This is a genomic window from Streptomyces endocoffeicus, assembly GCF_016741935.1.
Lineage (GTDB): Bacteria > Actinomycetota > Actinomycetes > Streptomycetales > Streptomycetaceae > Streptomyces > Streptomyces endocoffeicus.
The window spans coordinates 519,045-576,715 of record NZ_JAERRG010000002.1 but is presented as its reverse complement, the minus strand read 5'-3'; the positions used below and the strand labels follow the sequence as shown (position 1 = coordinate 576,715).

Genomic DNA, 57,671 nt, shown 5'->3' with positions numbered 1-57,671 from the left:
AAGCTCCGCGCCAGCCAGATCAACGGCTGCGGCTTCTGCACCGACATGCACACCAAGGACGCCGCGAAGGCCGGGGAGACCTCGACGCGCCTGAACCTCGTCGCGGTCTGGCGGGAGGCCACGGTGTTCACCGCCGCCGAGCGCGCCGCCCTGGAGCTGGCGGAGCAGGGCACCCGCATCGCCGACGCGTCCGGTGGTGTCACGGACGAGGCGTGGGCGAACGCCGCCAAGTACTACGACGAGGAGCAGCTCGCCGCTCTGGTGTCGATCATCGCCATCATCAACACCTACAACCGGCTGAACGTCATCGTCCAGCAGCCCGCCGGCGACTACCAGCCCGGCCAGTTCGGGTGAGGTCCGGCGTCCTCCTGCGGGGCGCCGGCGAGAATCCGTGGAGGGTCGGCACAAACGCTCATGGTTGATGCCGCACGTCCGATGGAAGTCGGCATGGTGCTGTACGGGGGTCAGACCATGCTCAACTTCGTCGGCCCGCGAGCCCGGACCGCGTCAGCGCCTCCGCGTTGCCCTTGGCGACCGCCACAGTTCTCCCCCGCCCCTTCGAGCCCCCGCTCTTCGATCGATGTGCGGGGGCGCCCGCGCCCCGAGTTGCGGGCCCCCACGCGGGGGGTGACGGTGGGCATAAGGGGGACGTGGGGGCTCGGGGGACTGTGGGGGCGGGTGAAACATCCCGGGGAGCACACTGCCCGCGCACAGGAGCGGAGAAAGGCAATGACGAACGGACCTGGGCCCGTGGGGCCCATGGGTAAGGGACCGAACGGGGAACGGCCGCACCAGCGGGCAGGTATGCCGCTGGGGGCGCAGCAGACCGAGTACACCGGGCGGTATGTGGTCCTGCTCGATCAGCACGAGCCCGACCGCGGTATGGAGGCACTGCGCTCGTCCGTGGGGATCTCGTCCGTGGAGCGCGTCCGCGGGGCCGAGCCCGGGGCGGCGGAGCTGCTCGGGCGCGCCGATGTGTCGGTGGTCTTCGACGAACTCGGCGTCGCCGTCGTCGATGTGCAGCCGGACCAGCGCCATGCGCTGGTCACCACGGCGGAGGCGGAGTCGACGATCATCGCGACGGAGCCGGAGCGCGTGGTGTACGCGTCGGTGATCACGGAGCCGCAACGCACGCTGACCGGCTTCTTCCCGACGTACCGCAGCGACGATGACGAGGTGTCCCGGCACACCCGGGCCGAGCTCGCCACCTCGCTGGGACCGGCGTGGGACGAGCAGAACACCACCTGGGGACTCCAGGGGATCCGCGCCAGCTGGTCGCATCTGACGGGCAGCGGGGTGAAGGTCGCCGTGCTCGACACCGGGGTGGACACCGACCACCCGGATCTGACCGGATGCGTCGAGGCGAGCGCCTCCTTCGTGTCCGGGGCGAGCGTCGAGGACGGCCATGGCCACGGCACCCACTGCGTCGGCACCGTGGCCGGTCCGGCCAAACCCGGGCACGCGCCCCGGTACGGCGTGGCCGGTGAGGCCCGGGTGCTGGTCGGCAAGGTGCTCAGCGACCAGGGCGTGGGCTCCGACGGCGAGATCCTGGCGGGGATGGCCTGGGCGGTCGCCCAGGGCGCCCGGGTGATCTCCATGTCGCTCGGGGCTCCGGTGGAGCCGGGCGAGCTGTTCCCGCAGACCTACGAGAACGTGGCGCGGCGCGCACTGCGGCGCGGCACCGTGATCGTGGCCGCGGCGGGCAACGAGAGTCGGCGGCCCGGCTTCGTGGCGCCGGTGGGACGGCCCGCCAACTGCCCGTCCATCCTGGCGGTGGCGGCGCTCGGCAAGGACCTGGGGACCGCGTTCTTCTCCTGCGGCGCCATCAACGGCGCGGGCGGGGAGGTCAATATCGCGGCGCCCGGGGTCGACATCTTCTCGGCCGCGCCCGACGGCACGTACCAGACGATGAGCGGCACCAGCATGGCGACGCCGCATGCCGCCGGTGTGGTCACGCTGCTGGCCCAGGCGCATCCGGAGGCCTCAGCGGCCGACCTGAGCACCCGTCTGCTGTCCGGTGCCCATCCGCTGGCGCAACCGGGCGCGGACATCGGCGCGGGTCTGCTCCAGGCCCCGTGAGCGGGGGCGCCATGGGGCAGACGGCACGGTCCGGGCCGGTCGGGGTCATCCTCTCGGTCGACCCGGACCGGTTCGCCCAGGTGGTGGAGGCCGCGCGCCGGGTCGGGCTGACGGTCACCGGTGAGCAGCCGATCCTGGGCTCGCTGTCCGGGACGATCGCGGAGGACCGGATCCCGGTGCTGGGGGCGGTGGACGGCGTGGAGTCGGTGGACCGGGAGCGGATCGTCCGGCTTCCGCCGCCCGACGCGTCGCCGCAATGAGCTTCGGATCTTCGCCGCCGTGGTGAGCTCGGTTCTTCGCCGCCGCAGTGAGCCTCGGCTCTGTGGGCCTTGGCTCTGTGGGCCTTGGCTCTCGCCGCGTCAGACGTGGTCGAACGGCTCGGCGTACCTGAAGGGGCCCTTGACGGTCGGCTGATAGGCGGTCAGGGTCCGGACCTGGAAGTACTCGCCCCAGGCCGGATCCGGGGCCGTGATGCCGTACTCGGTCGCCGGGCGGAAGCCGAACCGGCCGTAGTAGGCGGGGCTGCCCAGCAGGGCGACCAGCGATTCGCCGAACGCGTCCGCGGCGCCGAGCACCGCGTGGACGAGCGCGAGGCCCACGCCACGGCCCTGATGGGCGGGGTGCACGCTGAGCGGGCCGAGGCCGAGGGCGAGGGCCAGGTCGGAGCCGACATGGCCGCGGGTGCACACGACATGGCCGATCACCTCGCCGCGGTCGCCGGTGGCGACGAACGAGAGCGCGGGCAGCCAGCCGTCGCTGACCCGGAGCTCGTCCAGCAGCGTGGCCTCGACCGGAGGCGGGGGGTTCGAGCCGCTCAAGGTGTCCGAGGTGTCCGACTTCGCGAACGCGGCCGAGGTGACGGCCCGTATGGCGTCGATGTCGGAGCGGGTCTCTCGTCGGATCAACATCGGGACAGGATGCGTCCGAACACCGCACTACGGCAAACGAATTGTGCGCCCATGAGCGGGGCGGGCCACACGGTCGGCCGTAATTGGTTCGACTCGGCGTCCGCGGCTCCGGCAGCCTCCCGTCATGGACCCCCATTACTGGCCCCCGTACGGGCTTCGCCTGCGTACGCCGCGCCTGGAGCTGCGGCTTCCCGACGTCCCTCTGCTCGACGAGCTCGCCGCGGTCGCGGCGGGCGGGGTGCACGACCCGGACGAGATGCCCTTCGCCGTCCCGTGGACCGACGTGCCCCCGGAGGAGCGCGGACGCGGCACCTTCCAGCATGTGCTGCGCACCATCGCCGAATGGCGGCCGGAGCAGTGGACGCTGAGCCTCGCGGTGCTGCACGAGGGGGCGGTGATCGGGCGGCAGGACCTGTTCGCGACCGAGTTCGCCGTCACGCGGGAGGCCGAGACCGGATCCTGGCTGGGCACCGCCCACCAGGGCAAGGGTCTGGGCACGGAGATGCGGGCGGCGGTGGCGCACCTGGCGTTCGAGGGGCTGGGCGCGCTGTCGCTGGTCTCGGGCGCGATGGTGGAGAACGGCCGCTCGCTGGGCGTGTCCCGGCGGCTCGGTTACCGGCCCGACGGGCTGTCCGTGCTCGCCGTACGGGGCGAGGCCCGCACCCTTCAGCGGCTGCGGCTGGACCGCGCGGCCTGGGAGGAGCACCGCGCCACCCCGGTCGAGATCGCCGGACTGGAGCCGTGCCGCCCGCTGTTCGGCGCTCCCTGACGCCCTTTGCCTGATCGGCTGTGGGAGTGCGAGCCCGCATTGCCCGCTCTACGGTGGTTTGAGGGGCCCGGGACGACGAGGTGTCCAGCGGACCACGCGGCGGAGCCGCAGATCGATGCTGCGGGAAGGGGCGGGAGGGGAGCAGCCCGCCGCAGGCGGCAAGATCCGCCGGACACGCCCTAGTGGAGGTGGCATCCATGGCAGGCAAGTTCGAGATCTACGAGGACAAGCGCGGCAAGCACCGCTTCCGGCTGAAGGCGGGCAACGGCGAGATCATCGCGGTCGGCGAGGCCTATGAGTCGAAGTCCGCCGCGCAGAAGGGCGTCGAATCCGTCAAGAAGAACGCCCCGACGGCCGAGATCAAGGAGATTCCGACCGACAAGTCGGGGTGACCAGGCCGGACTCATAGGCCGCGATGACGAGTTGGGCGCGGTCGCGGGCGCCCAGCTTGCCCATGATGCGGCTGACATGGGTCTTGGTGGTGAGCGGCGAGAGGCCGAGGGTCTGCGCGGCCTCGGCGTTGTTGAGGCCCCGGGCGACGAGGGTGAGCACCTGCCGTTCGCGTTCGGAGAGCGCGGCCAGCGCGGCGGGCGCGGGAACGCCGGGCGGCGGGGCCTCCGGCAGGCGCAGGACGCGGGCGATGAGCCGGGCGGTGGGACCGGGCGAGAGCAGGGACTCCCCCGCCGCCACGGTCCGTATGGCGTCGAGGAGTTCGGCCGGCCGGGTGTCCTTCACCAGGAAGCCGGACGCGCCCGCGCGCAGCGCCTCGACGATGTGCTCATCGGTGTCGTACGTCGTCAGCACGAGCACCTTGACCCCGGCGAGGTCCTCGTCGGCGGCGATCCGGCGGGTGGCCTCGATGCCGTCGAGATCGGGCATCCGGATGTCCATGACCACGAGGTCGGCGCGGGCGGTGCGGGCCAGTTCCACGGCCTCGCGGCCGGTGCCCGCCTGCCCGACCACGTCCATGTCGCGGGCCGAGGAGACCAGCATAGCGAAGGCGGAACGGACCAGCGTCTGGTCGTCCGCGAGCAGCACCCTGATCGGCGCGGCGGCCCCGGGGGCGGCGGCGCCAGGGGCGGCGGCCGGTGCGGGGTCCACTGGTCTGGTCCCGGACGGCGGGTCCGGTGGCGTGGTCATGCGGTGGCCTCCCTGGTCGGTGCGGCGGTCTGTCCGGTGCCGGTGGCGTTGCCTGTGCCGGTGGCGTTGCCTGGGGCGGCGCCGGGACCTGGGGCGGTGCCCTTACGGCCGCCGGGCGGGCCGCCCCTCCCCCACGGCAGCGCGGCCCTGATCGCGAAGCCGGGCCCGTCCTCGCGCGGTCCGGCGGACAGGGTGCCCGCGACGCTGCGGGCCCGCTCGCGCATGCCCACAATGCCGTAGCCCGTTTCGACGGGTGCGGTAAGGAGCGGTTCCTCGCCCCCGGGGCCGTCGTCCACGGCGGCGACGCTCAGCTCCCCCTCGTCCCGTACGAGCGTGATCCGCACCCTTGTGCCGGGCGCGTGACGGACGGCGTTGGTCAGGGCCTCCTGCACGATCCGGTACGCGGCGGCGCCCACGGCGGGCGACAGCTCGGACGCCTCCACGTCGACCGTAAGGTCCACGCGGACGCCCGCCGCCTCCGCCGCCGCGGCCAGGTCGGCGAGTCCGGCGAGCCCCGGCAGCGGCCCGGTGTCCTCCTCGTCCGCGCGGTCGGCGTCGCCGCCCGCGCCGCCGCGGAGCACCTGAAGGGTGGCCCGGAGTTCGGCGCGGGCGTCCCGGCAGGTGTCGGCGATCGAGTCGAGCGACTTGGCCATCGCCTCGCGGTCCAGCCGCTCGGGGTCGGCGATCAGGACATGCGCCGCGACGGAGGTCTGGACGCCGATGAGGGTGATGCTGTGCGCGAGCAGATCGTGCAGATCGCGCGCGATGCGCAGCCGTTCCTCGGCGACCCGCCGGGCCGCCTCGTCCTCGCGGGTCCGCTCGGCGCGTTCGGCCCGCTCCAGGATCGCGGCGATGTACTTGCGGTGGATGCGCACCGCCTCGCCGATCACCACGACCGACAGCACCCAGCCGGAGGTGCGCAGCATGTCGAGACCGGCGTGCGGCTTCCCGCTCAGGGCCATCACCGACACCATGATCGAGATCACGGCGGTGACGGTGAGGAAGGACCGCAGCGGCGGGCCCATGACGGCGAGCGTGTAGACGGCGAGGAGCCCGGCCGGGACGACCGCGATATGGACGTTGTCCATGGCGTGGTACGGCCCGACCATGAACACCACCGCCACGGTGACCACCATCGGGCTGTGCCGCCGCCCGATGAGCACCGTGGCGCTGGCGGCGAGCAGCACCCAGCCGAACGCGTCCGGGCGGTGGCCGTTCCGGTCGAGGTTGAGCAGTGCCAGGATCACCTGGAGGACCAGCACCGCACCGGCGATCCGGGCGTCCACCCGCCGCCGCCCGCGGGCCTCCTCCGGGGCCTCGGCGGGGCGGGGGCCGTTGTGCAGGGCGCGCGACGCGGAGGCGATCGCGCGGTGGACGGCGAAGCGCGCGGCGGGGTGCCGCGCGCCGACGGCACGCTCCGGCGGGTGGGGCGCGGAGTGGGTCGTGGAGTGGGTCGTAGGAGGTACGGGCACGGGCTCCATCCTCGGGGATCCGCCTCGGGCCGAGCCATAGGGCTGTACGCGTCCCATAGGGCGGTACGGATCACATAGGGCTGCACGGATCCGGAGAGCGGCCAGAGAGGGCCATGGAACGGCCAGGAGGCGGCCGTAGAGCGGCCTGGGGGCGGCCTGGGGCGGCCTGGGGCGGTACGAGGGTGTCCCGGACCGGCAGTCCCCTGTGCGGCCGGTCCGGGCTGAGGGACGGCGTCAGCCGCCGCGTACGGCCGGTTCCGGACGGGACCCGGCGGCGGGTCCGTCCTGGGCGGCCGGGGCCGGCGAGGCGGGCGTACGGCGGAAGAGGGCGCCCGGCCACCACACCCACCGCTTCAGCAGCAGGCTCGCCGACGTCACCAGGTACGTCCGCACGAGGAAGGTGTCGAGCAGCACTCCGACCGCCACCACGAACCCCATCTCGACCAGCATCACCATCGGCAGCGAGGCCAGCACCGCGAAGGTCGCCGCCAGCACCAGACCGGCCGACGCGATCACCCCGCCCGTCGTGCGCAGCGCGGTCACCGCCGCGTCCGGGACATCCGCCCCGCGCAGCGACTCCTCCCGCATCCGGTGCATCAGGAAGATGCCGTAGTCCACGCCGAGGGCGACCAGGAAGACGAAGGAGAGCAGCGGCAGCCCGGGGTCGACCCCGGCGAAGCCGAAGACCGGGTCGAAGAAGAGCCCGCCGAGCCCCATCGCCGCGCCCCACACCGCGACCACGGCGACGACCAGCACCAGCGGCGCGACGAGGCTGCGCAGCAGGGCGGCGAGGATCAGCAGCACGGCGATCAGCACCAGCGGGATGACCAGCATCCGGTCACGGGCGTTGGTGTCCTTCATATCGAGCTGCTGGGCGCTGGGGCCGCCGACCAGCGCGTCGGCGCCCTCGACCCGCACCAGACCCGAGCGCAGGGCGTGCAGCGCGGCCGTCTCCTCGGCCGACTGCGGGGCGCCCCGCGGGAAGACGTCGATCTCCGTCCAGCCGCCGCCGCTGCGCCCGGCGTCCGCCCGCGCGACCCCCTCCGTGCCGCGCGCCCGCCGCAGCACCTCGTCCGCGCCCGCGGTGCGCGCCATCACGCTGATGGGCTGGCTGCTGCTGTCCGGATAGGCGGCGGCGAGGGTCTGGGTGGCGGCCACCGACTCGGGCTTGTCGGTGAAGGTGTCCTCCTGCTTGAGGTCGCCGGGCAGATTGAGCACCCCGAGGGCGAGGACGCCCAGCAGCGCGGCACCGCCGAGGAGTACGGCTCCGGGCCGGCGGCGGGCCGAGTCGCCCATCGCCTCGAAGAACCCGCGCCGGGTCGCCCGCGGTTCACTGCCGTAGACGGGGATCAGCGGCCAGAACACCCGCCGCCCCAGCAGCACCAGCACCGCGGGCAGCAGCGTCATCATGGCGGCCAGCGCGCAGACGACCCCGACCGCGCCGACCGGACCAAGGCCGCTGCTGCTGTTGAGGTCGGCGGCGAGCAGACACAGCAGCCCGGCCGCCACGGTGCCGCTGGAGGCGAGCACGGCCGGACCGCAGCCGCGCAGGGCCTCGCGCATCGCGTCGTACGGGGCGCGGTGGCGGCGCAGCTCCTCGCGGTAGCGGGACACGATCAGCAGGGCGTAGTCGGTGCCCGCGCCGAAGACCAGCACCGTCATGATCGAGGAGCTCATGCTGGTGACGATGAGGTCGAAGCCCTGGACGAGGCCGTAGACGATCGCCATCGCGGCCATGGCGGCCACGCCGACCACCCCCAGCGGCACCAGCCACAGCAGCGGACTGCGGTAGGTGATGATCAGCAGCAGGGCGACCACCCCGGCGGTGGCGAACATCAGCGTGCCGTCGGTGGAGGCGAAGACCTCCTGCGAGTCGGCGCTGAGCGCCCCGGGACCACCGACCTGGACGGTCAGGCCCTCGGGGTGGGAGGCGAGCTCGGCGCGGACGTCCTTGACGGCGTCGGCCCGCTCCTTCTCGTCCGTCAGGCCGGTGAGCGCCATGGGGTACATCACGGTCATGCCGTCCTTGGACGGAATGGCGCGCGGCGCCGTGCCACCGACGAGGTCATGGCGCCCGGCCACCTCGGCGACCCGCCCGCCGGCCGCCTTACGGTCGTCGTCGGTCAGCCCGCCGTCGCGGTGGAAGACGAGGACGAGGTCGATGGTGTCGCCACCGGGCAGCCGCTCCTGGAGCCGGGCCACCTGGGTGGAGTCGGCGCCCGCCGGGAGGTAGTCGACGGCCGTGTCCCGTTTGGCGCCCTCGAGCTTGCCCGCGAAGGGGACGGCGACGAGGAGCAGCAGCACCCAGCCCGCGATGACCGCCCAGGGCAGTGAGCGCCGCCGTTTGCCGCCGGCCGCGGCGGGTGGCGCCCCGGCCGCGGCGGGCGGTGGCGCGTCCGGTTGGTGGGGATCTCTCGGGATCCCTGACGATGTCGTCTGCATGCCCCCAGACTTCCGGCGCCAAGACGCCGATACGTCGCGCCGGCGACGGACATGGCGGCTACTACGCCGGGGGCGAGGAGGGGGCGATTACTCCCTGGGGAGTACGCGGGGCGGACCGGAGCCCTCCGCTCAGAACGCCGCCCGGGTGGCGGCGAGCAGGCGGGCCGTGTCGTCGGGACAGATCATCAACGCCCGGCCGACCGTTTCCAGGACCGCGCGCTCGGCCGGGCGGTACGGGCCGTCGGCCACGGCGATCCGGGCGCCCTGGAGGAGGATGGCCTCCCGGCCGGTGGGGGCCAGATGCGGGGCCAGCGGCTCCAGGGCCTCGTGCAGCTCGATGGCCAGCGCCGTACCGCACGGGTCCAGACCGTCCCGCTCACCGCACGCGCCCGGCAGCCGCCCGGTGTCGGCGGCGAGGGCCTCGATGAGCGCGAGCAGCTGCTCCTCGCTGCAGTCGGCGAACCCGGCGGCGCGCACCGCGCCGACCGCGACCTGCCGGACCGCCGTCGCCTCGGTGCCGCCCGCGGCGAGGACCGCGAGGGCCACGGTGTGCACCGCGTCGCGGAGCATCGCGGAGAAGCGGGTGGTGGTGGGGTGGTCGAGCACCTCCGTGCCGTAGCGGCTGACACAGGCCGCGCATTCCACGATGGGCGCGACCGGTCCGCGCGGCAGTACCGGCAGGCCGAGCACCACGATGCGACGGCGGCCGGTACGGCGGCGGTAGTTGCGGTCACCTCCGCATTCGGGGCAGAAGAACTCACCATCGCCGACGGTCCGCCACAGAGTGCGTACGCCTACCACACACAGGTCCCGGTCACGGCGGGCTCGCCGGTGCACCACGTCACACCTCCATAACGCTTCGGCCACGTTGCCGCGTTGACGTGATGCTAGCCACATCCATGATGTGACGTCAGTACCCCGAACGGAGACAACAGGCCAAACCCGAGGCCCCGCCCACCTCGCGGGGTGAACGGGGCCCATGTGGGTGACCAGGTCAACGGGGTGATGAAGTCATCCGATCAGACCGGTGAAAGTTCACCTACCCACCTGAAGGAATCCGAAGAAATCCGAAAGGATCAACGGCGAGCCCGGTTCACCGCGGAGACGACGGCCTTCAGGGAGGCGCGCACGATGTTGGCGTCGATCCCGACACCCCACAGCACCTGCCCGCCGATCGCGCACTCGATGTACGCGGCGGCCTGGGACGCGGCGCCCTCACTCAGGGTGTGCTCGGAGTAGTCCAGCAGCCGTACGTCCACGTCAATCGCGGCCAGGGCGTCGAAGAAGGCCGCCAGCGGGCCGTTGCCGGTGCCCGTCAGCACCGTCTCGGCGCCGTCCACGACCGCCTCGACGGTGAGCGCGTCGGTGTCCTCGGTGGTGGTCGAGGTCTGCGCGCTGCGCAGCGAGATACGGCCCCACCGGTTGTCGTCGGTCGGCAGGTACTCGTCCTGGAAGGCCGCCCAGATCTGGCCCGGGGTGACCTCGCCGCCCTCGGCATCGGTCTTGGCCTGAATCGTCTTGGAGAACTCGATCTGCATCCTGCGCGGCAGGTCCAGGTTGTGGTCGTTCTTCAGGACATAGGCGATGCCGCCCTTGCCGGACTGGGAGTTCACCCGGATCACGGCCTCGTAGGAGCGGCCGACGTCCTTGGGGTCGATGGGCAGGTACGGGACGGCCCACTCGATCTCGTCCACCGTCCTGCCCTGCTCGGCCGCGCTCGCCTCCAGCGCCTCGAACCCCTTCTTGATGGCGTCCTGGTGGGAGCCGGAGAAGGCGGTGTAGACCAGATCGCCCGCGTAGGGGTGGCGCGGGTGGATCTCCATCTGGTTGCAGTACTCGGCGGTGCGGCGGATCTCGTCGATCTGCGAGAAGTCGATCTGCGGGTCGACGCCCTGGGAGAACAGGTTCATGCCCAGCGTCACCAGGTCCACATTGCCGGTGCGCTCGCCCTGGCCGAACAGGCAGCCCTCGATGCGGTCCGCCCCGGCCATGATCGCCAGCTCGGCGGCGGCGACGGCGGTGCCGCGGTCGTTGTGCGGATGCACCGACAGGCAGATGTGCTCGCGCCGGGACAGATGGCGCGACATCCACTCGAAGCGGTCCGCGTGGGTGGACGGGGTCGAGCGCTCGACGGTGGCCGGCAGATTCAGGATGATCTCGCGGCCCTCCTCGGGCTGCCAGACGTCCATGACGCCCTCGCAGACCTCCAGCGCGAAGTCCAGCTCGGTGTCGGTGAAGATCTCCGGGCTGTACTGGTAGCCGAAGACCGTGTCATCGCCGAGGATCTTGTCGGCGTACTCCACCACCAGCCGGGTGCCGTCCACCGCGATCTGCTTGACCTGCTCCCGGGTGCCGCGGAAGACGACGCGGCGGAAGGTGGGGGCGGTGGCGTTGTACAGGTGCAGGGTGGCCTTGTGCGCCCCGCGCAGCGACTCCACGGTGCGCTCGATCAGCTCCTCGCGCGCCTGGGTGAGGACGGAGATCGTCACGTCCTCCGGGATCGCGCCCTCCTCGATGATCGACCGTACGAAGTCGAAGTCGGTCTGGCCGGAGGAGGGGAAGCCGACCTCGATCTCCTTGTAGCCCATGCGCACCAGCAGGTCGAACATCTCGCGCTTGCGGGCCGGGGACATCGGGTCGATCAGCGCCTGGTTGCCGTCCCGCAGATCGGTGGACAGCCAGCGCGGCGCGACGGTGATGCGGTTGTCCGGCCAGGTGCGGTCCGGGATGTCGACGGCCTCGTACGGGCCGTACTTGTGGATCGGCATCCCCGAGGGGCGCTGGGTGACACTCGCGGCGGTGATGGGGGTGGGACGGCCGACGGCGGCACCGGAGACCGCGGGAGTCTCGGAGGTCTCGGAATGGCCGGGCGTGTCGGAGTGAGTCATGGTGCGCGGGGCTCCTTGGATAGTCCGCTGTCCGCTGGACGAATCCGCTGTCGCGGAGGTCCTGGGGCGGCCGACGGGGCGAGATCAGAGCAACGCCGAACTCCGCGGGGAGGGGGTCGGCCGTTCGACTACAGGCCCTCGCCGCGGCAGCTAAGAAGAAGCAGCCCGAAACGCATGATGGGGAGCAGCCTAACCGAGACGCGCGGGCGGGGCGGACCCGTATCACTATGCGGACCGAAGCATGTGCTTCGGAGGAATACACATCTTCCACTCGATTTCAGCAATCATGACCGCAAGGCGTGACACAGGCATCACGCGATGCGACATTGCCAGCCATGGACGCCAATGCCAATGCCCACCTTGCCCGCCTCGCCCGCCTCGCCCGCCTCGCCCGCGGTCACCGCCACACCGCCTTCTGCACGATCGTGCCGCCGCACGTCCTGGACAAGCTGTCCCACGCCGAGGACGCGTCGCTGGCCGATCCCGCCCGCCGCACCCTCGAGCACGACGCCCTGCAGCGCACCCGCCGCCGGATCACCACCGTGCGCGGCGTCATCCCGGCCGCGCGGGCGGCCGCGCCCTCCGACACGCCAGAGCGCACCATCTACGACGCCCAGCACCGGACCTCGCTGCCGGGCCGGAAGACCCGCGGCGAGGGCGACCAGGCGAGCGGGGACGACTCGGTGAACCGCGCGTACGACGGGCTCGGCGCGACCTTCGAGCTCTTCCTCAAGGCGTACGGCCGGCGCTCGATCGACGACTCGGGGCTGCCGCTGAACGCGAGCGTCCACTACAGCGAGAACTACAACAACGCCTTCTGGGACGGCGAGCAGATGGTCTTCGGCGACGGGGACGGCGAGGTCTTCCAGGACTTCACCATCCCGGTCGACGTGATGGCCCACGAGCTCACCCACGGCGTCACGCAGTACACCGCCAACCTCGAGTACTTCGGCCAGTCCGGGGCGCTCAACGAGTCGATGTCCGACGTCTTCGGCTCCCTGGTCAAGCAGCATGTGCTCGGCCACGGCGCCGAGGAGGCCGACTGGCTGATCGGCGCGGGGCTGCTGACGGACCGGGTCACCGGGGTGGCCCTGCGCTCGCTGAAGGCCCCGGGCACGGCGTACGACGACGATGCGCTGGGCAAGGACCCGCAGCCGGGCACGATGGACGACTACGTCCACACCTCACGTGACAACGGCGGCGTCCACATCAACTCCGGCATCCCCAACCACGCCTTCTACCTGGCCGCCACCGCCCTGGGGGGCAACGCCTGGGAGCGCGCCGGGCAGATCTGGTACGACGTGCTGACCGGCGGCGATCTGGCCTCCGACGCGGAGTTCGCCGACTTCGCCCAGCTCACGGTGGCCGCGGCACACGCCCGCTACGGCGAGGGCGAGGAGCAGGCGGCGGTGCGGGAGGCATGGGCCGGGGTGGGCATCACCGATCTGCGGGCTCACGTGGGCGCGCGCTAGGGCACGCCATCGGGTAGTGATGGAGCCATGCGCATCTCCGTCACCCGCACCGGCGGATTCGCCGGAATCGAGCGCCGGGCCGAGCTGGACACCACCGGCCGGCCCGACGCCACCCATCTGGACGCCCTGGCCCACCAGGCCGTCGAGACCGGCCACACCACGGCCCCCCGCGGCGTCCCCGACGGCTTCCAGTACGAGATCACCGTCGACGGCCGCACCATCCACGCCGCGGATCCCCAGCTGAGCGACGCCCAGCGGGAACTGATCCGCGCGGTACTGAAGGAAGGCGCGTAAGGGCCGCGCGGCCAGGGCAACACGGCTGGGGCGCACGCGGCCGGGGCAACGCGGACGGGGCGCACGCGGCCTCGGCGCACACGGCCTCGGCGGATGCGCCGAGGCCGCCCACGCGCCGCGCTCAGAACCCCAGCTTCCGCAACTGCTTCGGGTCGCGCTGCCAGTCCTTGGCCACCTTCACATGCAGATCGAGGAAGACCGGCGTACCCAGCAGCGCCTCGATGTGCTTGCGGGACTTGGTGCCCACGTCCTTCAGGCGGCGGCCCTTGGGGCCGATGATGATGCCCTTCTGGCTGGGCCGCTCGATGTAGAGGTTGGCGTGGATGTCCAGGAGCGGCCGGTCCGCGGGGCGGCCCTCGCGGGGCAGCATCTCCTCCACCACCACCGCGATGGAGTGCGGCAGTTCGTCCCGTACGCCCTCCAGCGCGGCCTCCCGGATCAGCTCCGCCACCATGACCTGCTCGGGCTCATCCGTAAGGTCGCCCTCGGCGTAGAGGGTCGGGCCCTCGGGCAGCAGCGGGACCAGCAGATCCGCCAGCAGATCCACCTGCTGGTCACCGACCGCCGACACCGGGACGATCTCGGCCCACTCGAGGCCCAGCTCCTTGCCGAGCCGGTCGATGGCGATCAGTTGCTGGGCCAGCTGCTCGGGCTCGACCAGATCGGTCTTGGTGACGATCGCGACCTTGGGGGTCTTCTTGATCCCCGCGAGCTCGGTGGCGATATAGCGGTCGCCGGGGCCCAGCTTCTGGTCGGCGGGCAGGCAGAAGCCGATGACGTCGACCTCGGCCCAGGTCGTGCGCACCACATCGTTGAGCCGCTCGCCGAGCAGGGTGCGCGGCTTGTGCAGACCGGGGGTGTCGACGAGCACCAGCTGGGCGTCGGGGCGGTGCACGATGCCGCGGACGGTGTGGCGGGTAGTCTGCGGGCGGTTCGAGGTGATCGCGACCTTCGTCCCCACCAGCGCGTTGGTCAGGGTCGACTTGCCCGCGTTGGGGCGGCCGACGAAGCAGGCGAAGCCCGAGCGGTGCGGGGTCTCCCGCTGCTCGGTCGGGGACGGGGAGGTACCGGCAGTCATGGCCCCCATTCTCCCCGATGCCCCGACCCGCTCGGACCAGCCGTCCCGGCCTCGTACGACCCGCCGGGGGCGGGCGGGGCGGTTCAGGCGTCCAGCGTGGCCCGCAGGGTGCCGTCGGGGCCCGCCAGCAGCACCGGGGTCCCGGCCCCGCCGAGGTCCCGGACGGCCGCGCGGTCGTCCTCCGAGGCGCTCTCCGCGTCGGTCACCACGGCCGCGGCCTCCAGGGACGTGGCACCGCTCGCCACGGCCATGGCGACGGCGGTCTGGAGGGCGCTCAGCTTCAGCGAGTCGAGGGCCACGGTCCCGGCCACATACGTACGCCCCGTCTCGTCGCGGACGGCGGCGCCCTCCGGCACGGAGTTGCGGGCCCGCACGGAGCGGGCCAGCGTGATGATCTTGCGGTCTTCGGGGTCCAACTGCGCTGCTTCGCTCATGCGGATGAGCATATGTGGGGCGTTGACCGGCGGTGACTCCGGTGGGCACACGGCGGCCCGCGCCGGGCCGCGGTGCGGCGGCCCGGCGCGGGCGATACGCGGTTGTGCGGGTGAGCGAGTTCGCTCAGCTCCTTACGGGAGGATCGGCGACGGCTGGAAGGTCAGCGAGGCCGAGCCCGACGACGGGCTCAGGCCCGGAGCGCCCGCGAAGGAGGCGGTGTACGTCGAGGCGGTGAGCACCGTCGGCGGGACGGTGACATTGCTGAGCGTCGCCGTGCCGCTTGCGTTGGTGACCGCGCTGCCCAGCACGATCGGGCCCAGGGCGGAGTTCGCGACGAAGGTGAGGGTCTGGCCGGGGATCGGGTTGTTCGACGCGTCCCTCAGCGTCGCGCTCAGGGTCAGGATGATCAGCGTGCCGTTCATCCGCAGCCGGATGGTGGCCGGGGTGGCGGTCACGGTGGTCCCGGTCGGCGCCGCGACCACGTTCTGGGTGATGGTCGGTGAGGTGGAACCGGCGAAGCAGGTGTCGCCGCCGTAGGTGGCGGTGACCGTGTGCGCGCCGGTGGTGAGGGTGTTGGTGCTGACGGTGGCCTGTCCCGCGCCGTTGAGCGTGCCGATGAGGGTGGGCCCGCCGCTGATCACGAAGGTGACGTTCCCGGTCGGGGTGCCCGTCGCCGGCGGCACCGCGGTCACGGTGGCGGTGAAGGTCACGTTCTGGCCGGGGGTGGACGGGTTCGGCGAGGAGGTGAGCGTGGTCGTGGTGTTCGCCTGGCCGACGGTGACGGACCCGGACGCCGAAGACCCCGCCACACCCGTATTGCCCGCGTACGTAGCCGTCACCGAATGCGTGCCCACCGGAATAGCACTGGTCGTCACGCATGCCTGACCACTGCCGTTCAGCGTCCCGGTCAAAGTCGGACCACCCGCGATCGTGAACGTCACCGTCCCGGTCGGGGTACAGGTCCCCGGCGGCGTCGTGGTCACCTGCGCGCACAAGGTCACCGACTGGCCGCACACCGGGGAGACGGGCGTGATGGTCAGCGCGGTCGTGGACGCCGCCTGGCCAACAGTGACGGAGCCCGACGCCGAAGACCCCGCCACACCCGTATTGCCCCCGTACGTAGCCGTCACCGCATGCGTGCCCACCGGAATAGCACTCGTCGACACACACGCCTGACCACTGCCATTCAACGTCCCGGTCAAAGTCGGACCACCCGCGATCGTGAACGTCACCGTCCCAGTCGGCGTACAGGTCCCCGGCGGCGTCGTGGTCACCTGCGCGCACAAGGTCACCGACTGGCCGCACACCGGGGAGACGGGCGTGATGGTCAGCGCGGTCGTGGACGCCGCCTGGCCAACAGTGACGGAGCCCGACGCCGAAGACCCCGCCACACCCGTATTGCCCCCGTACGTAGCCGTCACCGCATGCGTGCCCACCGGAATGACACCCGTCGACACACACGCCTGACCACTGCCATTCAACGTCCCGGTCAAAGTCGGACCACCCGCGATCGCGAACGTCACCGTTCCGGTCGGGGTGCACGTGCCGGGCGGCGTCGTGGTCACCTGCGCGCACAGGGTCACCGACTGGCCGCACGACGATGAGGGGGGTGTGATGGTCAGCGAGGTCGTCGAGGACGCCTGATTCACCGTCAGGGGGAGGGTCGTCGTCGAGCCCAGGACGTCCCCGTCGCCCGGGTAGGTGATGGTCACACTGTGGGTACCGACCGGAATGGCGCTGGTCGTCACGCACGCCTGGCCGGTCGCGTCCAGCGTGCCCGTCAGGGTCGGGCCACCGGAGACGGCGAACGTCACGTTCCCGGTGGGGATACATGTGCTGGGCGGCGCGACGCTCACGTCCGCGCAGATGGTCACCGGCTCACCGCAGACGGACGGGCTGGGCGAGATGCTCGCCGAGATACCCGAGACGCCCTGGCCCACGGTGAACGACGCTGTGCCGGTGGAGCTCGCGATGTCCGTGCTGCCCCCGTAGCCGGCCGTCACGGTGTACGACCCCGCGGTCAGGTTGGTGGTCACGCACGCCTGACCGGTCTCGTCCAGCATGGCCGTCAGGCTCGTACCGTTGATCACGAAGGTCACCGTGCCCGTGGGCGTACAGGTGCTCGGCGGCTGCACCGTCACCTGGGCGCAGATGGTGATCGACTCACCGCAGACCGGTGCGGCCGGGGACACCGAGACCGTCGTCGTCGACGCTCCCTGACCGACCGTGACCGAGCCGGTGCCGGTCGAGCCCGCGACATTCCCATTGCCGTTGTAGGTGGCCGTCACGGTGTGTGTCCCCACCGGGATGTTGCTGTTCGTCACGCACACCTGGCCACTCGCGTCGATCGCGCCGACGACGAACGGAACACCGTCGACGGCGAACGTCACCGTGCCCGTCGGGGTGCAGGTGCCGGGCGCGACGACCGAGACCTGGGCGCACAGGGTCACCGTCTCACCGCAGACCGGCGAGGCGGGGGAGCTGGTGAGGGTCGTGGTCGAGGCGGCCGGGTTGATGGTGAGCGGTGTCAAGGGCGAGTTGGACGGGGCGAAGTTGGCGTCTCCGTTGTAGAACGCGGCGACCTGGTGCGTGCCCACGCTCAGGGCGGGGACGGTGACGGACGCGTTCCCGGCCGCGTCGAGGGTCCCGGTCACCGTGGGCCCGTCCGCGCTGATGATGAAGGTGACCGTACCGGTGGGGGTGCCGCTGCCGGGGGGCACCGCCGCCACACTGGCGGTCAGGGTCACGGTCTCGCCGCAGACGGGCGCGGGCGGCACGAAGGTGACGGTGGTGGTGGTCGCCGCCTGGTTGACCTGCTGGATGGTCGTGCCGGATGAATTGTCCACAGGATCACTGGAGTTGGCGAAGTTCGCCGTGACCAGATGGGAACCGACGGCGAGCGTGGAGTCGGTCACGCTGGCCGTTCCGGAGTCGACCCCGGTTTGGGTGAGCGTCACGGGGCCGATGGTCGGGCCACCGGCGATGACGAAGGTCACGTCGCCCCACGGAGGTGTCCCGGTGGTGATACCGGTGACGGTGGCGGTGTAGGTGACGGACTGACCGAAGACGGACGGATTCGGTGTGGAGGTCACCGTGGTGGTGGACATGGCAGGGCCGCCCTTTCCTGAGCTCAGGGGGATGAGCCGCCCGGCTCCGCGCGGCGCAGGCCGCGCGGAGCCTTGGCCTCTGTGCGGGGGTGCCCATACGGCCGACCTGTCTACGTCAAAGCAGAGAGGCCGGCTGTCCCCCGACAGAGGTATGGGCGACCCACCAGTCGGTATCTGCAAGTAAGCGGGCGCCTACGCCAGATGGGCCAGGGAGCGGACGGCTATTCCACCCAGATGGCGCAGCGCGGCCCGCGCGTTGGCGATGCGCGGGCGCGACGGCCCGCCGTCGTGCGGGCGGGTGCCGCGCCCCGGCGCGTACGGCGGGAGCGCGGGAAGGGGCCGGTCCGGAGAGGCCGCACCGCAGGTGCGCGGCCTAAGCAGGTCGGGGGAAGTCCGCTATGGTTCGGGAGCGCCCCGAAGGGGCGCGGGGAACTGCGCGACCAGCCACGACGGCGCCGCAGACGGCCGACGACGTATCGCGGCACTTCCAGCGGAGCGCTTACTCGGCCGCGGCGGTTTCGCGGACCGGCTCGACCAGCACCGTGACGATGCGGTTGCGGCGGCCCGCCGGGGACTCGGCGGTCAGCCGCAGCGCCTTGAGCGCGGGGTCCATACCGCCCTCGGGGACGTCCACCTCGGCCTTGGCGCCCGCGATCGGCACCCGGCCCAGCGCCTTGGCGAGCAGCCCGCCCACCGTCTCGACGTCCTCGTCCTCCAGATCCGTGCCGTACAGCTCGCCGAGGTCGCCCAGGGCGAGCCGGGCGGTCACCCGGTGGGTGCCGTCGCCGAGGTCCTCGATGGGCGGCAGCTCGCGGTCGTACTCGTCGGTGATCTCGCCGACGATCTCCTCGAGGATGTCCTCGATGGTGACGATCCCCGCCGTGCCGCCGTACTCGTCGATCACCACCGCCACGTGGTTGCGATCCTGCTGCATCTCGCGCAGCAGATCGCCCGCGTTCTTGGTGTCCGGGACGAAGGCGGCGGGCCGCATCGCGGTGGAGACCAGCTCGGTCTCGGCCTCGCGGTTGATGTGCGTCTTGCGGACCAGGTCCTTGAGGTAGACGATCCCGACGATGTCGTCCTCGTTCTCCCCGGTGACCGGGATCCGGGAGAAGCCGGAGCGCAGCGCGAGGGTGAGGGCCTGCCGGATGGTCTTGAAGCGCTCGATGACCACGAGGTCGGTGCGCGGCACCATCACCTCGCGCACCAGGGTGTCACCGAGCTCGAAGACGGAGTGGACCATGCGCCGCTCCTCATCCTCGATCAGCGACTCCTGCTCGGCGAGGTCCACCAGGGCGCGCAGCTCGGCCTCGGAGGCGAACGGGCCCTTACGGAAGCCCTTGCCGGGCGTGAGCGCGTTACCGAGGAGGATCAGCAGCGGCGGGATGGGGCCCATGACCCGGGCCAGCGGGATCAGCACATAGGCGGCGACGGTCGCGGTGTTGAGCGGATGCTGGGCGCCGATGGTGCGCGGGGAGACGCCGACCGCCACGTACGACACCAGGACCATCACGCCGATCGCGACGGTCAGCGCCTTCCAGGTCTCGGGGAACTCGCGCAGGCTCGCGAACGTGACGACCGCGCCCGCCGCGACCTCACAGGCGACCCGGACCAGCAGGGCCACATTGAGATAGCGGGTGGGGTCCTCGGCGACGAGCATCAGCTTGGCGCTGCCCCGGCGCCCGGAGCGCACGGCCTCCTCGGCCCGGAACCGGGTGGTGCGGGCCAGACCGGCCTCCGCGCAGGCCGCCAGCCAGGCCACCACGACCAGCAGGACGGCCGCGGTGACGAGCTGCGCGCTCATCGGACGGTGGGGGCCGGGGAGGGGCCGGTGACGCCCTGCTCCGCGCGCCAGCCGTCGACGATGGCGGCCTGGAGGCCGAACATCTCGGCGCGCTCGTCCGCCTCCTCGTGGTCATAGCCGAGGAGGTGGAGGACGCCGTGGACGGTGAGCAGCTGGAGCTCCTCGTCCATGGAGTGCCCGGTCGGCGCCTCCTCCCCCTGCTTCTTGGCCACTTCGGGGCAGAGCACGATGTCCCCGAGGAGGCCCTGCGGGGGCTCCTCGTCGTCCTTGGCCGGCGGGCGCAGCTCGTCCATCGGGAAGGACATGACATCGGTCGGACCGGGCAGATCCATCCATTGGATGTGCAGCTGCTCCATGGCGTCGGCGTCGACGACGATCACCGAGAGCTCGGAGAGCGGGTGGATACGCATCCGGGCGAGCGCGTAGCGGGCGATGTCCAGGACCGCCCGCTCGTCGATATCGGTACCGGATTCGTTGTTGACGTCGATCGCCATGGGGGTTCGCGGTTACTTTCCGTTGCGGCTGTCGTACTGGTCGTATGCGTCGACGATCCGGCCGACCAGCTTGTGACGGACCACGTCGGTGCTGGTGAGCATGGAGAAGTGAACATCCTCGACGCCGTCCAGGATCTCCCGCACCTGGCGCAGACCGCTCTTGGTCCCGCCGGGGAGGTCGATCTGGGTGATGTCGCCCGTGATCACTATCTTGGAGTCGAAGCCGAGCCGGGTGAGGAACATCTTCATCTGCTCGGGGTTCGTGTTCTGGGCCTCGTCGAGGATGATGAACGCGTCATTGAGCGTACGGCCACGCATGTACGCCAGCGGCGCGACCTCGATCGTGCCCGCGGCCATCAGACGCGGGATCGAGTCGGGGTCGAGCATGTCGTGCAGCGCGTCGTAGAGCGGCCGCAGATACGGGTCGATCTTCTCGTAGAGGGTGCCGGGCAGGAAGCCGAGCCGCTCCCCCGCCTCGACCGCCGGCCGGGTGAGGATGATCCGGTTGACCTGCTTGGACTGCAGTGCCTGGACCGCCTTGGCCATGGCGAGATAGGTCTTGCCGGTGCCCGCGGGGCCGATGCCGAAGACGATCGTGTGCTTGTCGATGGCGTCGACATAGCGCTTCTGGTTGAGCGTCTTGGGACGGATGGTCCGGCCGCGGTTGGAGAGGATGTTCTGGGTGAGCACCTCGGCGGGCGTCTCCTGCACCCCGTTCTCGCCGTTCTCAGCCGCGCGCAGCATGGAGATCGAGCGCTCCACCGCATCCTCCGTCATCGGTTGACCGGTGCGGAGCACCAGCATCATCTCATCGAACAGACGCTGGACCAGGGCTACTTCCTTCGGGTCCCCGGTGGCGCTGACTTCGTTGCCCCGTACATGAATATCGGTTGCCGGGAACGCGTTCTCGATCACACGCAGCAGCGCGTCACCGGATCCCAGGACCATGACCATGGGGTGCTTGTTCGGGACCGTGAACTGCGCATGCGCCTGCGGTGCTGTGGTTGGTTGCGTCATGGGCCGGCTCTCTGGCCTGCTCCTACCTCCTGATACAAGGGTTCTCGCCGCTCGACAACCTTGGGTTCCAAGGGTACGACGGAGCACCGACAACACCCGAGCCCTTTTACTCCTATCCGCTCATCGACCCGCTCACCCGGGGCCTCCGCGCCCCCTGATGATCCAGGCAACGGGGCTCGAGCGCCAGGCCCGGCGCGCGGCCCACGCCACCCTCGGCCCGCCCCTCCCCGCGCTACGCGCTACGCCTGGCGGAAACCGATCGTCGGGACGGCCCGGCGCAGCGGCCACGGGCGGGCGGCGGCCGGGAGCAGCCGGTCCAGGAAGGCGTAGCGGCGCAGCGCGCGGGCGGGCTGGTCGTCGTAGGCGCGGGCGTGCTGCCACCAGGCGGCGATCTCGACCCAGCCGGGCGCCGACAGCGAGCCGCCGAACTCCTGCACCGACAGCGCGGCGGTCAGCCCCGCGAAGGCCAGCCGGTCGGCGAGCGGCCACCCGGCGAGCGTGCCGGTGACGAAACCGGCGACGAACACGTCCCCGGCTCCGGTCGGGTCCAGGGCCTCCACGGAGATCGCGGGCACCTCGGCGGTCTCGCCGGTGCGGCCGTCGACCGCGTACGCCCCCTCGGAGCCGAGCGTGACGACGGCCAGCGGGACCAGGTCGGACAGGGCACGGGCGGCGGCGCGCGGGCAGTCGGTGCGGGTGTAGCGCATCGCCTCCTCGGCGTTGGGCAGGAACGCCTCGCAGTGCTCCAGGTCGGTGAGGTCGGCCGGGTCCCAGCGGCCGGTGTCGTCCCAGCCGACGTCCGCGAAGACCCTGCTGCCGCGGCGGGCGGCCTCGGCGACCCACTCCTGGCCGCGGCCGGGCACCAGGGAGGCCACGGCGGCGCGGGCCGGGGGCGGGCAGCTGGGCGCGGGCTCCTCGGGCGGCGGGGCCTCATGGCCGTGCGAGACCATGGTCCGCTCGCCCTCGTAGGCCATGGAGACGGTCACCGGGGAGTGCCAGCCGGGGATCGTGCGGGAGAGCGAGAGATCGATGCCCTCGCCGTGGTCCAGGGCGTCCCGGCAGTAGTCCCCGTAGTGGTCGTCGCCGAAGGCGGCGGCGAGCGAGGTGCGCAGGCCGAGCCGGGCCAGGGCGGTGGCCATATTGGCGACGCCGCCGGGGCTCGATCCCATGCCGCGGGCCCAGGACTCGGTGCCGCGGACGGGGGCGCTGTCGAGACCGGTGAAGATGATGTCCAGGAAGACCGTGCCGGTGAGATAGACGTCGCAGTCCGCGTCGCCGGGGCGGCGCACGTCCGCGAGCGGGTCGAGCAGGTGGTAGCCCGCCGTGAGCTTGTCGCCGTCGTGTGTCGTCACCGCGCTCTCCCAGGTCTTGCCGGTCCGCCTCCGCCGTCGGACGTGGCTGCGGCCAGTGTGCACGATGGCACCGACAGCGGGCCGGGGTCCGGCCCACCGTCACCCTTGGCGGTCATCGGTCCCGGCGGCCCCCGCCGGGGCGCCCTCAGCGCCGTTTGGGCAGCGCCACCGTCATCAGGTCCTGGGCGACCGTGAGCTCTCCGTCGAACCCCGCGTCCCGCGCCTGGCGCTCGAATTCGGAGGGGTCGCCGTAGCGCTGCGAGAAGTGCGTCAGCACCAGGTGCCGCACCCCCGCCCCGGCGGCGAGCCGGGCGGCCTGCCCGGCGGTCAGATGCCCGTACTCGACGGCCAGGGCCTCCTCCTCGTCCAGGAAGGTCGACTCGATGACCAGCAGATCGCACCCCTGCGCCAGGGCGTCGGCGCCGTCGCACAGCCGGGTGTCCATGATGAACGCGAAGCGCTGCCCCCGGCGCACCTCGCTGACCTCCTCGAGCGTCACCGTGCGCCCCGCGATCTCCAGCACCCGGTCCCGCTGGAGCCGGCCGATCTCCGGGCCGCGGACGCCGAGCGCGGCGAGCCGCTCGGGCAGCATCCTGCGGCCGTCCGGTTCGATCAGGCGATAGCCGTAGGACTCGACGGGGTGCGAGAGCCGGGCCGCCTCCAGCGTGTACGCGGGGGTGCGGGCCAGCACCGTGCCGTCACCGGCGACCGGCTCCTCGGTCAGCGCCACCGTCTCGCGGTAGGCGGTCGCGTAGCGCAGCCGCTCGAAGAACCGCTGTCCGCTCGCCGGGTAGTGGGCGGTCACCTGGTGCGGCACCCGGTCGAGGTTGATCCGCTGGATCACCCCGGCCAGGCCCAGGGAGTGGTCGCCGTGGAAGTGGGTGACACAGATCCGGTCGATGTCATGGGCGGCGACCCCGGCCCGCACCATCTGGCGCTGGGTGCCCTCGCCGGGGTCGAACAACAGGCCCTCGCCGTCCCAGCGCAGCAGATAGCCGTTGTGGTTGCGGTGCCGGGTCGGCACCTGGCTGGCGGTGCCGAGGACGATCAGTTCCCGCGCGGACAAGGGTTATCCGGGGGGCCAGTTGAGCCCGCGGCCGCCCAGGACGTGGGCATGCGCGTGGAAGACGGTCTGACCGGCGCCGGAGCCGGTGTTGAACACCACGCGGTAGCCCGTCTCGTCGAGCTTCTCGTCCGCGGCGACCGCGCCCGCCTCGCGCAGCACATCCGCGGTGGCCTGCGGATCGGCCGCCGCGAGGGAGGCGGCGTCCGGGTGGTGCGCCTTGGGGATCACCAGGACGTGCGTGGGCGCCTGGGGGTTTATGTCACGAAAGGCGACGGTGGTGTCCGTCTCCCGGACGACGGTGGCCGGCACCTCCCCCGACACAATCTTGCAGAACAGGCAGTCCGCCTGCGGTTCTCCCGCCACCGGTGGCTCCTCAGGGATCGTCGGCACGTACGGTCCGGATGGTACCGGGAGGGCCTGTCGACGGAAGCGATCGCGGGCTATTCGCTCCGACCGCCGCCCCCGGTGCCGCCCTTACCGTCCTCACCGGCGCCGTCGCCGGCACCGGCCTGACCGGCGCCGCCCTCGGTGGACGGGTGCTCCCAGGGATGGCTGCGGGTCGGCTCGGGAGCCTCGGTGGTCCGGTGCTCCCAAGGGTGGCTGCGAGTCGGCTCAGGGGCCTCGGTGGTCCGGTGCTCCCAAGGGGGGCTGCGGGTCGGCTCAGGGGCCTCCGTGGTCCGGTGCTCCCAGGGGGGACTGCGGGTCGGCCGGGGGCTCTCGGTGTCCCGGCCGCCGCCCTGGCACTCCCCGATCACATTCGCCTCGAAGACCTTCCGGCCGTCCACCTGGCCGGTCAAGTCCCCCCGGACGCAGTGGTCCGCCCGGACGTAGGTGACCCGGCCCCTGACCCTGACGTCCTTGTCGTTGTCGGTCCTGCCGTGGCAGTCCACCCGGGCGTCGGTCTCCCCGGCCCGCTCGCTCTGCGAGGGCGAGGCGGCACCCGCCGTACGGCCGTGCCTGAACTCGGCGTTGCAGCTCATCCAGCGGACGCCGACACCGCCCCGCTCCAGCGCCTCGGTGGCGACCTGGTCCGTGGTGATCGCGACCGTCACGGAGCTGATGCCGCCGCCGGTCGGCTCACATGCCGTCACCGCGGCCGCCACCGCGCCGACCGCCGCGACGGCGAAGAGCGTCCGTAGCCGACTTGCCCGCCGTGCCTGCCGTGCCCGTCCTGCCCGCATTGCCTGGCTCAATACCCCCATAGGGGGTAGGTTCCCATCGGCCGGCGCGAACCGGAAGGCCGTCCTCGGCCAGGTGCGGGCGTACCCGGCGAGGGGCCCGGAAGGGGCCTCTCACCCCCAGCGGCCGGTGCGGCCGAGCAGCAGCGCGGCGGCCGCCGTTCCCGCCGTGGAGGTGCGCAGCACGCTCGGGCCCAGCCGGTACGGCCGCGCGCCCGCCTCGGCGAAGGCCGCCAACTCCTCCGGGGACACGCCCCCTTCGGGCCCGACGACCAGCACGATCTCGCCACTGGCGGGCAGTTGGGCCGCCGCGAGCGGTTCCCCGCCCTCCTCGTGGAGCACGGCGGCGAATTGGGCTTCGGCGAGAAGCCGGGCAACCTGCCGGGTGGTCATCGCGTCCGTGACCTCGGGGAAGGTCAGCCGACGGGACTGCTTGCCCGCCTCGCGCGCGGTCGACCGCCACTTGCCGAGCGCCTTGAGGCCGCGCTCGCCCTTCCACTGGGTGACGCAGCGGGCGGCCGACCACGGCACGACGGCGTCCACGCCGGTCTCCGTCATGGTCTCCACCGCCAGCTCGCCCCGGTCGCCCTTGGGCAGCGCCTGGACGACGGTGATCCTCGGGTCCGGGGCGGCCTCCCGGCGCACCTCGTCCACCGCGACCTCGAGCCGGTCCTTGCCCTCGACCGCCGCCACGGTGCCCTGGACGCCCGTACCGTGACCGTCCGTCAGCACCACTGGCTCACCGACGCGCAGCCGCCTTACGGACACCGCGTGGCGCCCCTCCGGGCCCTCCAGCCGGACCCGGACCCCCGCGGCCGCCCCCGCCAGGGAGTCGGCCACGAACACCGGGGCGGTCACGACACCGCACCCCGCTGGGGCTGAAGCCCCAACGCGGCCCGCGCCGCGTCGAGTTCCACCGCGAGCGTCTCCACCAGCCGCGCGGCGGGCAGGTCACGCGCCAGCCGGTGGCCCTGCCCGGCCCACAGCGCCATCCCCTGGGGGTCGCCCGCCTTCGCGGCCGCCTTACGGAGGCCGGAGGTCATGTGGTGCAGCTGGGGGTAGGCGGCGGGCGCGTACGGGCCGTGCTCGCGCATGAAGCGGTTGACCAGGCCCCGGGCCGGGCGCCCGGAGAAGGCGCGGGTCAGCTCGGTGCGGCCGAACAGCGGATCCGTCATCGCCTGCTTGTGCAGGGCGTTCGCCCCGGACTCGGGGCACACCAGGAACGCGGTCCCCAGCTGGGCCGCGACCGCGCCCGCGGACAGCGCGGCGGCGATCTGCGAACCGCGCATGATCCCGCCCGCCGCGATGATCGGGATCTGGACGTACTCACGGACCAGCGTGATCAGCGACAGCAGCCCGAGCCCGACACCCATCCCGTCCGCGGCCGGATCATTGCTGTACGTGCCCTGATGGCCGCCCGCCTCGACGCCCTGCACACAGACGGCGTCGGCGCCCGCCCACTGGGCGGTCTGCGCCTCGACGGGCGAGGTCACGGTCACGACCGTACGGGTGCCGACCTTGGCGAGGGCGTCGAGGACGGCGCGGGTCGGGCAGCCGAAGGTGAACGAGACGACCGGGACCGGATTGTCGAGGAGCACCGCCAGCTTGGCGTCGTACGCGTCGTCCGAGCCCGACTCCGGGTCGCCCAGCAAGGTCTCGTACCAGGCCGCCTCGCCCGTGAGCCGCTCGCCGTAGGCCGCGACGGTGGCCGGGTCGGGGTTGGGCGGCTGCGGCATGAACAGATTCATGCCGAAGGGCCGGTCGGTCAGCCCCCGCAGCTGTTTGATCTCCTCATACATCGCCTCCGGCGTCTTGTAGCCGGCAGCGAGGAAACCGAGGCCACCGGCCTCGGAGACAGTGGCGGCGAGCTGCGGGCAGGAGGCTCCACCCGCCATCGGCGCCTGCACGATCGGGTACCGGTAAAGATCGGTCAGCGCGGAGGACATGGCCACATCGTGTCATGCCCTCCGCACCGGCTCACCACCGGATCAAGGGCGCCGCGAGCCGATTCCCGGCCGAAGCGCCTACCGCCCGTTGAACGCATCCTTCAGGCGCGAGAACAGCCCCTGCTGCCCCGGTTTGAACTCGCCGATCGGGCGCTCCTCACCGCGCAGCTTGGACAGCCGCCGCAGCAGTTCCTCCTGCTCCGGGTCCAGCTTGGTCGGGGTGGTCACCTCGACATGCACGATCAGATCGCCCCGGCCGCCGCCCCGCAGATGGGTGACACCGCGCTGGTGCAGCGGGATCGACTGGCCGGACTGGGTGCCGGGCCGGATGTCGACCTCCTCCAGGCCGTCCAGCGTCTCCAGCGGCACCTTGGTACCCAGCGCCGCCGCCGTCATCGGGATGGTCACCGTGCAGTGCATATCGTCGCCGCGCCGCTGGAAGACCGGGTGCGGGAGTTCATGGATCTCCACGTAGAGGTCGCCCGCCGGGCCGCCGCCCGGTCCGACCTCGCCCTCACCGGCCAGCTGGATCCTGGTGCCGTTGTCCACACCGGCGGGGATCTTCACCGTAAGGGTGCGCCGCGAGCGGATCCGGCCGTCGCCCGCGCACTCCGGGCACGGGGTCGGCACCACGGTGCCGAAGCCCTGGCACTGGGGGCACGGCCGCGAGGTCATGACCTGGCCCAGGAAGGACCGCGTCACCTGGGAGACCTCACCGCGGCCACGGCACATGTCACAGGTCTGCGCCGAGGTGCCCGGCGCCGCGCCCTCGCCGCTGCACGTCGTGCAGACGACCGCGGTGTCGACCTGGATGTCCTTGGTGGTCCCGAACGCGGCCTCGCTGAGCTCCACGTCCAGCCGGATCATCGCGTCCTGACCACGCCGGGTCCTGGAACGCGGACCGCGCTGCGAGGCGGTGCCGAAGAACGCGTCCATGATGTCGGAGAAGTTGCCGAAACCCGCGCCGAAGCCGCCGGCGCCACCGCCGCCAGGCCCGGCATTCGGGTCCCCGCCCAGGTCGTAGACCTGCTTCTTCTGCGGATCCGACAAGACCTCGTAAGCGGCGTTGATCTCCTTGAACCGCTCCTGGGTCTTCGGATCCGGGTTCACGTCCGGATGCAGCTCGCGGGCGAGCCGCCGGAATGCCTTCTTGATCTGGTCCTGCGAGGCATCACGGGGCACGCCCAGGACTGCGTAGTAGTCCGTCGCCACTTACGACTCCGCCAGGATCTGTCCGACGTAACGTGCCACTGCGCGTACCGCTCCCATCGTTCCGGGGTAGTCCATGCGGGTCGGTCCGACCACGCCGAGTTTGGCGACCGCCTCGTCGCCGGAACCGTAGCCGACCGCGACGACCGAGGTGGCAGTGAGCCCCTCGTGAACATTCTCATGCCCGATCCGCACGGTCATACCCGAGTCCTTGGCCTCGCCCAGCAACTTGAGGAGGACGACCTGCTCCTCGAGTGCCTCCAGAACGGGCCGGATCGTCAGGGGGAAATCATGCACGAAACGCGTGAGGTTCGCGGTGCCGCCGATCATCAGCCGCTCCTCGGTCTCCTCCACAAGCGTCTCGAGCAAGGTCGACAGTACGGTCGAGACGGTCCCCCGGTCCTCCTGTTCGAAGGATTCCGGAAGATCCTGCACCAACTGCGGCACATCCGCGAAACGCCGCCCCACGACCCGGCTGTTGAGCCGGGCGCGCAGATCGGCGAGCGAATCCTCGGTGACCGGGGTGGGGCAGTCGACCATGCGCTGCTCCACCCGGCCGGTGTCGGTGATCAGCACCAGCATCACCCGGGCCGGGGCCAGCGGGAGCAGCTCCACATGGCGCACCGTCGAACGGGTCAGCGACGGATACTGCACCACCGCCACCTGCCGGGTCAGCTGCGCCAGCAGCCGGACCGTGCGCCCCACCACGTCGTCGAGGTCGACCGCCCCGTCCAGGAAGTTCTGAATGGCCCGCCGCTCCGGGCTGGACAGCGGCTTGACTCCGGCCAGCTTGTCCACGAAGAGGCGATAGCCCTTGTCCGTGGGGATCCGCCCGGCGCTCGTATGCGGCTGGGCGATGAAGCCCTCGTCCTCCAGAGCGGCCATGTCGTTACGCACCGTGGCCGGGGAGACCCCCAGCCGGTGCCGCTCGGTGAGCGCCTTGGAGCCGACCGGCTCCTCCGTCCCCACATAGTCCTGGACAATGGCACGCAGCACTTCGAGTCTGCGTTCGCTGAGCACCCCGCGCACCTCCAGTCCAGCGGTCTCATCAGGTCGTCCGCCTGGCACTCACCGGGCACGAGTGCCAGAACCCCTCCGCCAGTGTACGGCGGGGTGCGGTGGCATGGGCAAGAGCCGCCGCTGGCAGCAACTCTCCCCCATCCCCGTTGAGCTAGCGTCGCGGTATGGAGACGTGTTGGGAAGAGGCGGGCTGGGAGCGACTCGCGCCCGGTGTGGCCCGCCGTCGGATGCCGGAGTGGGACGAGACGGTCGGCGTGGTCGTCGGCCGGACCGACATCCTCGTCGTGGACACCGGCGCGACCCTGCGCGCCGGGGCCGAGCTGCGCTCCGGGATCACCCGGCTGACCGGCCGCCGCCCCACCCGGATCGCGCTCACCCATCCGCACTTCGACCACGTCCTGGGCTCGGCCGCCTTCGCGGGCTGCGAGGTCTACGGGGCCACGGGACTGGACGAGCTGCTGCGCCGTGAGCGGGAGACGCTGCGGGAGGACGCGATCCGCCACGGGGTGGACCGGGACGCCGCCACCGAGGCCGTGGACCATCTGGCCTCCCCGCACCACCTGGTCTGCGGGGAGCTCAGCCTCGACCTCGGCGGCCGTACGGTGCTGCTCGCCAATGTGGGGCCCGGCCACACCGCCCATGATCTGGCCGTTCTGGTGCCCGGCCGGCCCGAGGTGGTCTTCTGTGGCGATCTGGTGGAGGAGTCCGGCACACCCCAGGCCGGGCCCGACGCGATCCCCGGCCACTGGCCCGCCGCGCTCGACCGGCTGCTCGCCCTCGGCGGCGCGGACGCGCGGTACGTCCCGGGGCACGGCTCCGTCGTGGACGCCGCGTTCGTACGGGCCCAACGCGACGAACTGGCCGCCCGCTTCGGCGTGCCCGGCCGGCCGCCGCTCTAGTCGTTCGCCTAGGGGTGTCCGGCGGGTCGACCCGCCGGACACCCCGTGTTATCCGGCCAGTTGTGCTTCTGCGGGAGCGGGTGGCCCTCGCGCGCTATCGTCACCCGGATGCGACAGTACGACCCGGATCTGACCCCGCCCTGGAAGCGGCAGCGGCCCGCCCCCGAGGTCCCCGCCGAACCGGACCTCGTCGTGGAGGAGGTCACCACCGGATTCTGTGGTGCCGTGATCCGCTGCGAGAAGACCGCCCAGGGTCCGACGGTCACTCTGGAGGACCGCTTCGGCAAACATCGCGTCTTCCCCATGGAACCGCGCGGTTTTCTGCTCGAGGGGCGTGTCGTCACCCTCGTACGCCCGCGCGCGGCGGCCCCCAGCGCTCCCCAGCGCACGGCCTCGGGGTCGATCGCCGTGCCGGGAGCACGTGCGAGGGTCGCCCGCGCCGGGCGCATCTATGTCGAGGGGCGCCATGACGCGGAGCTGGTCGAGCGGGTCTGGGGCGACGATCTGCGCATCGAGGGCGTCGTCGTGGAGTACCTGGAGGGCGTCGACGACCTGCCCGCCATCGTCGACGACTTCGCCCCCGGCCCGGACGCCCGGCTCGGCGTCCTCGTCGACCATCTGGTGACGGGCTCCAAGGAGTCCCGTATCGCCGCTCAGGTCACCGGCGAGCATGTGCTGGTCCTCGGCCACCCCTACATCGACATCTGGGAGGCCGTGAAGCCGTCCTCCGTCTCCATCCCGGCCTGGCCGGCGGTGCCGCACGGCCAGGACTGGAAGAAGGGCGTCTGCCGCGCCCTGGGCTGGCCGGAGAACACCGGGGCCGCCTGGCAGCGGATCCTGTCCTCGGTCCACTCCTACAAGGACCTCCAGCCGGAGCTCCTGGGGAGGGTGGAGGAATTGATCGACTTCGTGACGGCCCCACAGGGCTGACGGCCGCCGCAAGAGGCTGATGGCCGCCGCAAGAGGATGGCCTCCGTAAGGGGCTGACGGCGGCTGTAAGGAGCTCATGGTCTCCGTACGGGAATGGCTCCCGGAAGGGCTAATGGGCTCCCGTACGGGCTAACGGCCCCGCCTCAGTCCACCAGGTCCCGCACCACCGCGTCCGCCAGCAGCCGCCCCCGGAGCGTGAGCACGGCCTGCCCGCGCCCGTACGGCTCCGGCTCCAGCAGGCCGTCCTCCAGGGCCCGTGCCGCGGCCGCCGCCCCGGCCGGGCGCAGCAGCTCCAGCGGGCAGCCCTCGACCAGCCGCAGCTCCAGCAGGATCCGCTCCACCCGGCGCTCCTCGGCGGACAGCAGCTCCCGGCCCGCGCCGGGCGACCGGCCCTCGCCCAGGGCCTGTGCGTACGCCCCGGGGTGCTTCACGTTCCACCACCGCACACCGCCCACGTGGCTGTGCGCGCCGGGGCCCGCGCCCCACCAGTCGGCGCCGCGCCAGTACAGCTCGTTGTGGCGGCAGCGCCCGGCGGGCGAGGTGGCCCAGTTGGAGACCTCGTACCAGGCGAACCCGGCAGCCGACAGGGTCTCCTCGGCGATCAGATAGCGGTCCGCGTGCACATCGTCGTCGGTCATCGGCACCTCGCCGCGCCGGATCCGCCGCGCCAGTTGGGTGCCCTCCTCCACGATCAGCGCATAGGCCGACACATGGTCCGGGCCCGCCCCCAGGGCCGCCTCCAGGGAGGCCCGCCAGTCCGCGTCGCTCTCGCCGGGCGTCCCGTAGATCAGGTCCAGGTTCACATGGCCGAATCCGGCCGCCCGCGCCTCGGCCACACACGCCTCCGGGCGCCCCGGGGTGTGCGTACGGTCCAGCACCTTCAGGACATGCTGCCGGGCGCTCTGCATCCCGAAGGAGATCCGGTTGAAGCCCGCCTCGCGCAGCTCCGCCAGATACCGCGGATCGACCGACTCCGGATTGGCCTCGGTCGTGACCTCGGCCCCCTCGGCCAGCCCGAACTCGTCCCGGATCGCCGCGAGCATCCGCCCGAGGTCCGCCGCCGCGAGCAGGGTCGGGGTCCCACCGCCGACGAACACGGTCTCCACGGTCCGCGGGTCGTCCCCCAGCACCTTCCGCGCCAGCCGTACCTCCTCGACGACCTGCTCGGCGTAGTTGTCCCGCGAGGCGAGCACCCCGCCGGAACCGCGCAGCTCACTGGTGGTGTAGGTGTTGAAATCGCAGTAGCCGCAGCGGGTGGCGCAGTACGGCACATGCAGATAGAAACCCAGCGGGCGCCGCTCCGCCCCCGCCAAAGCGCTCGCGGGCAGTGCGCCGTCCTCGGGCATGGGCTCACCATCAGGCAATACGGAAGGCATGCCCCCATTGTCCGGCACGACCGGCGCCACCCGGGACCGCGAGACGGTGCCCGGACGCGACGGCCCCCGGCGACCGGGCCTACGGGGTGTCCGGCGGACCACGCGGCGGAGCCGCATATCGGTGCCGCGGGAAGGGCTGGGGTGGAGCCCCCGGGTCCGGGGGCTGGGGTGGAGCCCCCGGATCCGGGGTCTGGGGTGGAGCCCCCGGGTCCGGGGTCTGGGGCGGGACCCCAGGGCCGGGGTCTGGGGCGGGACCCCAGGGCCGGGGTCTGGGGCGGGGCCCCAGTTTCGGGAAGGGGCGGGGAGGGGAGCGGCCCGCCGCAGGCGTCACGACCCGCCGACGCCCCTGGAGCACCGGATACTCCCTAGAGCACCTTCAGGACCAGCATCGCCAGGTCGTCGTCCGGCGGCTCCGCCGCGAACTCGTCCACCGCCCGGCGCACCCGCTCCGCGACCTGCCGCGCGCTCAGCCCCGCGCACAGCGCGAACGCCGCCGCCAGGCCGTCCTCGTCGTCGAACTGCCGGTCGCCCGATCGGTGCTCCGTCACCCCGTCCGTCACACAGAGCAGCGTTTCCCCGGGCGTCAGATCGAACGATTCACTCTCGTACGACACATCGTCCACGACGCCCAGCAGTATCTGCGGCGCCGCGACCGTCCGCACCTCGCCGTCGGGCCCCAGCACCAGCGGCAGCGGATGTCCCGCACTGGCCAGCGTGCAGCGCACCCCCAGGCCGTCGCCCAGCGGCTCCAGCTCCCCGTACAGCAGCGACAGGAACCGCGCGACCCCGCCGCCCGCCGGCAGCCCCGCGCCTCCGACCAGACCGCCGTCCACCAGCTCCACGACCCCGGCGGGGCCTCCCACGGCCTCCACACCGGCCACCACGGCCTCCGCGGCGCCCTCGACGGCCTGCTCCACCGCCTCCTCGCCCAGCAGCTGGTTGAGCCGGTCCAGGACCTCTCCCACGCCGTACCCCTCGCGGGCGAGCAGCCGCAGCCAGGGCCGGACGAGGCCGGTCACCACGGCCGCCTCCGGGCCGTTCCCGCAGACGTCGCCCAGGACGAAGCACCAGCGGCCGTCACCGGCCGGGAAGACGTCGTAGAAGTCGCCCCCGGCGGAGATCTCGCCGGTCGGCTCGTACACCACCGCCGACTCGACCCCGGGGATCCGCGGGATCACGGACGGCAGCAGCCCGCGCTGGAGCACCCGGCTGATGGTCGCCTGCCGGGTGTAGCGGCGGGCGGAGGCGAGCGCAAGGGCGACGCGGCGGGCGAAGTCCTCGATCAGGCCGACCACTTCGGCCGGCATCCGCACCAGCCCGGCCCGCCCCAGCAGCAGCGTGCCGAGCGCACGGCCGCCCGCCACCAGCCGGCACGCGAGGGCCGCGCCGCCGGGCCCGTACGCGGCGGGGTCGGCCGGCCAGGGCCACTCCACGGCACTGCCGCGGACGGCGGTGGGCACATGGGGCGGCTCCTTCTCCAGCACCTGCCGCAGGCCCTCGATGCGCCCCTCGCTGGCGTGCCAGACCCGGGCCAGTCGCGGCGGGCCGCTGGTGGAGTCGAGCCAGATCGCGCACCAGTCGGCGAGCCGGGGCACCAGCAGCTGTCCGGCGAGCGAGGTCACCATGTCCTCGTCGAACTGCCCGGCCAGCAGATCGGACGCCTCGGCGAGGAAGGCGAGCGCGCCGCGCTGGGTCCACTCGGGGTCGCGGCGGACCGGAACGAGGCCCTGCGCGGGCGCGACGATCTCGACGGCCTCGATGCCCTCCTTACGGCCTTCACCGCCGGGCCCCAGGCCCTCGGGGACGACCCCCGTCCCGAAGCCGCCGTCCGGCCCGGCCGCGGTCGCGTTCACCGCGTCCATGGCATCGATGGCGTCCACGGCAGCCGCGGCGTCCATGAAGGCCGAGCCCATGCCGCCCGCGACGGCCGGGCCCGTGGGCGCCACCGCCATCTGGAACCACACCGACTTGGTCGCCCGCCGGTAGGTCGTCCCCCAGGACTCGGCGATCTCGGCCACCAGCCGCAGCCCGTGGCCCCCGGCGTACTCCGGCGGCTCGTCCGCGTCCGGCGGATCGCCGCGCACCACCCGGGTGGGATGGTGATCGGTCACCTCCACCACCAGGGACGGCGGCTCGCCCTCGCGGTCCGACACATCCAGCGCACAGCTCACCTCGACGGCGGTGCCGGCGTGCACCACCGCGTTGGTGACCAGCTCGCTCACCAGCAGTATGGCCTCGTCCGCCACCTGGTCGGTGACCCGGTCGGCGGCCGGGACCTCGAGCGCGGCCCAGTCGGCGAGGGCGGCACGGACGAACCGGCGCGCGGCCGAGGCCGCGAGCGGACTGCAGGGCAGGCTGACGCGTGCCGATGCGCTGGTACGGACGGGGCCGACCCCACCCCCGACCGGTAGAACCACCCCACCGCCCTCAACCGAACCACCAGAAGTGGCAGAAGATGACGTCCCCACTGTGCGGCTCCTGAAGAAGCTCCGTCATAACGCCGTATCCGTAACCGTATCCGGCACGGACAGAGTGACAGACGGACCGCCCTCATATGCACCGGGTTACGCAAGTGAACCGCGATAAGGGGAAAATTCATGTGTCCGGCGGGCCGGTCAACCTGAAATCCGGTGCGGGGTCGTATCCTTGCCCGTTAAACCTCTCGCGTGCCCGCGTACATGTCCTCGATCAGGGCCTTGTACTCGCGCTCGACGACCGGGCGCTTGAGCTTCAGGCTGGGCGTCAACTCCCCGTGCTCCACGTCCAGATCGCGGGGCAGCAGCCGGAACTTCTTGATCGTCTGCCAGCGCTGCAGCCCGTCATTGAGCCGCTGCACATGGCCGCCGATCAGCTCCCGCACCTCATCGGTGTCCATGACCTCCGCATAGGTCTTGCCGCCGAGGCCGTGGCCGTCCGCCCACTTCATGATCGTGGGCTCGTCGAGGGCGATCAGCGCGGTGCAGTAATTGCGGTCGGCGCCGTGCACCAGGATGTTGGAGACGAACGGGCACACCGCCTTGAACTGGCCCTCGATCTCCGCCGGGGCCACGTACTTGCCGCCCGAGGTCTTGATCAGGTCCTTCTTGCGGTCGGTGATCCGCAGATAGCCGTCGGGGGACAGCTCGCCGATGTCCCCGGTGTGGAACCAGCCGTCGGACTCCAGCACCTGCTCGGTCAGCTCCGGCAGCCCGTGGTAGCCCTGCATGAGGCCGGGGCCGCGCAGCAGCACCTCGCCGTCCTCGGCGAACCGCACCTCCAGGCCCGGGAACGCCTTGCCGACCGTACCGGTGCGGTAGTCCGGCGGGTTGAGGAAACTGGCGGCGCTGGACTCGGTCAGACCGTAGCCCTCCAGGATGTTGATCCCGGCGCCCGCGAAGAAGTAGCCGATGTCGGGCGCGAGCGCGGCGGAGCCGGACACCGCGGCCCGCAGCCGGCCGCCGAACGCCTCGCGCAGCTTGCCGTAGACCAGCTTGTCGGCCACCGCGTGCTGGGCCCGGAGGCCGAAGGGCACGGAGGCGGTGCCGGTGCGGCGGAAATTGTCCTGAGAGACCCTGGCGTAGTCCCGGGCGACCTCGGCCGCCCACTGGAAGATCTTGTACTGGGCGCCCCCGCCCTCGCGCGCCCGCTGGGCCACCCCGTTGTAGACCTTCTCGAAGATCCGCGGCACGGCACACATATAGGTCGGCCGGACCACCGGCAGATTTTCGATGATCTTGTCGACCCGGCCGTCCACCGCCGTGGTGTGGCCGACGTAGATCTGCCCCGCCGTCAGCACCTTGCCGAAGACATGCGCGAGCGGCAGCCACAGGTACTGCACATCGTCGGGGAAGAGCAGTCCGTCCTGATTGCCGATCACAATGGCCATGTACGACCAGGAGTCATGCGCCAGGCGTACGCCCTTGGGGCGCCCGGTGGTACCGGAGGTGTAGATGAGCGTCGCCAGCTGATCGCTGCGCAGGGCGTCCATCCGCTCCCGTACGGCGTCCGGCCGCTGTTCCAGCAGGGCCGTGCCCCGCTTCTCCAGCTCGGTGAGCGACAGCACCCAGCCCTCGGGGTCGTCCGCGGCGGGGACCGCGTCATCGGCCTGGATCACCACCACATGGGCCAGCTCGGGGAGTTCCGCGCGCTGCGCCCGCACCTTGGCGAGCTGCGCCGCGTCCTCGGCGATCAGCACCCGGCTGCCGGAGTCGGAGAGGATGAAGGAGGTCTCGTCGGCGTTGGTGGTCGGGTAGACCGTGGTGGTGGCCGCGCCCGCGCACAGCACGCCGAGGTCGGCCAGGATCCACTCCACGCGGGTCGAGGCGGCCAGCGCCACCCGCTCCTCGGGGCGGATGCCCAGATCGATCAGCCCGGCGGCGATGGCGAAGACCCGATCCGCGCTTTCCCGCCAGGTCAGCGGCCGCCACTCAGCGGGGCCCGTGCCCGAGGCAGGAGGCACCGGATACCGGTACGCCTCCTTGTCCGGTGTCGCCTCGACGCGCTGGAGGAAGTGCGTCGCCAGGGACGGCGGCCGGTTCTCGAGCAAGTTCTGTGTGTCGGTCACGGCATCCTCCGGGGCCCGCATCATTGCTTGGTGACTCGCGAGTAACCTTCAAGTAGGTGATCAGGGTAGGGGCCGAATCCTTACGGCGTAAGGGGGTCAGGTCACGTTGTTCTCACGAGATGCCCGAGAGAAGCCCCGGAAGGCTGCGGGCCCGGCGCATCCATCACGCCGGGCCCGCTGACCACACTGTCCCCGGTGGGCGGTTCCTTCCGTCCCGGCGGGTGATATCTGCTTTTTCGCCTTGATCTACTTCTTCTTCGCCTTGATCTACTTCTTGGCCTTGATCTACTTCTTCGCCTTGGAGTCCTTGCCGTCGGAGTCGGAGGACAGCACCGCGATGAAGGCCTCCTGGGGCACCTCCACGTTGCCGACCATCTTCATCCGCTTCTTGCCTTCCTTCTGCTTCTCCAGCAGCTTCCGCTTACGGGAGATGTCACCGCCGTAGCACTTGGCGAGGACGTCCTTACGGATGGCACGGACCGTCTCACGGGCGATCACCCGGGAGCCGATGGCCGCCTGGATGGGCACCTCGAAGTTCTGCCGCGGGATGAGCTCGCGCAGCTTGGCGACCAGCCGGACGCCGTACGCGTACGCCTTGTCCTTGTGGGTGATCGCCGAGAACGCGTCCACCTTGTCGCCGTGCAGCAGGATGTCGACCTTGACCAGCTCGGAGGTCTGCTCACCGGTGGGTTCGTAGTCGAGCGAGGCATAGCCGCGGGTCTTGGACTTCAGCTGGTCGAAGAAGTCGAAGACGACCTCGGCGAGCGGCAGGGTGTAGCGGATCTCGACCCGGTCCTCGGAGAGGTAGTCCATGCCGAGCAGCACACCGCGGCGGTTCTGGCACAGCTCCATGATCGCGCCGATGAACTCGCTCGGGGCGAGGATGGTGCCCCGGACGACCGGCTCATGCACCGTGTCGATCTTGCCCACCGGGAACTCGCTGGGGTTGGTCACCGTGTGCTCGGTGCCGTCCTCCATCTCCACCCGATAGACCACATTGGGCGCGGTGGCGATCAGGTCGAGATTGAATTCGCGCTCCAGGCGCTCACGGATGACCTCCAGGTGCAGCAGCCCGAGGAAGCCGACGCGGAAGCCGAAGCCGAGCGCGGCCGAGGTCTCCGGCTCGTAGACCAGCGCGGCATCGTTGAGCTGCAGCTTGTCCAGGGCCTCACGCAGCTCGGGGTAGTCCGAACCGTCCAGCGGATACAGCCCCGAGAACACCATCGGCTTGGGGTCCTTGTAGCCGCCCAGAGCCTCCTTCGCACCGCCTGTGACCTGGGTGATCGTGTCACCGACCTTGGACTGACGGACGTCCTTCACACCGGTGATCAGATAGCCCACCTCGCCCACGGACAGGCCATCGGCGGGGGTCATCTCCGGCGAGTTGGTGCCGATCTCCAGCAGCTCATGGGCGGCGCCGGTGGACATCATCCTGATCCGCTCGCGCTTGCTGAGCGTGCCGTCGACGACCTTCACATAGGTCACGACGCCCCGGTAGGCGTCATAGACGGAGTCGAAGATCATCGCGCGGGCGGGAGCGTCGTGGACGCCCACCGGGGCCGGCACCAGCTGGACGACCCGGTTCAGCAGCTCGGCCACGCCCTCGCCGGTCTTGGCGGAGACCTTCAGCACGTCGGAGGGGTCGCAGCCGATGAGGTGGGCGAGCTCGGCGGCGTACTTCTCGGGCTGGGCGGCGGGCAGGTCGATCTTGTTGAGGACCGGGATGATCGTGAGCTCGTGCTCCATCGCCAGATAGAGGTTGGCGAGGGTCTGGGCCTCGATGCCCTGGGCCGCGTCGACCAGCAGGATGCACCCCTCGCACGCGGCGAGGGAGCGCGAGACCTCATAGGTGAAGTCCACATGGCCGGGGGTGTCGATCATGTTGAGGATGTGGGTGGCGGACTCGCCGCCCTCGTCCATCGTCGGCGCCCAGGGCAGCCGGACCGCCTGGGACTTGATCGTGATGCCGCGCTCGCGCTCGATGTCCATGCGGTCGAGGTACTGCGAACGCATCTGCCGCTGATCAACCACACCGGTCAGCTGGAGCATGCGGTCGGCGAGCGTCGACTTGCCGTGGTCGATGTGCGCGATGATGCAGAAGTTACGGATCAGAGCCGGGTCGGTACGGCTCGGCTCCGGCACATTGGTAGGGGTCGCGGGCACGCAGGGTCCTGTGTCTAGGCGGGACTCGGTGTTATCGGTATTGGGTCAGTCCCGTCCATGGTCCCATGAACGGCGACCTCTTCCGGGTTTGGGACGCCATGGACCCTGCTGGTAACCTGGCCGACTGTGTCTCGTGCCCCCTCTTTCACGGAGATCTCCGAGGACATCTCCGCAGGGGGCTCCGTGGACGTCCTCCCGGACGTCTCGATGGGCGCGGACGCACCACGAAGCAAGTGAAACCCAACGAACCTGCGAAGGCTTTTACGTGGCGAACATCAAGTCCCAGATCAAGCGCAACAAGACGAACGAGAAGGCGCGCCTGCGCAACAAGGCGGTCAAGTCCGAGCTGAAGACCGCCATCCGCCGCACCCGCGAGGCCGTGGCCGCCGGTGACGCCGCGAAGGCCTCCGAGGCCATCCGCATCGCCTCGCGCAAGCTCGACAGGGCCGTCAGCAAGGGCGTTCTGCACAAGAACAACGCCGCCAACAAGAAGTCGGCGCTCGCCCAGCAGGTCTCCAGCATCCAGGGCTGACGCCTTCCGGAGCTGACCTCGAAGGCTGACGCCTTCCGGGGCTGCTCTCCGGCCGGTTTGGACACAGCGGTCCCTCTCACCCGCTCCGACCGGCAGCCGAGAGCCTCTTCAGCCCCTTCAGCGACACCGCGTCGCACGCGGCCTGCGTTCGCCACGCGGGTGCGACGCACTTGATCGACACGAAGGCCCCGCGCCTGTCCTTTCCCCAAGGACAGCGCGGGGCTTTCGCGCTCAATGCGGGTATGTTCACGTCATGTCGACATCGGGGGAAACACCCAATCCGTACGGGCCGCCTCAGCCGCCCCAACCGCCTCAGCAGAGCCCGGCGCAGAGCGCGCAGAGTGCGCCGCAGGGGCCGGGGCAAAGCCCACCGCCGAGCCCACCGCCCGGTCCGTACGGGCAGGTCCCGCCCCAGCCCCAGCCGCCGCAGACCCAGCCGCCCCAGCACAATCCGTACGCCCAGCCGACGATGCCCTCCATCCCGCTGGGCGGCGGCTACGGCCCGATGGGCGCACCGGGCACGCCTCCCGGGGTGCCTCCCATGGGCCCCGGGGGCGGGACCGGGGGCGGCGGCAAGGGCTGGCTGTGGGGTCTGGGCGGGGCCGTCGTCGCCTCGGCGGTCTGGGCCGGGGTGCTGTTCGCCACGGGAGGCTTCGACGGGAGCGAGGCGGAGGCCGATCTCGCGGGCTACCGCTATACGACCAATCTGTGCGGCTCGACGGACTCCCAGGCTTTTAAGGACTCCGGGTACGAGCAGAAGGACGAGAGCGGCTCGACGTCGAACCCCCAGCACAGCAGCTCCGAGAACCCCGCGCTGGACTCGATGACCTGCAACATCGACTTCGAGCCGAGCGGCGCGAGCAGCAGCGACTACTCCTCGGTATGGCTCTACACAACGGCGTCGCTGCACAAGAAGACCGACCCCGGCCCCGAGTTCGAGGCCCAGTACCGGGCGTACGAGGACCAGAAGACGTCCACCTACAGCTATCGGGTGAGCCCGGTCAGGGGGCTGGGCGAAGAGGCGTATGTGGTGAGGCAGGAGAGCAAGAGCAGCACCTCCAACACCGGCGCCTATGTGATCCTCGCCGTGCGGGACGGCTGGATGACCTATCAGTCGACCTGGTCGGAGTATGTGTCGACCTCGTCCAGCGCCTCGGCCAAGACCCCGGAAGAGGCCACCGAGATGCTCAAGAAGAGCGCGAAGGCGACGCTGGAGAAGATGAAGGGGTAAGGAAGCCACACACAGCGACCAGGGTGCGCGACGGGCCGGACGCCCGGCCAACGCCCGGGGCCCGGGGCTGGGCCTTCGGTTAGCGACGGGCCCAGCTCTCGGTCAGCGGCGGCCTGCCCGGGCCGCTCGGGCGATCGTGACGACGGCCTTCTCCAGGGCGTACTCCGGATCGTCCCCGCCGCCCTTGACCCCCGCGTCGGCCTCGGCGACGGCGCGCAGCGCGATCGCCACGCCGTCCGCCGACCAGCCGCGCATCTGCTGCCGCACCCGGTCGATCTTCCACGGCGGCATGCCCAGCTCACGGGCGAGGTCGCCGGGGCGGGCGCCGCGCGGCGCGGAGGCCAGCTTGCCGATGGAGCGGACGCCCTGCGCCAGCGCGCTGGTGATCAACACCGGTGGCACCCCGGTGGAGACGGCCCAGCGCAGCGCCTCCAGCGCCTCGGCCGCGCGGCCCTCGACGGCGCGGTCGGCGACGGTGAAGCTGGACGCCTCGGCACGGCCGGTGTAGTAGCGGGCGACGACCGCCTCGTCGATCGTGCCCTCGACATCGGCCACGAGCTGGGAGACTGCGCTGGCCAGCTCGCGCAGATCGCTCCCGATGGCGTCGACCAGGGCCTGGCAGGCCTCGGGGGTGGCGGACCGGCCGGTGGCGCGGAACTCCGACCGTACGAACGCCAGCCGGTCGGCGGGCTTGGTCATCTTCGGGCAGGCGACCTCGCGCGCCCCTGCTTTACGGGCGGCGTCGAGCAGCCCCTTGCCCTTGGCCCCGCCCGCGTGCAGCAGCACCAGGGTGATCTCCTCGGCGGGGGTGCCGAGGTAGCCCTTCACGTCCTTGATCGTGTCGGCCGACAGATCCTGTGCGTTGCGCACCACCACGACCTTGCGCTCCGCGAAAAGCGAGGGGCTGGTCAGCTCGGCAAGGGTGCCGGGCTGGAGCGCGTCGGGCATGAGGTCGCGCACATCGGTGTCGGGGTCGGCCGCGCGGGCGGCCGCCACCACCTGCTGCACGGCGCGGTCGAGCAGCAGCTCCTCCTGGCCCACGGCGAGGGTCACCGGGGCGAGAGGATCGTCGGTCGTCGTCTTCCTGGCCATCGCGGTCCAGCATCCCACGGACCACCGACAGCCCCGCCGCCCGGATGTCCGACAATGTTCCGGTGATCGATGAAGGACCGACCGGCGACCGGCACTCCCCGCACGCCCGGCACATCCTGGTGCTCCCCGACCGCGACGCGGCGGAGGAGGTGGCCCAGGCCCTCCCCGAGCGCTTCGGCATCACCCAGGAGCCCCAGCTGGTGCGGGACGCCCTGGCGGGCGAGGACGACGCCGAGGACGCCCAGTGGCTGGTGGTGATCGAGGCCCCGGTGGGCCGGGTGGACCCGACGGCGCTGGACGCGCTCGCGGACGAGTACGACGGCTGGCTGGAGGCCGAATAGCGTACGGGACTAGGGTTTTGACCAACCGTGGTCGCGGAAGAGGGGGCTCCGAGGATGAGCGGGACTGTGACGGCAGTCAGCAGCAACGGCGAGTACTCGTTCACCAAGCCGAACCGGGACAGCATCACCCTGCTCACCGGCCTCGGCGTCGAGGGCGACGTCCACGCGGGCGTGACGGTCAAACACCGCTCCCGCGTCGCCCAGGACCCCACCCAGCCGAATCTGCGCCAGGTCCACCTCATCCACGAAGAACTCTTCGCGGAGGTCGGTGCGGAGGGCTTCCGGGTCCTGCCCGGTGACCTCGGGGAAAACATCACCACCCGCGGCATCGACCTGCTCGCCCTCCCCGTCGGCACCCTGCTGCGCATCGGCGACGAGGCAGTGCTGGAGGTCACCGGCCTCCGCAACCCCTGCCTGCAGATCGACCACTTCCAGAACGGCCTCCTGAAGCAGGTCGTCGGCCGCGACGAGGCCGGAAACATCATCCGCAAGGCCGGAGTCATGAGCATCGTGCGGGAGGGCGGCACCGTCCGTCCGGGCGACCTGATCCGAGCCGAGCTCCCCGCCGAACCCCACCGCCCCCTGGACCGCGTCTGAGGGCGGCCCCCGTCGCGATGAGTTCCGGCCGGGCCGGGAGTCTCATCTGGTGACCGTCGTAGTACGCCGTACGACGCCGCCCGGTACGAGACACCACGGAGGACACCATGACGGCCACACCGGACCCGACCACCGCGCCGCCCGGCCGCCCGCCCGTGGTCGACCTGGCCACCTGGCAGGCCGCCCGGGACGAGCTGCTGGTCCGCGAGAAGGCCCACACCCGTGAGGGCGACGCCATCGCCGCGGCCCGCCGCCGGCTGCCGATGGTGGAGTTCGACGGGACGGTCGAGGTCGTCGGCCCCGACGGCCCGGTCCCGTTCCTGGACCTGTTCCAGGGGCGCGACGAGCTCGTGGTCTACAAGCACATGTGGTACGACGGCGCACCGCACCAGGGGCAGTGCGAGGGCTGCACCACCACGGCCTGGCATCTGAAGGAAGCGGATTACCTCAACGCGCGCGGCGTCTCGTTCGCCGTCCTGACCACGGGCCGCTGGGACGAGGTGGCCTCCTTCGTCGAGTTCATGGGCTACACCCAGCCCTGGTACTCGGTGCGCGACGTGGACGGGCCGGCCGGCGGCCACATGGGTTATCTCACCTGCTACCTGCGCGACGGCGACCGCGTGTTCCTCACCTACTCCACGACGGGCCGCGGCAACGAGCGGGTGAACGGGTCCCTCGGCCTGCTCGACATGACGCCCTACGGCCGCGGCGAGGCGTGGGAGGACAACCCCGAGGGCCGGTCCGAGGGGCGCGACCCGTGCTGGTCCTGGCGCTCGGACGCGGACGGGAACCCCACCTGGGGGCCGACCAGCCGCCCCGTGCCGCAGTGGACCCGCCCCGGCGCGACCCCCGTGGAGACCCTCGGCCGCCACGGCCACCACCACTGACTGACGCATGCCGCGGACATGAGTGAGGCGCCAGGGCCGAGGGGAAGACCTCTGGCGCCCTGCTCGCGGCCGAAACCGCCCAGTCCTGACGTGGTCGGGGTGTTTCAGGCGAAGCGTCACGCGGCCCCTCCTCGGCCGCCGAGGACCGCGCGCAGGCCCCGGTCGCGCGTGACCGCGATGGGGCCGTCGGTGTCGGTGCGCAGTACGGCGGCGCCCTGGGCACGTAGGGAGGCGATGGTGCGGGGCGATGGGTGACCGTAGGGGTTGTCGGCGCCGCAGGAGATCAGGGCCAGGCGGGGGCTGAGGTGTCGGAGCAGCTGTGGGTCCTGGTAGGCCGAGCCATGGTGGGCGACCTTGAGAACGTCGATCTCGGGAAGGGCGGGGTGCGTCGTCAGCAGGGCTTGCTGGGCGGGGGGTTCGAGGTCGCCCAGGAGGAGCAGGGTCAGGCCCGCCGTGCGGACGAGGAGGGTGACGCTCGCGTCGTTCGGCCCCTCGGCCGCGGCCGGGGCGGGTGGCTGGGCGGGCCAGAGGACCTGCCAGGACAGCGGGCCGAAGCGTCGTCGTTCCCCCGGCCGCGCCGGGATGACCGGGATATGCGCCGACCGGGCCGCGCGGCGTACGGACTCGGCCTGGCCCGGTGGTTCTTCCAGGGCGGTCGTTTCGATCGCGCCGACCGCGCGGCCGCGTAACGCACCGGTCAGCCCGGCGACGTGATCAGCGTGAAAGTGGGTCAGGATCAGGAGCGGGATCCGGACGACGCCCAGGGAACGCAGGCAGCGGTCGACGGCTCGTGGCTCGGGGCCGGTGTCCACGACGACGGCCGCGCCGGGGCCCGCGGCCAGGACCAGGGCGTCGCCTTGTCCGACATCGCACGCCACCATCCGCCAACCGGGCGGTGGCCAGCCGGTGATGACCCGGGCCAGAGGTGCCGGGCGTACGACGGCCAGCAGCACCAGTAGCGCGCATACGGCGCACAGCAGGCGGTGGCGCAGCAGTCGGCGGCCCGCGAGGACCAAGGCCGGAGTTACGGCGGCCAGCAGGAGCGCGCCGGTCCAGCCGTCCGGCCAGTCCGCCTCGGCCCCGGGGAGTGCCGCGCCGGTCCGGGCCACCTGGGCGATCCACTCGGCGGGCCAGCCCGCCGGCCAGGCGATCCACTGGGCGAGCGGCGGCGCGACGGCGGCTGCCGCGAGCGCGGCGAAGCCGAGGGTGGTGGCGGGGGCCACCGCCACCTCGGCGATGAGGTTGCACGGGATGGCGACCAGGCTCACTCGCGCGGCCATCACCACGACGACCGGTGCGCAGACCGCCTGGGCCGCGGCGGCGGCCGCCAGCGCCTCGGCCACTCGGGGCGGTACGCCACGGCGCTGGAGGGCCGCGCTCCATCCCGGCGCGATGGTGAGCAGGGCGCCGGTGGCCAGCACGGAGAGCACGAAGCCATAGCTCCGGGCCAGCCAGGGGTCGTAGAGCACCAGCGCGAGGACGGCGGCGGCCAGGGCCGGGAGCAGGGAGCGGCGGCGGCCGGTGCCGAGGGCGAGCAGCGTGATCAGGCCGCAGGCGGCGGCGCGCAGCACACTGGGCTCGGGTCTGCAGACGATGACGAAGGCGAGCGTGAGCCCGCCGCCGAGGAGGGCGGTGGTCCGCAGCCGGATGCCGAGCGCGCCCGCGAGACCGCGCCGCTCGGCCCGCCCGGCCAGCTGCGGCGGACCCGTGAGCAGTGCGAGCACGAGCGTCAGATTGCTGCCGGAGACGGCCATGAGGTGCAGCATGTCCGTGGCCCGGAACGCCTCGTCCAGTTCGGGCGACACCCGTGAGGTGTCCCCCACGACCAGCGCCGGGAGCAGCGCTCGCGCGTCCGGGGAGAGTCCGTCGGTCGCGGTGCGCAGCCCGGCGCGCAGCCGCCCGGCGAACCGCTGGACCGCGCTGGGCGGACCCGTGACCCTCGGGGGCCCGCCGCTTACACGCACTACGGCCGCGATACGGTCCCCGCCGCGCAGCGGCGGCGCCAGGCGGCCGTGGACGCGCAGACGTGTGGACGGCAGCAGCCCGAGCCAGGCCGTCCGCTCCTTGCCGGACCTTGGGTGGACCGTGACCAGGACGGGGGTGCGGGTGGTGGTCGTAGTACCACCGGCGCCGGTGACCCGGTGGGCCTCCGCCTCGAGGACCACGGACGCCGGCGCGAGCGCCGCGCCCCGCACCCGCGGCCGGGTGAGCCGTGGGTCCCCCGTAACCGTCACCTCGGCGGTGGCCTCCGCGTACCCCCGGGCAAGGGCGGGGACGGGGCCGCGATGTACATCCGCCCCGTGCAGCCCGGCGACCGCCCCCGCGGCGGCCCCGCACAACAGCGATGCCGCCACCGCTCCCCCCATACGGCGCCCACGCCAGGCGACAGCGCGTGGCGGTGAAGTGGCCTGCCACCCGGACAGGTTGAGGCCTTCCGGGTGCTGTGCCGGCGAGGGCGCGGCCGGTCTGCGTCGGGGGCGGGCTGGGCGGTGGCATCGGCCGTCCGGTGTCGGGGCTCGTCGGCGGATCCGGAGGAGCAGGGCCGCCGCCACGAGGGTGGCTGCTGTGCAGGCGAGGGCCACCGCTAGGGGCGGTGCGTCCAGGGCCAGTGCCGCGGCTGCCCAGGCGGCCAGGGCCGGGGGTACGAGGCGAAGGTCGGGTGGGCCCTCCTGGCGTGGGTGTGACGCGCCGCGCGGGGACGCGGCCGCGGCATGGACCGGGGCACGGGTGCGCGGGGGCCGCTCGGACGTCATGGCTGGACCAGCGGGCGCAGGTCGGCGAACCGTCGCTCGCCGATGCCGTTCACCTCGCGGAGTTCATCGATGGAGCGGAAACCTCCGTGCTGGGTGCGGTAGTCGATGATGTGCCGGGCCAGGACGGGGCCGACTCCCGGGAGGGTGTCGAGCTGTTCGGCGGTCGCGGAGTTGAGGCTGACCGACCCACCGGGTGCCCCCGGCCCGGCCGGTGCTCCAGGCCCAGCCGGTGCGTTGGGTGCGTTTGGCCCGTTGGGTGCGTTGGGTGCGTTGGGTGCGTTCGAGCCACTGGCCGCCGCGCCCGGCGCCGGTGGTCCGGCCGCGGGGGAGCCGACCACGATCTGTTCCCCGTCCACCAGTGGGCGAGCCCGGTTCAGCCCGCTCAGGTCGGCGCCCGGCCGTGCCCCGCCCGCCGCTTCCAGCGCGTCGGCGACCCTCGCCCCGGGCGGCAGTTTGCGCAGGCCGGGGCGGCGGACCTTGCCCGTCACATCCACCACGACCGTCCGGCCGCCGCCGGATGCGGTGAGCTGCCCGCCCGGCGTGGGGCCGGGTTCGGAGGGTGCGGCGCGCGGGGGCTCCGGGTCCGGGGCGCGCACGGTCTGGGGACGGCCGGTCCAGAAGTGGTAGGCCGCGAAGGCCACCGCGGTGAGCAGGGCGACCGCCAGGGCGGCGGCCGTCTTCAGCTCCATGCCGCAGCGCAGCTGAAGCCACACCGGCAGCCGCTCGCGCAGGGCCAGCCCCGTCCGGTCGCGTCTGCGCAGCGGAGCGTTCTCGGACGCGTTCTCAGGCCCCTCGTGCCCGTCCTCGTGCCCGTCCTCGTGTCTGTCCTCGGGCCTGTTCTCGTGTCTGTCCTCGGGCCTGTTCTCGTGCCCCTCCTCGTGCCCCTCCTCGGGCGGCTTCTTGGGCGGCTTCTTGGGCGGCTTCTCGTTCCGTACCTCCTCCGCCGCCACAGCCGACCCCGCTGTGCCCTTCGGTCCGTCCCTGCTGCCCAGAGCGATGGACCCGACCGCCGCCGGGGACGCCCGAGGCGCCGACGAGGCCGTGGCGAAGAGCGCCGCCGCGCGGCTCGCGCGTGAAGGTGCGGCGGGGTCCGTCTGGCGGTGGACGCTGCGGTGGCGGCTTCCGGCACTGACCAGACCCATGCCGGACGGCGAGCGCGGGGGGCGGCCCGCCCCGCCGTCGCGATGGCGGCCGCGCCCCGACCCCGTGGTTACTGTGCGTGATCGTGACCTCATGCCACCTGACGGTAGGCACATGGAGCCGATCGCGCTGATCCGCATCAATTCCCGGGGATAACCCCCGCGTTGTGGACAACTCCGTCACCCCGCCGAGTGAAGAGCCTCCGCCACCCTCCGCTATCGCGGAGAGACCACCGCCCCCAGCAGCCCCGGCCCGGTGTGCGCCCCGATCACCGCGCCCACCTCGCTCACATACAGCTCCGCCAGCCCCGGCACCCGCTCCCGCAGCCGCTCCGCGAGCGCCGCCGCCCGTTCGCCCGCCGCCAGGTGCTGCACCGCGATGTCCACCGGGCTCCGGCCGGCCCGCTCCACCACGATCTCCTCGAGCCGGGCGATGGCCTTCGAGGCGGTGCGGACCTTCTCCCGCAGCTCGATCCGCCCCTCGTCGAGCTGGAGCAGCGGTTTGACCGCGAGCGCCGAGCCGAGCAGTGCCTGGGCCGCGCCGATGCGGCCCCCGCGCCGGAGATAGTCGAGGGTGTCGACGTAGAAGTAGGCGGCCGTGCTGTCTGCCCGCTTCTCCGCCGCCGCCACGGCCTCGTCCAGCGTGCCGCCGCCCTCCGCCGTCTCGGCCGCCGCCAGCGCGCAGAAGCCGAGTGCCATCGCGACCATTCCGCTGTCCACCACCCGCACCGGAACGGGCGCGTCCTGTGCCGCGAGCACCGCCGCGTCGTAGGTCCCGGAGAACTCGGCCGACAGATGCAGGGAGACGATGCCCGTCGCGCCCTCCTCGGCGGCGGCCCGATAGGCGGCCGCGAACATCTCCGGACTGGGCCGGGATGTCGTCACCGGCTTCCGCTTCTGCAGCGCCTGCGCGAGGGACCGGGCCGAGATCTCGGTGCCCTCTTCCAGGGCCCGGTCTCCGAGCACCACCGTCAGCGGCACGGCGGTGATGCGGTGCCGCTCCATCGCATCCTGCGGCAAGTACGCCGTGGAATCGGTCACGATCGCGACATGGCGGGACATGACTGGGAGGTTATCGGGGGATGGCGCCTGCCGACAGCGCGACCCCACCGGATGATCAATTGCCTTGCCGATCATGCCCTGTTCAGACGTGACTCAGATCCTGTTCTCAGACCGGGTTCATTCCGGGGAGTTCGGAGTTTCGGGGTTCGGGGGTTCGGGGTTTCGGGGGTTCGGAGTTTCGGGGTCTCAGGCCGTGTTCTCGGGACGGGGGGACTTCTGCCAGGGCTTCTGCCACGCCTGGGGCTCCGGATTCGGCCTCGCCCCGAGCGGCGGCCGGGGCGGCTCCGGCTCCTGCCCCGCCTCGGGCCCCGGTCGCACCCCTGCCTCGGGCCCAGGGCGCACCCCCGCGTCGGGCCCAGATCGTGAACCCGCCTCGGGCGCCGCCAGCGGCTCGTCCGGCTCCACCGCCGTCCAGTGCCGCAGCGCCCCCGCCTCCATCTCGATCTCGCGGCCCAGCGAGTCCAGATCGTCGTGCGCCATCCGATGCGTCCGCTCCTGCACCGCCCAGCGCAGCGAGTCGGCCGAATGGGTGATCCGCTGCGTACGCTCCCGCATCTCGGGCAGCAGGGCGGCGAGCCGGGACCTGTCGGGCTCCTGCTCCAGCCGCTTCAGATCCGCTTCCAGGTCCAGCGCATGGCTGCTCAGCCGCTGGAACAGGCCCAACGACTCCGACAGGGACCGGTCTTGCGGGGCGGCCGCCTGCAGCGCCTGCCCGGTGGCGCGCATCGAGCCGCGCAGGGAGAGCCGCAGCTGGGCGAGCTCGCCGGTCGCGCCCGGCTGGGCGAGCTGCCGGGCCCGGAGTCTGGTCTCCTCCACCGTGACACGGGCCTGGTGCACCGTACGGTCGATACCGCGCTTGGCCGCCCTGACCGCGCGAACGACCCCATAGACCCCCGCCAGCATGATCAGGACGAAAAGCGTCAGCAGGATCCAGATGGCTTCCATGGCGCTCCTTGGGGCGGCGGTCACGGCACGGTGGCGGTCGTCCTCTCAGCGTAAACGCGCCGGGCGGGTCAGAGGTTCCTGACGAACCCCCAACCCGCCCACACATGAAAAGCCGATCAGGCCGGAACGATGTTCACCAGCTTCGGCGCCCGCACGATGACCTTACGGATGCCCGCGCCGTTCAGCGCCGCCACGACCGCCGGGTCACCCACCGCCAGCGCCTCCAGCTCCTCGTCCGAGACCGAGGGCGCGACCTCCAGTCGGGCCTTGACCTTGCCCTTGACCTGCACCACACAGGTGACGGTCTCGTCCACGACGTACTCCGGATCGGCGACCGGGAAGGACTCGTGGACGACCGACCCGGAGTGGCCCAGCCTGCGCCACAGCTCCTCCGCGACATGCGGGGCCAGCGGCGAGATCAGCAGCACCAGCCCCTCGGCCACCGAGCGGGGCACCTCGCGCACCTTGGTGACGTGGTTGTTCAGCTCGGTGATCTTGGCGATGGCGGTGTTGAAGCGCAGGCCCTCCATGTCCTGCCGGACGCCGTCGATCGCCTTGTGCAGGACGCGCAGCGTCGCCTCGTCGGGCGCGGTGTCGACGACGGTGACCTCTCCGGTGCCCTCGTCGACGACATTGCGCCACAGCCGCTGCAGCAGCCGGTACTGGCCGACGACCGCGCGGGTGTCCCAGGGCCGCGAGACGTCCAGCGGGCCCATGGCCATCTCGTACAGCCGCAGCGTGTCGGCCCCGTACTCGGCGCAGATCTCGTCCGGCGTGACGGCGTTCTTCAGGGACTTGCCCATCTTGCCCAGCAGCCGGGAGACCTTCTCGCCGTTGTACCAGTAGGCCCCGTCCCGCTCCTCGACCTCGGCGGCCGGGACGGCGATTCCGCGGCTGTCCCGGTAGACATACGCCTGGATCATGCCCTGGTTGTACAGCTTGTGGAACGGCTCGACCGAGGAGACATGCCCCAGGTCGAACAGCACCTTGGACCAGAACCGGGCGTACAGCAGATGCAGCACCGCGTGCTCGGCGCCGCCCACGTACAGGTCGACACCGCCGTGCGGCTGCCCCTCACGCGGCCCCATCCAGTAGCGCTCGGCCTCCGGGTCGACCAGCCGCTCGCTGTTGTGCGGGTCCAGGTAGCGCAGCTCGTACCAGCAGGAGCCGGCCCAGTTGGGCATGGTGTTGGTCTCGCGGCGGAACGGCCGCGGCCCGCGGCCGTCGCCCAGGTCCAGCACCACGTTGACCCACTCCTCGTTCCGGGACAGCGGGGTCTCCGGGGAGGTGTCGGAGTCGTCCGGGTCGAAGGTGCGCGGCGAGTAGTCCTCGACCTCGGGCAGCTCCAGGGGCAGCATCGACTCGGGCAGGGAGTGGGCCACGCCCTCCTCGTCGTAGACGATCGGGAAGGGCTCGCCCCAGTAGCGCTGCCGGCTGAACAGCCAGTCGCGCAGCCGGTAGTTGACGGTGCCCTCGCCGATGGAGCGGGACTCCAGCCACTCGGTGATGCGCGCCTTGGCCTCGACGACGCCCAGCCCGTCCAGCGATACGGACTCCCCCGTCGAGTTGACGATCTTCGCGTCGTACGAGGCGAAGGCGTCGTCCCAGGTGGACGGGTCGGTGCCGCGATCGTCCGAGGGCTCGACGACACAGCGCATGGGCAGCTCGAAAGCGCGGGCGAAGGCGAAGTCACGGCTGTCGTGGGCCGGGACGGCCATGATCGCGCCGGTGCCGTAGCCCATCAGGACGTAGTCGGCGATGAAGACCGGCACCCGCTCACCGCTGACCGGGTTGACGGCGTACGCGCCGGTGAAGACGCCGGTCTTCTCCTTGGCCTCGGCCTGCCGCTCGACGTCGGACTTGGCCGCGGCCTGTTTGCGGTAGGCGTCGACGGCCTCAGCCGGGGTGGTGTGGCCGCCGGTCCAGACGTCGTGGGTGCCCTCGGGCCAGGCGGCCGGGACGATCTCGTCCACCAGGCCGTGCTCGGGCGCCAGGACCATGTAGGTGGCGCCGAACAGGGTGTCCTGGCGGGTGGTGAAGATCGTGATCCTGGCGTCGGGGTGTTCGGCCACCGGGAAGTCGACCCGGGCGCCCTCGCTGCGGCCGATCCAGTTGCGCTGCTGCAGCTTGATGGCCTCGGGCCAGTCCAGCTCGTCCAGGTCGTCCAGCAGCCGGTCGGCGTAGGCGGTGATGCGCATGTTCCACTGGCGCAGCTTGGCCTTGAAGACCGGGAAGTTGCCGCGCTCGGAGCGGCCGTCCGCGGTGACCTCCTCGTTGGCCAGCACGGTGCCCAGGCCGGGGCACCAGTTGACGGGCGCGTCCGAGGCGTAGGCCAGGCGGTAGTCGCCCAGGATGTCGGAGCGCTCGGACTCGGTCAGCTCGGCCCAGGGGCGGCCGTCGGGGGTGGTGCGCTCACCGGAGGCGAACCGCTGGACCAGGGTGTCGATGGGGCGCGCCGTCTTCGCCTCCGGGTCGTACCAGGAGTTGAAGATCCGCAGGAAGATCCACTGGGTCCACTTGTAGTAGTCCGGGTCGATCGTCGCGAACGAGCGGCGCTTGTCGTGGCCCAGGCCCAGCCGGCGCAGCTGCCGCCGCATGTTCTCGATGTTGGCCTCGGTGCTGACCCGCGGGTGGGTGCCGGTCTGCACCGCGTACTGCTCGGCGGGCAGGCCGAAGGCGTCGAAGCCCAGGGTGTGCAGGACGTTGTGGCCCGTCATGCGGTGGTAGCGGGCGAACACATCGGTGGCGATGTAGCCCAGCGGATGACCCACGTGCAGTCCCGCGCCCGAGGGATACGGGAACATGTCCATGACGAACTTCTTGGGCCGGGCGACGGCCTCGGCGTCGCCTGCCAGGTCGCCGCTCGGATTGGGCGCCTCATACGTGCCGTGCGCGTCCCAGAAGTCCTGCCAGCGGGCTTCGACGTCGGCGGCCAGGGCGGCCGTGTAGCGGTGCGGCGCGGCCACCTCGGCCGCGGCATTGGTCTCGCTCATGGTCCTCAAAGCTCCATCGGTCGTCTCTGCCTGCGGCAACGCAGCGGAACCTGCTTCCGAAACAAAAAGACCCCTCGCACAGGAGGGGACGCCGCGCTGATACCGACCGGAGCTGTACTCGGTCGGTACTGATCAGCGCGGCCCGCTAAGCAGAAGGCGTACGGCACGCATGGGGCCAGGTTACCGCAGGGCGCGGACGGGCCGCACGGAGGCGGTGGCCCTCGTCACGCGACGCGAAAGGCGGGCCGCCCTTACGGACGACCCGCCTCCTCGATGTGGAGCTAAGGAGAATTGAACTCCTGACCTCCTGCATGCCATGCAGGCGCTCTACCAACTGAGCTATAGCCCCAGGTCTCGCTCCGCCCGGTTTCCCCGGCGGCGACGCCTACATTACACGGACGCCCCGGCCTTCCGCCAAATCGATTGGCCGGAGGCCGGAGCAGATCCCCGTTACGCCGTCGCGAACGAATAGAAACGCTTCAGCGTGCAGTGCTCGTCGAGGAGCCGGCCGTAGATCGGCTCCCCTTCGAGCTCACGGTAGGTCTCGATGGGATCGCCTCTGATGATCAGCGCCCGCGCGCACTCCGCACACCAGTACTGGTAGTCGGAGTTGAGCGGCTCCATATCGCGGACGATCGGTGTGCCGGTGCCGCACCAGTCGCACTTCCGGCTGTGGGCTCCCATCTCACTCAGCTCCAGCTATGGCCGCAGGCCGTACACACGTAGGAAACACCGCCGTTGTCACCGAGGACCTGTGCCACATGTCCGGAGCCGCAGGACGGGCACACGATGCCCGCTCGTGCCCTGCGGGACGGGTCCTCGATCGCATCGAGGATGCTGGTCCGCATCCCACCTGCCCTCCCCATCGGACGTGTCGGCCCCATCCCCCTCCGGCCGTCCGATTCTGCCATGGGACGACGCGCAGGTCAGCGGAGATGCCCCACTCGTCTCACCAGACTCATCAGTGCTCCGCACAGCGCGGCCCCGGCCAAGGCGACGCAGGTCACCCACAGGGCCTCCGCGGAGGCACCCGCACTGGGCACCGTATCGTCCGCCGCGCTCAGGAACACCGCCCCGAAGACCGCGACGCCGGTGAGCAGGCCGAGTTGAGCCGCTGTCACCAGCACCCCGCTGGCGTCCGCCGCGTCCTGCTGCCTTACGGTCGCCAACGTCCGTGTGAGCAGGGGGCTGTAGGCCAGCGAGAGCCCCGCGCCGGAAGCCGTAAGGGCGACGAGGAGCCATGGGCCGCCGTCCGTGCCGTCGCGCAGGGCCAGACCGGCTCCGGCGAACGAGGCGGCCGCCAGCAGGAATCCGCCCGGGACGGTGGCGGCGTGCCAGCGGGCGGGCAGCCGCCGCCAGTTGAGGCCCACGACGCCGAACGCGACCGCCGTGGGGACGAATGTCAGCCCCGCCCGCAACGGGCTGTAGCCGAGCCCGCCCTGCACATGCAGGGTCAGGGCGAACAGGAACCCCGCGTTGGCCGCCATCCCCAGTGCGATACGGATCACCGCGCGCGGCATCCCCGGCGCCCGCACCACCCTGGGGGAGATCAGCGGCGCACCGCCGCGCCGGGCCAGCCGGGTCTCGTACGCGGCGAAGAGCGCCACCAGGACCGCGCTCAGCCCGAGCACGATCCAGCACCACAGCGGCCAGCCCCGCTCCTGCCCGAGCACCAGCGGCACCGTGAACAGCAGCACGGCGGCCGCGAGCAGCACCAGACCGGGCAGGTCCAGGCCGCTCCGGCGGACGGCCGCGCGCTCCCCGCGAGGGCGCGGCGCATCGGCCGGGCGCGGGGCCTCGGCTGGGCGCGGGGCCTCCGCTGGGCGCGGCGGATCGGCCGGGTCGTGCAGCAGCCGCGGGCCGAGGGCCAGCAGCGCGAGCCCGATCGGCACGTTCACCAGGAAGACCGGGCGCCAGCCGGAGCCGAGCAGATCGGCCTCGACCAGCAGCCCGCCCAGGATCTGCCCGCCGGCGGCGCCGGAGGCCAGCACCGCGGAGTACGCGCCCAGCGCCCGTGCCCGCGAACCGCCCGTGAACGTCCGCTGGATCAGGCTCAGCACCTGCGGCAGCATCAGCGCGGCACCCGCGCCCTGGACGAACCGGAAGGCGATCAGCTGTCCGGTGGTGGCGGCGAGCCCGCAGGCCAGCGAGGCGCCGGTGAAGACCGCGAGCCCGGTCAGGAACATCCGCCGGTGGCCGACCAGGGCGCCCAGCCGCGCGCCGGTGATCAGCAGCACGGCGTAGGAGACGGTGTAGCCCGCGATGACGAGTTGCAGTCCGGCGCCGGAGGCGTGCAGATCGGCGCGCACGGTCGGGGCGGCGATATTGACGATGAAGACGTCGAGGACGGCCATGAGCTGGCCGGTGAGAACGATCGTGAGCAGCCAGCCGGGGCGCGGAGGGCGCCGGGAGGCAGGACGCCGGGAGGCAGCGCGCCGCGCGGCCCGGTGGTCGGCGGCCGAGCCGCCATTGGCCCGGTTGTCAGTGGCCTCGCCTTTACTGGATCCACCGAGGTCCCCCGTCGGAGTCGGAGGAAGGGTGGTCGGGGTGGTGTGTCTCATGGACCGAGCCTGTGGCCGGGCCGGTACCGGTAACGAGAGCCCGCCGATGCTGGTAGTGGCAGCACCTGGCAGCCGCCCGCCGCCCCCGGGAGCATGGGGCCGTACGGCTCGAAGGGGGACCGGCCGTGCGGCCCTACGGCACGGGGAACGGGGAGAGCGACGATGACCGCGAACACTCGGCGCAGACGGCCCGAGCTGGCCGCCTTCCTGCGCAGCCGCCGTGCCCGGGTGACCCCCGCCGACGTGGGCATGGCGCCCGGTCTGCGGCGCCGCACCCCGGGGCTGCGCCGCGAGGAGGTCGCCCAGCTCTCCGGCGTCGGCGTGACCTGGTACACCTGGCTGGAGCAGGGCCGCCCGATCAACGCCAGCGTGCAGGTGCTGGACGCGGTCGCGCGCACCCTGCGGCTGGACCAGACCGAGCGCGAGCACCTCTACCACCTGGCCGAGGTGCCGTATGTGCCCGGCCGGGAGCGCGATCCGCGCAGCGTGAGCCCGGAGGTGCAGGGCATCATCGACGCGCTCGACCCGCTCCCCGCGGTGGTCTACAACGCCCGCTACGACGTCCTGGCCGCCAATGCCGCGTACGGCGGCCTGTTCCCGGAGATGCTGCTCTCCGCCGCCGCCGAGCGGAACGCCCTGTGGCAGCTGTTCGTGGCCCGCCGCTGCTGTGCCCCCTATGTGAACCTCGACGAGGAGCTGCCGCTCCTGGTGGCCACGCTGCGCGGCGGGTACGGACGCCATGTGGGCGAGCCCGCCTGGGAGGACTTCATCGCCCGGCTGCTGGCGGCCAGCGACGACTTCGCCCGGCTGTGGCAGAGCGGAGACGTCGCGCCGCCGGGCTCCCGGATCAAGGTGGTGCGGCACGCCTCGGTCGGCGAGATCCGGCTGACCTCGACCTCGATGCGGGTCAGCGGGGTGCCGGAGACCCGGATCGTGGTCTACACGCCCTGCGACGAGGAGAGCCGTGACCATGTGCGGCGGGTGCGCCTCCTGCACGACCCGCTGATCGGCTGCACGATGCACGCCAAGCCACTCTCCGTACTGCGGGAGGAAAGAGCCGCGGCGGAGACCCGGGCCGGAAGTGGTGCGGAAAGCAGCGATCCCGCCTCCCTGTGAGGGAGACGGGATCCTGGTCCTGTGGAGCTAAGGAGAATTGAACTCCTGACCTCCTGCATGCCATGCAGGCGCTCTACCAACTGAGCTATAGCCCCGCTCTTCTCCGCGCCGGAGCGCTTCGAACGAGAAGGAGCATAGCCGGTGACCTGCCGGGAAAGGAAATCCGCTCAGTCGTCGTCGCCGAGCACCGGCTCGGGCAGCGATCCGGCGTTGTGCTCCAGGAGCCGCCAGCCCCGCGCACCCTCGCCCAGCACGGACCAGCAGCAGTTGGACAGGCCGCCCAGCGCCTCCCAGGTGCGGGGCTCCAGGCCGAGCAGCCGGCCGATGGTGGTGCGGATCGTGCCGCCGTGGCTGACCACCACGAGCGTGCCGTCGTCCGGCAGCTTGTCGGCGCTCTCGAGCACCACCGGCGCGGCCCGGTCGGCGACCTCGGTCTCCAGCTCACCGCCGCCGCGCCGGATCGGCTCCCCGCGCTTCCACGCCGCGTACTCCTCGCCGAAGCGCTCGATGATCTCCTCGTGGGTCAGCCCCTGCCACTTGCCCGCGTAGGTCTCCCGCAGACCCGCGTCATGCGCGATCGACAGCCCCGTGACGGCGGACAGCTCGGCGGCCGTGGCCGCCGCCCGCTTCAGATCGGAGGCGATGATCGCGTCCGGCTTCAGGGCGGCCAGCAGCCGGGCCGCGCGGTGCGCCTGCGCGACACCGGTGTCGGTGAGCTCGATGTCCAGGGAGCCCTGGAAACGGCGTTCTATGTTCCAGGCCGTCTGGCCGTGGCGCCACAGGACGATGCGGCGGCCACGGGCGCCTTGGATGCCGTTCAGCTCAGCTCACCGCCCGCGCCGCCGTCCGGGCCCTGCGCCTGCGCGTACTCCTGCGCCTTGCCGCGGGTGGCCTCGGCGTCGGCCGGGAGCTCCAGCTGCGGACAGTCCTTCCAGAGCCGCTCCAGGGCGTAGAACACCCGCTCCTCGCTGTGCTGGACGTGCACCACGATGTCCACGTAGTCCAGCAGCACCCAGCGGGCCTCACGGTCGCCCTCGCGACGCACCGGCTTGGCGTCCAGGTCCTTGTTCAGCCGCTCCTCGATCTCGTCGACGATCGACTTGACCTGGCGGTCGTTGGGCGCCGAGGCCAGCAGGAAGGCGTCGGTGATGGAGAGCACATCGCTGACGTCGTACGCGATGATGTCGTGCGCGAGCTTGTCGGCGGCCGCCTGGGCGGCGGCGTTGATGAGCTCGAGGGAGCGGTCCGTGGCGGTCACAGGCAAGGCTTTCGGTCGGTGGTACCTCGAAGGTCTGGCTTCCCCCAGGGTCTCACGCCCCACCGTCACGCCGGGCGGCGAGG

General features: G+C 71.9%; 49 protein-coding genes and 2 tRNA genes (1 of these 51 only partly in view). 15 read left to right on the top strand and 36 right to left on the bottom strand.

Annotated features, from left to right (window positions below; translation table 11 throughout):
- The 3 genes from JK364_RS09885 to JK364_RS09875 form a co-directional block, all read left to right on the top strand.
- On the top strand, positions 1-354 hold the 3' portion of the coding sequence (locus JK364_RS09885) for a carboxymuconolactone decarboxylase family protein (protein WP_201849677.1). It extends 120 nt beyond the left edge of the window; 354 of the gene's 474 nt are visible here — the last part of the coding sequence; its start codon lies beyond the left edge, outside the window; the stop codon is at positions 352-354.
- Between the two features lie 405 nt (positions 355-759).
- Positions 760-2,079, top strand: a complete 1,320-nt coding sequence (locus tag JK364_RS09880) for a S8 family peptidase (protein ID WP_230991650.1) — start codon at positions 760-762, stop codon at positions 2,077-2,079.
- A gap of 11 nt (positions 2,080-2,090) precedes the next feature.
- Entirely contained in the window at positions 2,091-2,339 is a 249-nt protein-coding gene (locus tag JK364_RS09875) for a hypothetical protein (RefSeq protein ID WP_201849673.1), read from the top strand.
- Positions 2,340-2,438: 99 nt separating this feature from the next.
- Here JK364_RS09875 and JK364_RS09870 read toward each other — a convergent pair whose 3' ends face one another.
- Complete coding sequence (locus JK364_RS09870) at positions 2,439-2,987, bottom strand: GNAT family N-acetyltransferase (protein WP_201849671.1); 549 nt, start codon at positions 2,985-2,987, stop codon at positions 2,439-2,441.
- Between the two features lie 124 nt (positions 2,988-3,111).
- On the opposite strand from JK364_RS09870, the gene JK364_RS09865 reads away from it, so the two are divergent.
- Both JK364_RS09865 and JK364_RS09860 read left to right on the top strand, forming a co-directional pair.
- Positions 3,112-3,756 carry a GNAT family N-acetyltransferase gene (locus JK364_RS09865; protein ID WP_201849669.1) on the top strand — a complete coding sequence of 215 codons (645 nt, stop codon included), beginning with the start codon at positions 3,112-3,114 and terminating at the stop codon, positions 3,754-3,756.
- A 197-nt stretch (positions 3,757-3,953) separates the two neighbouring features.
- Positions 3,954-4,148 carry a YegP family protein gene (locus JK364_RS09860; RefSeq protein ID WP_044581945.1) on the top strand — a complete coding sequence of 65 codons (195 nt, stop codon included), beginning with the start codon at positions 3,954-3,956 and terminating at the stop codon, positions 4,146-4,148.
- Here the strand turns inward: JK364_RS09860 and JK364_RS09855 are convergent.
- The 5 genes from JK364_RS09855 to leuA form a co-directional block, all read right to left on the bottom strand.
- Positions 4,117-4,749 carry a response regulator gene (locus JK364_RS09855; RefSeq protein ID WP_230991729.1) on the bottom strand — a complete coding sequence of 211 codons (633 nt, stop codon included), beginning with the start codon at positions 4,747-4,749 and terminating at the stop codon, positions 4,117-4,119. The two genes, JK364_RS09860 and JK364_RS09855, sit on opposite strands and share 32 nt — an antisense overlap.
- 143 nt (positions 4,750-4,892) lie before the next feature.
- A complete protein-coding gene (locus JK364_RS09850; RefSeq protein ID WP_230991649.1) occupies positions 4,893-6,377 on the bottom strand; it encodes a sensor histidine kinase in 1,485 nt (494 codons plus the stop codon).
- Positions 6,378-6,602: 225 nt separating this feature from the next.
- Complete coding sequence (locus JK364_RS09845; RefSeq protein WP_230991648.1) at positions 6,603-8,810, bottom strand: MMPL family transporter; 2,208 nt, start codon at positions 8,808-8,810, stop codon at positions 6,603-6,605.
- A 129-nt stretch (positions 8,811-8,939) separates the two neighbouring features.
- Positions 8,940-9,650, bottom strand: coding sequence for a TerB family tellurite resistance protein (locus JK364_RS09840; protein WP_201849668.1), 711 nt, complete (start codon positions 9,648-9,650; stop codon positions 8,940-8,942).
- A gap of 236 nt (positions 9,651-9,886) precedes the next feature.
- A complete protein-coding gene (leuA, locus tag JK364_RS09835; RefSeq protein ID WP_201849666.1) occupies positions 9,887-11,698 on the bottom strand; it encodes a 2-isopropylmalate synthase in 1,812 nt (603 codons plus the stop codon).
- A 335-nt stretch (positions 11,699-12,033) separates the two neighbouring features.
- Here leuA and JK364_RS09830 point away from each other — a divergent pair, with 335 nt between their 5' ends.
- Positions 12,034-13,170, top strand: coding sequence for a M4 family metallopeptidase (locus JK364_RS09830; RefSeq protein ID WP_230991647.1), 1,137 nt, complete (start codon positions 12,034-12,036; stop codon positions 13,168-13,170).
- Between the two features lie 27 nt (positions 13,171-13,197).
- Positions 13,198-13,464 (top strand): protealysin inhibitor emfourin, encoded by a 267-nt coding sequence (locus tag JK364_RS09825; RefSeq protein WP_201849664.1) that lies wholly within the window; start codon positions 13,198-13,200, stop codon positions 13,462-13,464.
- Between the two features lie 121 nt (positions 13,465-13,585).
- Here JK364_RS09825 and era read toward each other — a convergent pair whose 3' ends face one another.
- The 14 genes from era to hrcA form a co-directional block, all read right to left on the bottom strand.
- The gene (era, locus tag JK364_RS09820; protein ID WP_201849662.1) at positions 13,586-14,542 is read right to left on the bottom strand and encodes a GTPase Era; all 957 of its coding nucleotides are present in this window, start codon (positions 14,540-14,542) and stop codon (positions 13,586-13,588) included.
- A gap of 83 nt (positions 14,543-14,625) precedes the next feature.
- A complete protein-coding gene (locus tag JK364_RS09815; protein WP_201849661.1) occupies positions 14,626-14,976 on the bottom strand; it encodes a cytidine deaminase-like protein in 351 nt (116 codons plus the stop codon).
- A 132-nt stretch (positions 14,977-15,108) separates the two neighbouring features.
- Positions 15,109-18,084 (bottom strand): beta strand repeat-containing protein, encoded by a 2,976-nt coding sequence (locus JK364_RS09810; RefSeq protein WP_201849659.1) that lies wholly within the window; start codon positions 18,082-18,084, stop codon positions 15,109-15,111.
- A gap of 499 nt (positions 18,085-18,583) precedes the next feature.
- Positions 18,584-19,888 (bottom strand): hemolysin family protein, encoded by a 1,305-nt coding sequence (locus JK364_RS09805; RefSeq protein WP_201849655.1) that lies wholly within the window; start codon positions 19,886-19,888, stop codon positions 18,584-18,586.
- Positions 19,885-20,382: an rRNA maturation RNase YbeY gene (ybeY, locus tag JK364_RS09800; protein WP_020871394.1), complete on the bottom strand. Its 498-nt coding sequence runs from the start codon at positions 20,380-20,382 to the stop codon at positions 19,885-19,887. The genes JK364_RS09805 and ybeY overlap by 4 nt, the downstream gene beginning before the upstream one ends.
- A 12-nt stretch (positions 20,383-20,394) precedes the next feature.
- Complete coding sequence (locus JK364_RS09795; protein ID WP_201849652.1) at positions 20,395-21,399, bottom strand: PhoH family protein; 1,005 nt, start codon at positions 21,397-21,399, stop codon at positions 20,395-20,397.
- A gap of 239 nt (positions 21,400-21,638) precedes the next feature.
- On the bottom strand, positions 21,639-22,751 hold the full coding sequence (locus JK364_RS09790) for a carbohydrate kinase family protein (protein WP_201849651.1): 1,113 nt from the start codon (positions 22,749-22,751) through the stop codon (positions 21,639-21,641).
- A gap of 145 nt (positions 22,752-22,896) precedes the next feature.
- Positions 22,897-23,817, bottom strand: coding sequence for a ribonuclease Z (locus tag JK364_RS09785; protein ID WP_201849650.1), 921 nt, complete (start codon positions 23,815-23,817; stop codon positions 22,897-22,899).
- Between the two features lie 3 nt (positions 23,818-23,820).
- Positions 23,821-24,180: a histidine triad nucleotide-binding protein gene (locus tag JK364_RS09780; protein ID WP_201849647.1), complete on the bottom strand. Its 360-nt coding sequence runs from the start codon at positions 24,178-24,180 to the stop codon at positions 23,821-23,823.
- Positions 24,181-24,257: 77 nt separating this feature from the next.
- Positions 24,258-24,998, bottom strand: coding sequence for a hypothetical protein (locus JK364_RS09775; RefSeq protein ID WP_201849645.1), 741 nt, complete (start codon positions 24,996-24,998; stop codon positions 24,258-24,260).
- 111 nt (positions 24,999-25,109) lie between these two features.
- A complete protein-coding gene (locus JK364_RS09770; RefSeq protein WP_201849643.1) occupies positions 25,110-25,853 on the bottom strand; it encodes a 16S rRNA (uracil(1498)-N(3))-methyltransferase in 744 nt (247 codons plus the stop codon).
- Positions 25,850-26,941: a nitronate monooxygenase gene (locus JK364_RS09765; RefSeq protein ID WP_201849641.1), complete on the bottom strand. Its 1,092-nt coding sequence runs from the start codon at positions 26,939-26,941 to the stop codon at positions 25,850-25,852. Before JK364_RS09765 ends, JK364_RS09770 begins: the two co-directional genes overlap by 4 nt.
- 78 nt (positions 26,942-27,019) lie before the next feature.
- On the bottom strand, positions 27,020-28,153 hold the full coding sequence (gene dnaJ / locus JK364_RS09760) for a molecular chaperone DnaJ (RefSeq protein ID WP_201849638.1): 1,134 nt from the start codon (positions 28,151-28,153) through the stop codon (positions 27,020-27,022).
- The gene (gene hrcA / locus JK364_RS09755) at positions 28,154-29,170 is read right to left on the bottom strand and encodes a heat-inducible transcriptional repressor HrcA (RefSeq protein ID WP_201849637.1); all 1,017 of its coding nucleotides are present in this window, start codon (positions 29,168-29,170) and stop codon (positions 28,154-28,156) included.
- Between the two features lie 164 nt (positions 29,171-29,334).
- Between hrcA and JK364_RS09750 the strand changes: the two genes are divergently transcribed.
- Both JK364_RS09750 and JK364_RS09745 read left to right on the top strand, forming a co-directional pair.
- Complete coding sequence (locus JK364_RS09750; RefSeq protein WP_201849635.1) at positions 29,335-30,069, top strand: MBL fold metallo-hydrolase; 735 nt, start codon at positions 29,335-29,337, stop codon at positions 30,067-30,069.
- A 108-nt stretch (positions 30,070-30,177) separates the two neighbouring features.
- Positions 30,178-30,999, top strand: coding sequence for a DUF3097 domain-containing protein (locus JK364_RS09745; RefSeq protein ID WP_201849633.1), 822 nt, complete (start codon positions 30,178-30,180; stop codon positions 30,997-30,999).
- 143 nt (positions 31,000-31,142) lie between these two features.
- Here JK364_RS09745 and hemW read toward each other — a convergent pair whose 3' ends face one another.
- The 4 genes from hemW to lepA all read right to left on the bottom strand — a co-directional run bounded on the left by hemW (position 31,143) and on the right by lepA (position 39,081).
- Positions 31,143-32,375, bottom strand: coding sequence for a radical SAM family heme chaperone HemW (gene hemW / locus JK364_RS09740; RefSeq protein WP_201849631.1), 1,233 nt, complete (start codon positions 32,373-32,375; stop codon positions 31,143-31,145).
- 365 nt (positions 32,376-32,740) lie between these two features.
- Positions 32,741-34,792 carry a SpoIIE family protein phosphatase gene (locus JK364_RS09735; protein WP_307841208.1) on the bottom strand — a complete coding sequence of 684 codons (2,052 nt, stop codon included), beginning with the start codon at positions 34,790-34,792 and terminating at the stop codon, positions 32,741-32,743.
- Positions 34,793-35,028: 236 nt separating this feature from the next.
- A complete protein-coding gene (locus tag JK364_RS09730) occupies positions 35,029-36,918 on the bottom strand; it encodes an AMP-dependent synthetase/ligase (RefSeq protein WP_201849627.1) in 1,890 nt (629 codons plus the stop codon).
- Positions 36,919-37,203: 285 nt separating this feature from the next.
- Positions 37,204-39,081, bottom strand: coding sequence for a translation elongation factor 4 (lepA, locus tag JK364_RS09725; protein ID WP_201849625.1), 1,878 nt, complete (start codon positions 39,079-39,081; stop codon positions 37,204-37,206).
- Between the two features lie 265 nt (positions 39,082-39,346).
- Between lepA and rpsT the strand changes: the two genes are divergently transcribed.
- Together rpsT and JK364_RS09715 are read left to right on the top strand one after the other, a co-directional pair.
- Positions 39,347-39,613 carry a 30S ribosomal protein S20 gene (gene rpsT / locus JK364_RS09720; RefSeq protein ID WP_201849623.1) on the top strand — a complete coding sequence of 89 codons (267 nt, stop codon included), beginning with the start codon at positions 39,347-39,349 and terminating at the stop codon, positions 39,611-39,613.
- Positions 39,614-40,082: 469 nt separating this feature from the next.
- Positions 40,083-40,844 carry a hypothetical protein gene (locus JK364_RS09715; RefSeq protein WP_201849621.1) on the top strand — a complete coding sequence of 254 codons (762 nt, stop codon included), beginning with the start codon at positions 40,083-40,085 and terminating at the stop codon, positions 40,842-40,844.
- A gap of 102 nt (positions 40,845-40,946) precedes the next feature.
- Here the strand turns inward: JK364_RS09715 and holA are convergent, their stop codons facing one another.
- Entirely contained in the window at positions 40,947-41,936 is a 990-nt protein-coding gene (gene holA / locus JK364_RS09710) for a DNA polymerase III subunit delta (RefSeq protein WP_020871375.1), read from the bottom strand.
- Between the two features lie 44 nt (positions 41,937-41,980).
- On the opposite strand from holA, the gene JK364_RS09705 reads away from it, so the two are divergent.
- From JK364_RS09705 to JK364_RS09695, 3 genes are all read left to right on the top strand, one after another.
- A complete protein-coding gene (locus tag JK364_RS09705) occupies positions 41,981-42,277 on the top strand; it encodes a hypothetical protein (protein ID WP_230991645.1) in 297 nt (98 codons plus the stop codon).
- Positions 42,278-42,331: 54 nt separating this feature from the next.
- Complete coding sequence (locus tag JK364_RS09700; protein WP_201849619.1) at positions 42,332-42,874, top strand: MOSC domain-containing protein; 543 nt, start codon at positions 42,332-42,334, stop codon at positions 42,872-42,874.
- Between the two features lie 107 nt (positions 42,875-42,981).
- Positions 42,982-43,761: a DUF899 family protein gene (locus tag JK364_RS09695; protein WP_201849617.1), complete on the top strand. Its 780-nt coding sequence runs from the start codon at positions 42,982-42,984 to the stop codon at positions 43,759-43,761.
- Positions 43,762-43,877: 116 nt separating this feature from the next.
- Here JK364_RS09695 and JK364_RS09690 read toward each other — a convergent pair whose 3' ends face one another.
- The 8 genes from JK364_RS09690 to JK364_RS09655 all read right to left on the bottom strand — a co-directional run bounded on the left by JK364_RS09690 (position 43,878) and on the right by JK364_RS09655 (position 55,214).
- Entirely contained in the window at positions 43,878-46,514 is a 2,637-nt protein-coding gene (locus JK364_RS09690) for a ComEC/Rec2 family competence protein (RefSeq protein WP_201849615.1), read from the bottom strand.
- Positions 46,511-47,464 (bottom strand): ComEA family DNA-binding protein, encoded by a 954-nt coding sequence (locus JK364_RS55180; protein WP_307841207.1) that lies wholly within the window; start codon positions 47,462-47,464, stop codon positions 46,511-46,513. Before JK364_RS55180 ends, JK364_RS09690 begins: the two co-directional genes overlap by 4 nt.
- A 405-nt stretch (positions 47,465-47,869) precedes the next feature.
- Positions 47,870-48,715: a DegV family protein gene (locus JK364_RS09680; protein WP_037945993.1), complete on the bottom strand. Its 846-nt coding sequence runs from the start codon at positions 48,713-48,715 to the stop codon at positions 47,870-47,872.
- A 186-nt stretch (positions 48,716-48,901) separates the two neighbouring features.
- A complete protein-coding gene (locus JK364_RS09675) occupies positions 48,902-49,660 on the bottom strand; it encodes a hypothetical protein (RefSeq protein ID WP_201849613.1) in 759 nt (252 codons plus the stop codon).
- 116 nt (positions 49,661-49,776) lie between these two features.
- Complete coding sequence (gene leuS, locus JK364_RS09670; RefSeq protein ID WP_201849611.1) at positions 49,777-52,653, bottom strand: leucine--tRNA ligase; 2,877 nt, start codon at positions 52,651-52,653, stop codon at positions 49,777-49,779.
- Between the two features lie 276 nt (positions 52,654-52,929).
- A tRNA-Ala gene (locus tag JK364_RS09665) sits at positions 52,930-53,002 on the bottom strand.
- Between the two features lie 101 nt (positions 53,003-53,103).
- The gene (locus tag JK364_RS09660) at positions 53,104-53,337 is read right to left on the bottom strand and encodes a hypothetical protein (protein ID WP_030835565.1); all 234 of its coding nucleotides are present in this window, start codon (positions 53,335-53,337) and stop codon (positions 53,104-53,106) included.
- A 242-nt stretch (positions 53,338-53,579) separates the two neighbouring features.
- The gene (locus JK364_RS09655; protein WP_201849609.1) at positions 53,580-55,214 is read right to left on the bottom strand and encodes an MFS transporter; all 1,635 of its coding nucleotides are present in this window, start codon (positions 55,212-55,214) and stop codon (positions 53,580-53,582) included.
- A 162-nt stretch (positions 55,215-55,376) separates the two neighbouring features.
- Between JK364_RS09655 and JK364_RS09650 the strand changes: the two genes are divergently transcribed.
- Positions 55,377-56,330 carry a helix-turn-helix transcriptional regulator gene (locus JK364_RS09650; protein ID WP_201849607.1) on the top strand — a complete coding sequence of 318 codons (954 nt, stop codon included), beginning with the start codon at positions 55,377-55,379 and terminating at the stop codon, positions 56,328-56,330.
- 22 nt (positions 56,331-56,352) lie between these two features.
- On the opposite strand, the gene JK364_RS09645 is transcribed toward JK364_RS09650, so the two are convergent.
- The 3 genes from JK364_RS09645 to rsfS all read right to left on the bottom strand — a co-directional run bounded on the left by JK364_RS09645 (position 56,353) and on the right by rsfS (position 57,588).
- Positions 56,353-56,425: transfer RNA gene (locus JK364_RS09645), tRNA-Ala, on the bottom strand.
- 72 nt (positions 56,426-56,497) lie between these two features.
- Positions 56,498-57,151, bottom strand: coding sequence for a histidine phosphatase family protein (locus JK364_RS09640; protein ID WP_201849843.1), 654 nt, complete (start codon positions 57,149-57,151; stop codon positions 56,498-56,500).
- Positions 57,148-57,588, bottom strand: coding sequence for a ribosome silencing factor (gene rsfS / locus JK364_RS09635; RefSeq protein WP_164429537.1), 441 nt, complete (start codon positions 57,586-57,588; stop codon positions 57,148-57,150). Before rsfS ends, JK364_RS09640 begins: the two co-directional genes overlap by 4 nt.
- Positions 57,589-57,671 lie beyond the last annotated feature (83 nt).

Coding starts and splice junctions, on each gene's coding strand:
- JK364_RS09815 (WP_201849661.1), bottom strand. CDS start 14,976: ATGAGCGAAGCAGCGCAGTTGGACCCCGAAGACCGCAAGATCATCACG.
- JK364_RS09795 (WP_201849652.1), bottom strand. CDS start 21,399: ATGACGCAACCAACCACAGCACCGCAGGCGCATGCGCAGTTCACGGTC.
- hemW (WP_201849631.1), bottom strand. CDS start 32,375: ATGCCTTCCGTATTGCCTGATGGTGAGCCCATGCCCGAGGACGGCGCA.
- leuA (WP_201849666.1), bottom strand. CDS start 11,698: ATGACTCACTCCGACACGCCCGGCCATTCCGAGACCTCCGAGACTCCC.
- JK364_RS09860 (WP_044581945.1), top strand. CDS start 3,954: ATGGCAGGCAAGTTCGAGATCTACGAGGACAAGCGCGGCAAGCACCGC.
- JK364_RS09695 (WP_201849617.1), top strand. CDS start 42,982: ATGACGGCCACACCGGACCCGACCACCGCGCCGCCCGGCCGCCCGCCC.
- JK364_RS09830 (WP_230991647.1), top strand. CDS start 12,034: ATGGACGCCAATGCCAATGCCCACCTTGCCCGCCTCGCCCGCCTCGCC.
- JK364_RS09880 (WP_230991650.1), top strand. CDS start 760: ATGGGTAAGGGACCGAACGGGGAACGGCCGCACCAGCGGGCAGGTATG.
- JK364_RS09715 (WP_201849621.1), top strand. CDS start 40,083: ATGCCCTCCATCCCGCTGGGCGGCGGCTACGGCCCGATGGGCGCACCG.
- JK364_RS09855 (WP_230991729.1), bottom strand. CDS start 4,749: ATGCTGGTCTCCTCGGCCCGCGACATGGACGTGGTCGGGCAGGCGGGC.
- JK364_RS09850 (WP_230991649.1), bottom strand. CDS start 6,377: ATGGAGCCCGTGCCCGTACCTCCTACGACCCACTCCACGACCCACTCC.
- JK364_RS09875 (WP_201849673.1), top strand. CDS start 2,091: ATGGGGCAGACGGCACGGTCCGGGCCGGTCGGGGTCATCCTCTCGGTC.
- JK364_RS09650 (WP_201849607.1), top strand. CDS start 55,377: ATGACCGCGAACACTCGGCGCAGACGGCCCGAGCTGGCCGCCTTCCTG.
- JK364_RS09680 (WP_037945993.1), bottom strand. CDS start 48,715: ATGTCCCGCCATGTCGCGATCGTGACCGATTCCACGGCGTACTTGCCG.
- JK364_RS09805 (WP_201849655.1), bottom strand. CDS start 19,888: ATGAGCGCGCAGCTCGTCACCGCGGCCGTCCTGCTGGTCGTGGTGGCC.
- JK364_RS09745 (WP_201849633.1), top strand. CDS start 30,178: ATGCGACAGTACGACCCGGATCTGACCCCGCCCTGGAAGCGGCAGCGG.
- JK364_RS09705 (WP_230991645.1), top strand. CDS start 41,981: ATGTCCGACAATGTTCCGGTGATCGATGAAGGACCGACCGGCGACCGG.
- JK364_RS09810 (WP_201849659.1), bottom strand. CDS start 18,084: ATGTCCACCACCACGGTGACCTCCACACCGAATCCGTCCGTCTTCGGT.
- JK364_RS09700 (WP_201849619.1), top strand. CDS start 42,332: ATGAGCGGGACTGTGACGGCAGTCAGCAGCAACGGCGAGTACTCGTTC.
- JK364_RS09660 (WP_030835565.1), bottom strand. CDS start 53,337: ATGGGAGCCCACAGCCGGAAGTGCGACTGGTGCGGCACCGGCACACCG.
- JK364_RS09765 (WP_201849641.1), bottom strand. CDS start 26,941: ATGTCCTCCGCGCTGACCGATCTTTACCGGTACCCGATCGTGCAGGCG.
- JK364_RS09865 (WP_201849669.1), top strand. CDS start 3,112: ATGGACCCCCATTACTGGCCCCCGTACGGGCTTCGCCTGCGTACGCCG.
- leuS (WP_201849611.1), bottom strand. CDS start 52,653: ATGAGCGAGACCAATGCCGCGGCCGAGGTGGCCGCGCCGCACCGCTAC.
- holA (WP_020871375.1), bottom strand. CDS start 41,936: ATGGCCAGGAAGACGACGACCGACGATCCTCTCGCCCCGGTGACCCTC.
- JK364_RS09690 (WP_201849615.1), bottom strand. CDS start 46,514: ATGACGTCCGAGCGGCCCCCGCGCACCCGTGCCCCGGTCCATGCCGCG.
- JK364_RS09675 (WP_201849613.1), bottom strand. CDS start 49,660: ATGGAAGCCATCTGGATCCTGCTGACGCTTTTCGTCCTGATCATGCTG.
- ybeY (WP_020871394.1), bottom strand. CDS start 20,382: ATGGCGATCGACGTCAACAACGAATCCGGTACCGATATCGACGAGCGG.
- JK364_RS09825 (WP_201849664.1), top strand. CDS start 13,198: ATGCGCATCTCCGTCACCCGCACCGGCGGATTCGCCGGAATCGAGCGC.
- JK364_RS09870 (WP_201849671.1), bottom strand. CDS start 2,987: ATGTTGATCCGACGAGAGACCCGCTCCGACATCGACGCCATACGGGCC.
- JK364_RS09845 (WP_230991648.1), bottom strand. CDS start 8,810: ATGCAGACGACATCGTCAGGGATCCCGAGAGATCCCCACCAACCGGAC.
- JK364_RS09775 (WP_201849645.1), bottom strand. CDS start 24,998: ATGCGGGCAGGACGGGCACGGCAGGCACGGCGGGCAAGTCGGCTACGG.
- era (WP_201849662.1), bottom strand. CDS start 14,542: ATGACTGCCGGTACCTCCCCGTCCCCGACCGAGCAGCGGGAGACCCCG.
- JK364_RS09750 (WP_201849635.1), top strand. CDS start 29,335: ATGGAGACGTGTTGGGAAGAGGCGGGCTGGGAGCGACTCGCGCCCGGT.
- JK364_RS09655 (WP_201849609.1), bottom strand. CDS start 55,214: ATGAGACACACCACCCCGACCACCCTTCCTCCGACTCCGACGGGGGAC.